57 protein-coding genes (2 of these 57 only partly in view) are annotated in these 55,362 nt (G+C 71.8%); 31 read left to right on the plus strand and 26 right to left on the minus strand.

Going from position 1 to position 55,362, the window contains the following annotated elements; genetic code table 11:
- A protein-coding gene (greA, locus tag E3N83_RS18520; protein ID WP_151084599.1) for a transcription elongation factor GreA crosses the window boundary here: on the minus strand, positions 1 to 140 show its beginning. Its footprint begins 340 nt before the window's first position; the window shows 140 of its 480 coding nt (coding positions 1–140); it begins with the start codon at positions 138 to 140; the stop codon falls past the left edge of the window.
- A gap of 161 nt (positions 141 to 301) precedes the next feature.
- Positions 302 to 694 carry a DUF4307 domain-containing protein gene (locus tag E3N83_RS18525; RefSeq protein ID WP_191907867.1) on the minus strand — a complete coding sequence of 131 codons (393 nt, stop codon included), beginning with the start codon at positions 692 to 694 and terminating at the stop codon, positions 302 to 304.
- Between the two features lie 42 nt (positions 695 to 736).
- Between E3N83_RS18525 and mca the strand changes: the two genes are divergently transcribed.
- The 10 genes from mca (at position 737) to E3N83_RS18575 (ending at position 10,138) form a co-directional block, all read left to right on the plus strand.
- Positions 737 to 1,651, plus strand: a complete 915-nt coding sequence (mca, locus tag E3N83_RS18530; RefSeq protein ID WP_151084601.1) for a mycothiol conjugate amidase Mca — start codon at positions 737 to 739, stop codon at positions 1,649 to 1,651.
- Between the two features lie 12 nt (positions 1,652 to 1,663).
- A complete protein-coding gene (locus E3N83_RS18535) occupies positions 1,664 to 1,870 on the plus strand; it encodes a hypothetical protein (RefSeq protein WP_151084602.1) in 207 nt (68 codons plus the stop codon).
- A gap of 105 nt (positions 1,871 to 1,975) precedes the next feature.
- Positions 1,976 to 2,539 (plus strand): DUF5134 domain-containing protein, encoded by a 564-nt coding sequence (locus E3N83_RS18540; protein ID WP_151084603.1) that lies wholly within the window; start codon positions 1,976 to 1,978, stop codon positions 2,537 to 2,539.
- Positions 2,540 to 2,683: 144 nt separating this feature from the next.
- Positions 2,684 to 3,592: an FAD binding domain-containing protein gene (locus E3N83_RS18545; RefSeq protein WP_151084604.1), complete on the plus strand. Its 909-nt coding sequence runs from the start codon at positions 2,684 to 2,686 to the stop codon at positions 3,590 to 3,592.
- Entirely contained in the window at positions 3,592 to 4,086 is a 495-nt protein-coding gene (locus tag E3N83_RS18550; protein ID WP_151084605.1) for a (2Fe-2S)-binding protein, read from the plus strand. The genes E3N83_RS18545 and E3N83_RS18550 overlap by 1 nt, the downstream gene beginning before the upstream one ends.
- Positions 4,083 to 6,500 carry an aerobic carbon-monoxide dehydrogenase large subunit gene (locus tag E3N83_RS18555; protein ID WP_151084606.1) on the plus strand — a complete coding sequence of 806 codons (2,418 nt, stop codon included), beginning with the start codon at positions 4,083 to 4,085 and terminating at the stop codon, positions 6,498 to 6,500. The genes E3N83_RS18550 and E3N83_RS18555 overlap by 4 nt, the downstream gene beginning before the upstream one ends.
- Positions 6,501 to 6,508: 8 nt before the next feature.
- On the plus strand, positions 6,509 to 7,414 hold the full coding sequence (locus E3N83_RS18560; protein WP_151084607.1) for an XdhC family protein: 906 nt from the start codon (positions 6,509 to 6,511) through the stop codon (positions 7,412 to 7,414).
- Positions 7,411 to 8,016, plus strand: coding sequence for a nucleotidyltransferase family protein (locus tag E3N83_RS18565; protein WP_238342975.1), 606 nt, complete (start codon positions 7,411 to 7,413; stop codon positions 8,014 to 8,016). Before E3N83_RS18560 ends, E3N83_RS18565 begins: the two co-directional genes overlap by 4 nt.
- Complete coding sequence (locus tag E3N83_RS18570; protein ID WP_238342976.1) at positions 8,013 to 8,897, plus strand: AAA family ATPase; 885 nt, start codon at positions 8,013 to 8,015, stop codon at positions 8,895 to 8,897. The genes E3N83_RS18565 and E3N83_RS18570 overlap by 4 nt, the downstream gene beginning before the upstream one ends.
- A 5-nt stretch (positions 8,898 to 8,902) precedes the next feature.
- On the plus strand, positions 8,903 to 10,138 hold the full coding sequence (locus tag E3N83_RS18575) for a vWA domain-containing protein (RefSeq protein WP_202879271.1): 1,236 nt from the start codon (positions 8,903 to 8,905) through the stop codon (positions 10,136 to 10,138).
- On the opposite strand, the gene E3N83_RS18580 is transcribed toward E3N83_RS18575, so the two are convergent.
- The 3 genes from E3N83_RS18580 to E3N83_RS18590 all read right to left on the minus strand — a co-directional run bounded on the left by E3N83_RS18580 (position 10,108) and on the right by E3N83_RS18590 (position 12,639).
- On the minus strand, positions 10,108 to 11,193 hold the full coding sequence (locus E3N83_RS18580; protein WP_151084608.1) for an acyltransferase family protein: 1,086 nt from the start codon (positions 11,191 to 11,193) through the stop codon (positions 10,108 to 10,110). The two genes, E3N83_RS18575 and E3N83_RS18580, sit on opposite strands and share 31 nt — an antisense overlap.
- Positions 11,194 to 11,316: 123 nt before the next feature.
- Entirely contained in the window at positions 11,317 to 11,859 is a 543-nt protein-coding gene (locus E3N83_RS18585; protein WP_151084609.1) for a hypothetical protein, read from the minus strand.
- Between the two features lie 9 nt (positions 11,860 to 11,868).
- On the minus strand, positions 11,869 to 12,639 hold the full coding sequence (locus tag E3N83_RS18590) for a PIG-L deacetylase family protein (RefSeq protein WP_151084610.1): 771 nt from the start codon (positions 12,637 to 12,639) through the stop codon (positions 11,869 to 11,871).
- 43 nt (positions 12,640 to 12,682) lie between these two features.
- On the opposite strand from E3N83_RS18590, the gene E3N83_RS18595 reads away from it, so the two are divergent.
- Positions 12,683 to 13,030 (plus strand): hypothetical protein, encoded by a 348-nt coding sequence (locus tag E3N83_RS18595; protein WP_151084611.1) that lies wholly within the window; start codon positions 12,683 to 12,685, stop codon positions 13,028 to 13,030.
- Positions 13,031 to 13,129: 99 nt separating this feature from the next.
- Positions 13,130 to 13,348, plus strand: a complete 219-nt coding sequence (locus E3N83_RS18600) for a hypothetical protein (RefSeq protein WP_151084612.1) — start codon at positions 13,130 to 13,132, stop codon at positions 13,346 to 13,348.
- A 20-nt stretch (positions 13,349 to 13,368) separates the two neighbouring features.
- Here E3N83_RS18600 and E3N83_RS18605 read toward each other — a convergent pair whose 3' ends face one another.
- Together E3N83_RS18605 and E3N83_RS18610 are read right to left on the minus strand one after the other, a co-directional pair.
- Positions 13,369 to 14,325: a LysR family transcriptional regulator gene (locus E3N83_RS18605; RefSeq protein WP_151084613.1), complete on the minus strand. Its 957-nt coding sequence runs from the start codon at positions 14,323 to 14,325 to the stop codon at positions 13,369 to 13,371.
- Between the two features lie 9 nt (positions 14,326 to 14,334).
- Complete coding sequence (locus tag E3N83_RS18610) at positions 14,335 to 14,934, minus strand: class I SAM-dependent methyltransferase (RefSeq protein ID WP_191907868.1); 600 nt, start codon at positions 14,932 to 14,934, stop codon at positions 14,335 to 14,337.
- Between the two features lie 46 nt (positions 14,935 to 14,980).
- Here E3N83_RS18610 and ybaK point away from each other — a divergent pair, with 46 nt between their 5' ends.
- Positions 14,981 to 15,475 (plus strand): Cys-tRNA(Pro) deacylase, encoded by a 495-nt coding sequence (gene ybaK / locus E3N83_RS18615; RefSeq protein WP_151084615.1) that lies wholly within the window; start codon positions 14,981 to 14,983, stop codon positions 15,473 to 15,475.
- 42 nt (positions 15,476 to 15,517) lie between these two features.
- Here the strand turns inward: ybaK and E3N83_RS18620 are convergent, their stop codons facing one another.
- Positions 15,518 to 16,336 (minus strand): hypothetical protein, encoded by an 819-nt coding sequence (locus E3N83_RS18620; protein WP_151084616.1) that lies wholly within the window; start codon positions 16,334 to 16,336, stop codon positions 15,518 to 15,520.
- 213 nt (positions 16,337 to 16,549) lie between these two features.
- Here E3N83_RS18620 and E3N83_RS18625 point away from each other — a divergent pair, with 213 nt between their 5' ends.
- Genes E3N83_RS18625 through E3N83_RS18635 form a run of 3 tightly spaced genes read left to right on the plus strand, consistent with a single transcriptional unit; the run spans position 16,550 to position 20,634 of the window.
- Positions 16,550 to 16,837 carry a hypothetical protein gene (locus E3N83_RS18625; protein WP_151084617.1) on the plus strand — a complete coding sequence of 96 codons (288 nt, stop codon included), beginning with the start codon at positions 16,550 to 16,552 and terminating at the stop codon, positions 16,835 to 16,837.
- Positions 16,838 to 16,877: 40 nt separating this feature from the next.
- On the plus strand, positions 16,878 to 18,854 hold the full coding sequence (locus E3N83_RS18630) for a thioredoxin domain-containing protein (RefSeq protein WP_238342977.1): 1,977 nt from the start codon (positions 16,878 to 16,880) through the stop codon (positions 18,852 to 18,854).
- A 52-nt stretch (positions 18,855 to 18,906) separates the two neighbouring features.
- Complete coding sequence (locus E3N83_RS18635; RefSeq protein ID WP_151084618.1) at positions 18,907 to 20,634, plus strand: sensor histidine kinase; 1,728 nt, start codon at positions 18,907 to 18,909, stop codon at positions 20,632 to 20,634.
- A gap of 9 nt (positions 20,635 to 20,643) precedes the next feature.
- Here E3N83_RS18635 and E3N83_RS18640 read toward each other — a convergent pair whose 3' ends face one another.
- Both E3N83_RS18640 and trhA read right to left on the minus strand, forming a co-directional pair.
- Positions 20,644 to 20,997: a hypothetical protein gene (locus E3N83_RS18640; protein ID WP_151084619.1), complete on the minus strand. Its 354-nt coding sequence runs from the start codon at positions 20,995 to 20,997 to the stop codon at positions 20,644 to 20,646.
- Between the two features lie 81 nt (positions 20,998 to 21,078).
- On the minus strand, positions 21,079 to 21,798 hold the full coding sequence (trhA, locus tag E3N83_RS18645) for a PAQR family membrane homeostasis protein TrhA (RefSeq protein ID WP_151084620.1): 720 nt from the start codon (positions 21,796 to 21,798) through the stop codon (positions 21,079 to 21,081).
- A gap of 84 nt (positions 21,799 to 21,882) precedes the next feature.
- Between trhA and E3N83_RS18650 the strand changes: the two genes are divergently transcribed.
- From E3N83_RS18650 to E3N83_RS18665, 4 genes are all read left to right on the plus strand, one after another.
- Positions 21,883 to 22,659, plus strand: coding sequence for an isoprenyl transferase (locus tag E3N83_RS18650; RefSeq protein ID WP_151085465.1), 777 nt, complete (start codon positions 21,883 to 21,885; stop codon positions 22,657 to 22,659).
- A gap of 296 nt (positions 22,660 to 22,955) precedes the next feature.
- Positions 22,956 to 24,272, plus strand: coding sequence for a PhoH family protein (locus tag E3N83_RS18655; protein WP_151084621.1), 1,317 nt, complete (start codon positions 22,956 to 22,958; stop codon positions 24,270 to 24,272).
- 268 nt (positions 24,273 to 24,540) lie between these two features.
- A complete protein-coding gene (locus E3N83_RS18660) occupies positions 24,541 to 25,257 on the plus strand; it encodes an aggregation-promoting factor C-terminal-like domain-containing protein (RefSeq protein WP_202879272.1) in 717 nt (238 codons plus the stop codon).
- Between the two features lie 244 nt (positions 25,258 to 25,501).
- Positions 25,502 to 26,839: a PKD domain-containing protein gene (locus tag E3N83_RS18665; protein ID WP_151084622.1), complete on the plus strand. Its 1,338-nt coding sequence runs from the start codon at positions 25,502 to 25,504 to the stop codon at positions 26,837 to 26,839.
- A gap of 27 nt (positions 26,840 to 26,866) precedes the next feature.
- Here E3N83_RS18665 and E3N83_RS18670 read toward each other — a convergent pair whose 3' ends face one another.
- Genes E3N83_RS18670 through E3N83_RS18680 form a run of 3 tightly spaced genes read right to left on the minus strand, consistent with a single transcriptional unit; the run spans position 26,867 to position 29,818 of the window.
- The gene (locus E3N83_RS18670; protein ID WP_151084623.1) at positions 26,867 to 27,721 is read right to left on the minus strand and encodes an SDR family NAD(P)-dependent oxidoreductase; all 855 of its coding nucleotides are present in this window, start codon (positions 27,719 to 27,721) and stop codon (positions 26,867 to 26,869) included.
- Positions 27,718 to 29,103: a class II fumarate hydratase gene (locus tag E3N83_RS18675; RefSeq protein ID WP_151084624.1), complete on the minus strand. Its 1,386-nt coding sequence runs from the start codon at positions 29,101 to 29,103 to the stop codon at positions 27,718 to 27,720. Before E3N83_RS18675 ends, E3N83_RS18670 begins: the two co-directional genes overlap by 4 nt.
- Before the next feature lie 10 nt (positions 29,104 to 29,113).
- Positions 29,114 to 29,818, minus strand: coding sequence for a spermidine synthase (locus tag E3N83_RS18680; protein ID WP_151084625.1), 705 nt, complete (start codon positions 29,816 to 29,818; stop codon positions 29,114 to 29,116).
- A gap of 127 nt (positions 29,819 to 29,945) precedes the next feature.
- On the opposite strand from E3N83_RS18680, the gene E3N83_RS18685 reads away from it, so the two are divergent.
- The gene (locus E3N83_RS18685) at positions 29,946 to 32,762 is read left to right on the plus strand and encodes an FAD/NAD(P)-binding protein (RefSeq protein ID WP_202879273.1); all 2,817 of its coding nucleotides are present in this window, start codon (positions 29,946 to 29,948) and stop codon (positions 32,760 to 32,762) included.
- A 130-nt stretch (positions 32,763 to 32,892) separates the two neighbouring features.
- Here the strand turns inward: E3N83_RS18685 and E3N83_RS18690 are convergent, their stop codons facing one another.
- Positions 32,893 to 33,210: a hypothetical protein gene (locus tag E3N83_RS18690; protein WP_151084626.1), complete on the minus strand. Its 318-nt coding sequence runs from the start codon at positions 33,208 to 33,210 to the stop codon at positions 32,893 to 32,895.
- A gap of 107 nt (positions 33,211 to 33,317) precedes the next feature.
- Between E3N83_RS18690 and E3N83_RS18695 the strand changes: the two genes are divergently transcribed.
- Positions 33,318 to 34,193: a MerR family transcriptional regulator gene (locus tag E3N83_RS18695; protein WP_151084627.1), complete on the plus strand. Its 876-nt coding sequence runs from the start codon at positions 33,318 to 33,320 to the stop codon at positions 34,191 to 34,193.
- Here E3N83_RS18695 and E3N83_RS18700 read toward each other — a convergent pair.
- Positions 34,181 to 35,890 carry a fumarate hydratase gene (locus tag E3N83_RS18700; protein ID WP_151084628.1) on the minus strand — a complete coding sequence of 570 codons (1,710 nt, stop codon included), beginning with the start codon at positions 35,888 to 35,890 and terminating at the stop codon, positions 34,181 to 34,183. The two genes, E3N83_RS18695 and E3N83_RS18700, sit on opposite strands and share 13 nt — an antisense overlap.
- Positions 35,891 to 35,953: 63 nt before the next feature.
- On the opposite strand from E3N83_RS18700, the gene E3N83_RS18705 reads away from it, so the two are divergent.
- The 8 genes from E3N83_RS18705 to E3N83_RS18740 all read left to right on the plus strand — a co-directional run bounded on the left by E3N83_RS18705 (position 35,954) and on the right by E3N83_RS18740 (position 44,668).
- Complete coding sequence (locus tag E3N83_RS18705) at positions 35,954 to 37,003, plus strand: LacI family DNA-binding transcriptional regulator (RefSeq protein ID WP_151084629.1); 1,050 nt, start codon at positions 35,954 to 35,956, stop codon at positions 37,001 to 37,003.
- A gap of 158 nt (positions 37,004 to 37,161) precedes the next feature.
- Positions 37,162 to 38,520: an ABC transporter substrate-binding protein gene (locus E3N83_RS18710; RefSeq protein WP_202879274.1), complete on the plus strand. Its 1,359-nt coding sequence runs from the start codon at positions 37,162 to 37,164 to the stop codon at positions 38,518 to 38,520.
- Between the two features lie 114 nt (positions 38,521 to 38,634).
- Positions 38,635 to 39,609 (plus strand): carbohydrate ABC transporter permease, encoded by a 975-nt coding sequence (locus E3N83_RS18715; RefSeq protein WP_202879275.1) that lies wholly within the window; start codon positions 38,635 to 38,637, stop codon positions 39,607 to 39,609.
- The gene (locus E3N83_RS18720) at positions 39,606 to 40,481 is read left to right on the plus strand and encodes a carbohydrate ABC transporter permease (protein WP_151084631.1); all 876 of its coding nucleotides are present in this window, start codon (positions 39,606 to 39,608) and stop codon (positions 40,479 to 40,481) included. Before E3N83_RS18715 ends, E3N83_RS18720 begins: the two co-directional genes overlap by 4 nt.
- Positions 40,478 to 41,830, plus strand: a complete 1,353-nt coding sequence (locus tag E3N83_RS18725) for a GH1 family beta-glucosidase (RefSeq protein WP_151084632.1) — start codon at positions 40,478 to 40,480, stop codon at positions 41,828 to 41,830. The genes E3N83_RS18720 and E3N83_RS18725 overlap by 4 nt, the downstream gene beginning before the upstream one ends.
- Positions 41,831 to 41,849: 19 nt before the next feature.
- On the plus strand, positions 41,850 to 42,932 hold the full coding sequence (locus E3N83_RS18730; protein ID WP_151084633.1) for an ABC transporter ATP-binding protein: 1,083 nt from the start codon (positions 41,850 to 41,852) through the stop codon (positions 42,930 to 42,932).
- A 37-nt stretch (positions 42,933 to 42,969) separates the two neighbouring features.
- Positions 42,970 to 44,022: a TRM11 family SAM-dependent methyltransferase gene (locus E3N83_RS18735; protein ID WP_151084634.1), complete on the plus strand. Its 1,053-nt coding sequence runs from the start codon at positions 42,970 to 42,972 to the stop codon at positions 44,020 to 44,022.
- Between the two features lie 10 nt (positions 44,023 to 44,032).
- Complete coding sequence (locus E3N83_RS18740; protein WP_151084635.1) at positions 44,033 to 44,668, plus strand: DUF1707 SHOCT-like domain-containing protein; 636 nt, start codon at positions 44,033 to 44,035, stop codon at positions 44,666 to 44,668.
- Here the strand turns inward: E3N83_RS18740 and E3N83_RS18745 are convergent.
- From E3N83_RS18745 to E3N83_RS18765, 5 genes are all read right to left on the minus strand, one after another.
- Positions 44,649 to 45,917 (minus strand): ABC transporter ATP-binding protein, encoded by a 1,269-nt coding sequence (locus tag E3N83_RS18745; RefSeq protein WP_151084636.1) that lies wholly within the window; start codon positions 45,915 to 45,917, stop codon positions 44,649 to 44,651. The genes E3N83_RS18740 and E3N83_RS18745 overlap by 20 nt on opposite strands.
- Before the next feature lie 8 nt (positions 45,918 to 45,925).
- Positions 45,926 to 46,774, minus strand: coding sequence for a carbohydrate ABC transporter permease (locus E3N83_RS18750; RefSeq protein WP_151084637.1), 849 nt, complete (start codon positions 46,772 to 46,774; stop codon positions 45,926 to 45,928).
- Positions 46,774 to 47,727 carry a carbohydrate ABC transporter permease gene (locus tag E3N83_RS18755; protein ID WP_202879276.1) on the minus strand — a complete coding sequence of 318 codons (954 nt, stop codon included), beginning with the start codon at positions 47,725 to 47,727 and terminating at the stop codon, positions 46,774 to 46,776. The genes E3N83_RS18750 and E3N83_RS18755 overlap by 1 nt, the downstream gene beginning before the upstream one ends.
- Entirely contained in the window at positions 47,724 to 49,046 is a 1,323-nt protein-coding gene (locus E3N83_RS18760) for an extracellular solute-binding protein (RefSeq protein WP_151084638.1), read from the minus strand. Before E3N83_RS18760 ends, E3N83_RS18755 begins: the two co-directional genes overlap by 4 nt.
- 136 nt (positions 49,047 to 49,182) lie before the next feature.
- Positions 49,183 to 50,151, minus strand: a complete 969-nt coding sequence (locus E3N83_RS18765; protein ID WP_238342978.1) for an alpha/beta fold hydrolase — start codon at positions 50,149 to 50,151, stop codon at positions 49,183 to 49,185.
- Positions 50,152 to 50,247: 96 nt separating this feature from the next.
- On the opposite strand from E3N83_RS18765, the gene E3N83_RS18770 reads away from it, so the two are divergent.
- Positions 50,248 to 51,078, plus strand: coding sequence for an esterase/lipase family protein (locus E3N83_RS18770; protein ID WP_202879277.1), 831 nt, complete (start codon positions 50,248 to 50,250; stop codon positions 51,076 to 51,078).
- Here the strand turns inward: E3N83_RS18770 and glpX are convergent.
- The 6 genes in view from glpX to E3N83_RS18800 are tightly spaced (at most 49 nt apart) and all read right to left on the minus strand, a layout consistent with a single transcriptional unit that may run on beyond the window.
- Positions 51,075 to 52,091, minus strand: a complete 1,017-nt coding sequence (glpX, locus tag E3N83_RS18775; protein WP_151084639.1) for a class II fructose-bisphosphatase — start codon at positions 52,089 to 52,091, stop codon at positions 51,075 to 51,077. The genes E3N83_RS18770 and glpX overlap by 4 nt on opposite strands.
- Positions 52,092 to 52,108: 17 nt before the next feature.
- Positions 52,109 to 53,086 carry an ABC transporter ATP-binding protein gene (locus E3N83_RS18780; RefSeq protein ID WP_202879278.1) on the minus strand — a complete coding sequence of 326 codons (978 nt, stop codon included), beginning with the start codon at positions 53,084 to 53,086 and terminating at the stop codon, positions 52,109 to 52,111.
- On the minus strand, positions 53,083 to 53,877 hold the full coding sequence (modB, locus tag E3N83_RS18785; RefSeq protein WP_202879279.1) for a molybdate ABC transporter permease subunit: 795 nt from the start codon (positions 53,875 to 53,877) through the stop codon (positions 53,083 to 53,085). Before modB ends, E3N83_RS18780 begins: the two co-directional genes overlap by 4 nt.
- Before the next feature lie 38 nt (positions 53,878 to 53,915).
- On the minus strand, positions 53,916 to 54,665 hold the full coding sequence (modA, locus tag E3N83_RS18790; protein ID WP_151084642.1) for a molybdate ABC transporter substrate-binding protein: 750 nt from the start codon (positions 54,663 to 54,665) through the stop codon (positions 53,916 to 53,918).
- On the minus strand, positions 54,662 to 55,072 hold the full coding sequence (locus E3N83_RS18795) for a TOBE domain-containing protein (protein WP_191907869.1): 411 nt from the start codon (positions 55,070 to 55,072) through the stop codon (positions 54,662 to 54,664). Before E3N83_RS18795 ends, modA begins: the two co-directional genes overlap by 4 nt.
- Positions 55,073 to 55,121: 49 nt before the next feature.
- A protein-coding gene (locus E3N83_RS18800) for an SLC13 family permease (protein WP_151084643.1) crosses the window boundary here: on the minus strand, positions 55,122 to 55,362 show its 3' portion. It continues 995 nt past the right edge of the window; the window shows 241 of its 1,236 coding nt (coding positions 996–1,236); its start codon lies beyond the right edge, outside the window — the gene reads right to left on this strand; the stop codon is at positions 55,122 to 55,124.

The raw sequence follows: 55,362 nt of genomic DNA on the forward strand, positions 1-55,362 counted from the left end.
TGGTAGCCGCCGTTCTCCTTGAGGTCCCCCTCGTCGCGGGCGGCACTGATCCGCTCGACGATCTCGGCGCGGAGGGGTCCGCGGCGGTTGTCGAGCTCGGCGCGCAGGCGGTCAGCGGTCTGCTGGGTCAGCCAGATCATGGGGGAACTCCTCGAGACGCGTCGAAGCGCCTTGTCTCGTGTGCGATGAGGGTATGCGCCAACGTCGCAGCGTGCTGGGTGTCAGCTGGATGCGTCGTCGTGGCGCGGCCAGAAGCGAGAAGTCTACCAAGACAACCCCGTCAAACCCACAAAGCCGCAGGTCAGCGGGGTTGGTTCTGCCCGTCGGCGGTGCAGCCGGTCAGGTCCACCGAGGTGGCGGCCCGTGACGTCTGGACGGTCACCGGGTTGCTGCCGTCCGACGGGGTGAACCGCAGCTGGCCGACGACGGTGTGGTCGCTGGCCAGGGCCTGCACCGTGCACACGGGGTGCGTGGTCCCTCCGGCGATGCCGACCTCGATCCGGGCCGTCAGCGAGTGCGCGTCGACCACCTGCCAGCCGATCAGCTGCGAGGTGACCTTCGGGGTCGACTGCACGAAGGCGGCCCAGGCCAGCCAGGCCAGGCCCACGACCGCCAGCACCACGACCCCGGCGATGGTCACCGGGCGCCGCCAGGCGGGCGCAGCGGCGTAGCGCTCGGTCAGGGTCTGGTCCACGGCCCCATCGTCGCACCCGGTGCCCGTCCTAGACTCGGGCCCATGTCCCAGCACCACGCCCGCGCGCCCCAGGTCGGTGCCGGTCTCCGACTGATGCACGTGCACGCCCACCCCGACGACGAGTCGAGCAAGGGCGCCGCCACGACCGCCAAGTACGTCGCCGAGGGGGTCGACGTGCACGTCGTCACCTGCACCGGCGGTGAGCGCGGCTCGATCCTGAACCCCAAGATGGACCGCCCCGACATCGCGGCCAACATCACCGAGGTGCGCCGCCAGGAGATGGAGCGGGCCCGCGACATCCTGGGGGTCCGGCAGGACTGGCTCGGCTTCGTCGACTCGGGCTGGCCCGAGGGCGACCCACCGCCCCCGCTGCCCGAGGGCTGCTTCGCCCTGGTGCCCCTGGAGGAGGCGACCGAGCGACTGGTGCGCCTGATCAGGTCGTTCCGCCCGCACGTCGTCACGACGTACGACGAGCGCGGCGGCTACCCGCACCCCGACCACATCCGCTGCCACGAGGTGAGCGTGGCCGCGTTCGCAGCGGCGGGCGACCCGGAGCAGTTCCCGGACGCCGGTGAGGCCTGGCAGCCGCTGAAGCTCTACTACCACCACGGGTGGAGCTACGAGAAGATCAAGGCGATCCACGAGGCGATGCTCGCCCACGGCCTCGAGTCGCCGTACGCCGAGCGCCTCGAGAGCTGGACCCGCGAGCCCGAGTGGGACGAGCGGATCACCACCCGGGTGCCGTGCGGGGAGTACTTCGGGGTCCGCGACCAGGCTCTGCTGGCCCACGCGACCCAGATCGACCCCGACGGCGCCTGGTTCGCGATCCCGCACTCGATCCAGCAGCAGGTCTGGCCGACCGAGGACTTCGAGCTGGTCACCAGCCACGTCGAGTCCGTGATCCCCGAGGACGACCTGTTCGCGGGGATCCGCGATCGCGCCGCCGGCGCCGCCTGAGACACTGGACCCATGCACCACGCACTGCTCCTTCTCACCGCCGTCACCGACCCTCCTCCGAGCGAGAACGACGTGAAGGCCGGCTGGGGTGCGCTGGGACTGATGCTGCTGCTGATCGCCGCGGTGGTGTTCCTGATGTGGAGCTTCACCCGCCAGCTCAAGAAGGTCCGGGCCGCCAAGGAGGCCGGCGTCTACGACGACGCCGACGAGCGCTCCTGACCCGACCCGGTCACCGCCGGCGGTCGAGCGGTATCGGGACCGGGCACCTCAGCAAGCACTGAGCCGCCCGTTGACGACGGGCGGGCCGGGGCCGATGCTCCGGGCATGCCCGTCCCGCTGCCTGCCGTCCTGGCGGCCCTGGTCGCGCTCGTCGTCGTCTACTGCTCGGTCGGCGTCGTCACCCGCAGGCGCTGGCCCGGCGTGGCCCGGCACCGCCGCGACATCGACGCCTGGCACGTGGTGATGGGCGTCGCCATGATCGGCATGCTCCTGGGCACCCTCTCCCGCCCGGTGGCGACCGTCGCGCTCGTGGTCGCCGGTGTGGCGGTCTGCTGGGGCGCCCTGTCGACCGAGCGGCGTTCCGCCGGCAGTGCGCACGTGCGCCTGCTCGTGGGCGCCACCGCGATGGCGGTGATGACCCTGCCGCTGGCCGCTCCGGCCCAGGCGACGGGCAGCCCGACAGCCGCTGCAGGCGCGGCCGGCATGCCGGCGGGCGGCTCGTCGTCGGCACTGCTCGTGGGCATCCTCCTCGCCGCCCTCGGTGCGGTCGCCGTCACCCGCCTGCCCGTCGTCGTACGACGTGGGGCGGGCGCGGTGGGCCGGCTCGACGCCTGCTGCGACGTGGTCATGGCCGGCGCCATGGCGGCCCTGCTGGTCGCGCTGCTCTGAGGGCGTCGAGGGGCAAGATCGGCGCTCGGGACCGACCTGATCAACCGAATGCTTAGGCGCCCGTTGACGACCGCCCCGGGGCGGACGAGAGTCCTGTGACCCCCGTCACCCAGTGGGGGCACGTGCGGTCACAGGAGGTAGCGCATGCAGGTCCCCGCCCCGTTCGAGTACGAACGCGCCACGAGCGTCGAGGACGCCATCGGACTGCTGGAACGTCTCGGGTCGGAGGCCCGCCTGATCGCGGGCGGCCACAGCCTGCTGCCGATGATGAAGCTGCGCCTGGCGAACCTCGAGTACGTCATCGACATCAACGACCTGCACGGCGAGCTGGGCTACGTCCGGGTCGGCACCGACGAGGTCCGGATCGGTGCCATGACCCGCCACCGCGAGCTCCTCGAGTCGCCGGAGCTGGCCGCGCTGTTCCCGATCTTCGCCGACGCCGAGCAGGTGATCGCCGACCCGGTCGTGCGCAACCGTGGCACGATCGGCGGCTCGCTGTGCCAGGCCGACCCGTCGGAGGACCTCACCGCCGTGTGCACGGCGCTCGACGCGAGCTGCGTGATCCGCAGCTCGTCCGGCGAGCGCGTGGTGAGCATGGAGGACTTCCACCGCGGGCCCTACGAGACCGCGGTCGGCGATGCCGAGATGCTCACCGAGGTCCGGATCCCGGTGCGCGCCGGCGGCTCCAGCGCCTACGCGAAGGTCGAGCGCCGGGCCGGTGACTGGGCGGTGACCTCGGTCGGAGCAGCGGTCTGGATGGACGGCGACAGCATCTCCGACGCCCGCGTCGGGCTGGCCGCCGTCGGCCCGAACACGACCGGCATCCCGGCGATCTCCGAGGCCCTGCGGGGTCAGGCGCCGTCCGACGAGCTGTTCGCCCGGGCCGGTGCCATCGCCGCGCAGAGCTGCTCACCGGTCAGCGACAACCGCGGCACCGCCGACTACAAGCGCCACCTGGCCGACGAGCTCACGCGCCGTACCCTGCGCACCGCCGTCGACCGCATCCAGGCCGGGATCGCCGGCGACGACGCCACAAGCGGAGGAAACAGCTGATGCAGGTGACCATGACCGTCAACGGCGAGACCGTGACGCGTGAGATCGAGGGGCGGATGCTGCTGGTCCACTTCCTCCGCGACGAGCTCGGGCTGACCGGCACCCACTGGGGCTGCGACACCAGCAACTGCGGCACCTGCGTCACCTGGCTCGACGGTGAGCCGGTGAAGAGCTGCACGGTGCTGGCCGCGATGGCCGGCGGCCATGAGGTCCGCACCGTGGAGGGGCTGGAGCAGGAGGGTGTGCTCGACCCCGTGCAGGAGGGCTTCATGCAGTGCCACGGCCTCCAGTGCGGGTTCTGCACCCCGGGCATGCTGATGACCGCGCGGGCGCTGCTCGACCGCGACCCGGACCCGTCGGAGGACACCATCCGCGAGGCCATCTCGGGCCAGATCTGCCGGTGCACCGGCTACACGACGATCGTGCGGTCGGTGCAGTGGGCGGCCAACAAGGAGTCCGCCGACCGGGCCGAGACCGTGGGGAGCGAGTCATGACGACCGTGGAGACGGGCGCCGGTTTCGCGCCCGCGGAGCGCGAGGACCTGGACAAGGTCGACAACGACCACACGCCGATGGGCCACGGCCGGATGCTGCGCAAGGAGGACCCCCGTTTCATCCGCGGCATGGGCAAGTACGTCGACGACATCCAGCTCAAGGGGATGCTCCACCTCGCGATCCTGAGGTCGCCGGTGGCGCACGCGAACATCGTCAGCATCGACGTGACAGCTGCCCAGGCCCATCCCAAGGTCAAGGCCGTGATCACCGGTGCCGACCTGGCCGAGAAGGGCCTGGCCTGGATGCCGACCCTGTCCAACGACGTCCAGGCGGTGCTGGCCACCGACAAGGTGCGCTTCCAGGGCCAGGAGGTCGCGTTCGTCGTCGCCGAGGACCGCTACTCCGCCCGCGACGCGCTGGAGCTGATCGAGGTCGAGTACGACATCCTCAAGCCGGTCGTCGACGTGCGTACGGCGCTCGCGCCCGACGCGCCGATCATCCGCACCGACCTCGAGGGCAAGACCGACAACCACTGCTTCGACTGGGAGACCGGCAACAAGGAGGAGACCGACGCGGTCTTCGCCCGGGCCGATGTCGTCGTCTCCGAGGACATCGTCTACCCGCGCGTCCACCCGGCGCCGATGGAGACCTGTGGCTGCGTGGCCGACTACGAGCGGGTCGGCGGCCAGCTGACGCTCTGGACGACCAGCCAGGCGCCGCACGCCCACCGCACCGTCTACGCCCTGGTGTCCGGGCTGCCCGAGCACAAGATCCGGGTGATCGCGCCCGACATCGGCGGCGGGTTCGGCAACAAGGTGCCGATCTACCCCGGCTACGTCTGCGCGATCGTCGCGTCGCTGGTGATCGGCAAGCCCGTGAAGTGGATGGAGGACCGCTCGGAGAACCTCGTGTCCACCGGCTTCGCCCGCGACTACATCATGCGCGGCGAGATCGCGGCCACCAAGGAGGGCAAGATCCTCGCGATCCGCACCCACGTGATCGCCGACCACGGCGCCTTCAACGGCACCGCGGCTCCGATCAAGTACCCCGCCGGCTTCTTCGGGGTGTTCACCGGCAGCTACGACCTCGAGGCGGCGTACTGCTCGATGACGGCGGTCTACACCAACAAGGCCCCGGGCGGCGTCGCCTACGCGTGCTCGTTCCGGATCACCGAGGCGGTCTACCTCGTCGAGCGGATCGTGGACTGCCTGGCCCACGACCTGGAGATGGACCCGGTCGAGCTGCGCCGGAAGAACTTCATCCAGCCCGACCAGTTCCCCTACACGACCAAGACCGGCTGGGTCTACGACTCCGGTGAGTACGAACGGGCGCTCGACGTGGCCCTCGACATCGCGGGGTACGACGAGCTGCGGCGCGAGCAGGCGGAGAAGCGCGCCAACGGCGAGCTGATGGGCATCGGCGTCGCGTTCTTCACCGAGGCCGTCGGCGCCGGGCCCCGCAAGGACATGGACATCCTCGGCCTCGGCATGGCCGACGGCGCGGAGCTCCGGGTGCACCCGACCGGCAAGGCCGCGGTCCGGCTGTCCTGCATGAGCCAGGGCCAGGGGCACGAGACGACGTTCGCCCAGATCATCGCCGAGGAGATCGGCATCCCGCCCGCCGACATCCAGGTGATCAACGGCGACACCGACCAGACGCCCTTCGGCCTGGGCACCTACGGCAGCCGGTCGACGCCGGTGTCGGGTGCCGCGGCCGCGCTGGTGGCCCGGAAGGTCCGCGACAAGGCGCAGATCATCGCCTCGGGGATGCTCGAGGTGTCGGTGACCGACCTCGAGTGGCAGAAGGGCTCGTTCGCCGTGAAGGGCGACCCGACCCGGTCGGTGACGATCCAGGACATCGCGATGCGGGCGCACGGCGCGGGCGACCTCCCCGAGGGCATCGAGGGCGGTCTCGAGGCCCAGATCTGCTACAACCCGGAGAACCTCACCTACCCGTTCGGCGCCTACATCTGCGTGGTCGACATCGACCCGGGCACCGCCGTGGTGAAGGTCCGCCGGTTCGTGGCGGTCGACGACTGCGGCACCCGGATCAACCCGATGATCATCGAGGGCCAGGTCCACGGCGGTCTCACCGACGGCGTGGGCATGGCGCTGATGGAGATGATCTCCTTCGACGAGGACGGCAACTGCACGGCCGGCTCGCTGATGGACTACCTGATCCCGACCGCCCTCGAGGTGCCGCACTGGGAGACCGGGCACACCGTGACCCCCTCACCGCACCACCCGATCGGGGCCAAGGGCGTCGGTGAGTCCGCGACCGTCGGCTCGCCGCCGGCCGTGGTCAACGCCGTGATCGACGCGCTCAAGCCCTTCGGGGTCCGGCACGCCGACATGCCGCTGACGCCGTCACGGGTCTGGGACGCGATGCAGGGCAACGCGACGCCGCCGATCTGAGGAGCACGATGACGAGCAGCATCGCCCAGACGATCGCCGGGCGGGCCGACGAGCTGACCCGCTCGGGGGTGCCGTTCGTCCAGGCCACGGTGGTCCGGGCGCAGGGGGCGAACTCGGCGCGGCCCGGCGACCGGGCGATCATCCTGGCCGACGGCTCGATGGAGGGCTTCGTCGGTGGCCAGTGCGCCGCGGGCTCGGTGCGGACCGCTGCCCTCGGCGCGCTCAGCTCGGGGGAGAGCCTGCTGCTGCGGGTGCTGCCGGACGACAGTGCGGCCTTCCCCGACTCACCCGGGGCCACGGTCGTCGTCAACCCCTGCCTGTCCGGAGGAGCCTTGGAGATCTACCTCGAGCCGCTGCTGCCGTCCCCCCGACTGCACCTGGTCGGCTCGTCGCCGACCGCCGAGGCGGTGGCGTCACTGGCGCCTGCGCTCGGTTTCGTGGTGGAGCGGGCGCCCGCGGACGCGGCTCCGGTGGGGGCCACCGTGGTCCTGGTCTCGAGCCACGGCGGCGACGAGCCGGGCGCCGTACGCCGGGCCCTCGACGCCGACGTCGGGTTCGTCGGCGTCGTCTGCAGCCGGACCCGCGGGCAGGCGCTGCTCGACGAGCTCGCCCTCTCGCCCGACCAGGCGGCTCGGGTGCACGTCCACGTCGGGCTGGACATCGGAGCGCGCACGGCTCCCGAGGTCGCGCTGTCGATCCTGGCCGAGGTGGTCCGCGAGATCCGGGTCGGAGGACTGGCCGGCCCGGCGCTCGACGCGGTCATAGCCGCTGCGCCGACGACGGCGATCGACCCGGTCTGCGGGATGACCGTGACCGTCGGGCCGGACACCGCGCACGCGGTGGTCGACGGCCTGGACCACTGGTTCTGCATGCCGGGCTGCCGCGACACCTTCCTGGCGGACCACGCGTCGTGAGCGACGGCCTGCACGACGGTGTGGCCGCCCTGGTGCTGGCCGCCGGCGCCTCGCGGCGTCTCGGCACACCCAAGCAGCTGCTGGACTACCGAGGGGGGACCCTGCTCGACGCCACCCTGGCCACGGTCCGGGCCGCCGGCTTCGAGCAGGTCGTGGTCGCGCTGGGCGGCGCGGCCGACCAGGTGCGCGACCGGCTCGACCTGGGCGACCTCGACGTCGTGGTCAACCCGGACTTCGCCGACGGCTGTGCCACGTCGATCCGGTCCGGACTCGACCACGTGCACCCTGCGATGCACGGACTCGTGCTGTTGCTCGGCGACCAGCCGGGGGTCACCGTCGACGCGATCGTCGCCCTGGTCGCGGGGAGCCGGTGCCACGAGGTCGGCGTCTGCTCCTACGACGACGGTCTCGGTCACCCGCTGTGGTTCGATCGGAGCATGTGGGAGACGCTGCGCGGGCTGCACGGCGACAAGGCTGTCTGGAAGCTCGTGGACGCCGGTGAAGCCGGCGCGGACGTGGTCCGGGTGCAGGTGCCCGGCGCCGTACCCCGTGACGTCGACACGTGGGAGGACTACCAGGCACTGCTGAGGGAGGCCGAGTGAGCGCGGACGGGGCCGCCCGGCTGACCGCGGGAGACCTGCGACGTCGCTTCGACGAGGAGGGCTACCTCGCCGACGAGGGGATGGCTACGGCGCTGTTCCTGACCCTCGAGCTCGGCCTGCCGCTGCTGCTCGAGGGCGAGCCGGGCGTGGGCAAGACCGCGGCGGCCCAGACCCTGGCCCGGGTGCTGGGTGCCCCGCTGGTGCGGCTGCAGTGCTACGAAGGCCTGACCGCGAGCGAGGCGCTCTACGACTGGAACCACCAGCGCCAGCTCCTGGCGATCCGGCTCGCCGAGTCGCAGCACGAGCGGCTGACCGAGGCCGAGCTGTTCAGTGAGGAGTTCCTGGTCGAGCGGCCGATCCTGCGGTGCGTGCGGCACACCGGCCCGCAGCCGCCGGTGCTGCTGATCGACGAGGTGGACCGCGCCGACGACGAGTTCGAGGCGCTGCTGCTGGAGGCGCTCGGCGAGGGCTCGGTGACGGTCCCGGAGCTGGGCACGTTCACCGCGGTGAAGCCGCCGATCGTGGTGCTGACCTCCAACCGCAGCCGCGAGCTCCACGACGCGCTGCGGCGGCGCTGCCTCTACCACTGGCTGGAGTTCCCGGAGGCGGCGCGGGTGGTCAGCATCCTGCGCCGCACCTCGCCGTCGGCCGGCGTGCCGCTGATCGAGTCCGCCGCGCGCTTCGTCGGCCACGTCCGGGCGCTCGAGGTGGACAAGCCGCCGGGGGTGGCCGAGGCGATCAACTGGGTCGCGGCGCTCTCGGCCCTGGGCGCCACCGAGCTGGTCCGGGAGGTCGTCGTACCCACCCTCGGGGCGCTGGTGAAGACTCCGGACGACCGCGACCTGGTCGTCGGCTCGCTCGAGACCTACGCGTTCGGCTGACGGCTGTGGCGGGCACGACTGCTGGCGGCGCCCTGCTCGGCGGCGTGGACCGGGCCGCCCTGGTCGCTGCCCTGGGCGACCGGCTGCGGCGGGCCGGGGTGCCCGTGACGCTGACCTCGATGACCACCTTCGCCGACGCGCTCGGCGCGGCGCCCCCGGCGACGGTGGACGAGCTCTACTGGCTGGGCCGGCTCACCCTGGTCTTCCGGCACGAGGAGCTGCCGGCGTTCGAGAAGGTCTTCGACGCGGCGTTCCGCGACGCGCTGCTGCCGGTCGACCCGCACGCCCGGCGCAGCCCGCGTGACCAGCCCGAGAGCAAGGACGACGTGCTGCGGTCGATGGCGCTCGAGGCCCGGGGGGACGACCTCGGTTCGTCGCTGCCGTGGCACACGCTGCCCCGGACGGAGCCGTCCGCCGACGACGGGTCCGACGAGGTGCGCCGGCTCCCCGAGCCGTTGCCGAGTGCGGTCGCCGCGCTGTCCGAGACGCCGCTCGACGAGCTCGACCCCGACCAGCTGGCCCTGCTCGGCCGCTGGCTGGAGGCGTCCGCGCACCGCTGGCCGACCCGGCGGAGCCGACGCACCCAGGTCCGCGGCGGAGGGCAGCGGGTCGCGATGCGGGAGACGATCGCCGCCTCACGACGGACCGGCTGGGAGCCCTTCGAGCTCAAGCACCACCATCCGGTACGACGCCCGCTCACCGTGACCCTGCTGGTCGACGTGAGCCAGTCGATGCAGAGCTGGTCGAGCGCCTACCTCCATCTGATGCGGGCCTTCGCCCGCACCCGTCGCGCCGAGACCTTCGCCTTCTCCACGTCGCTGACCCGCCTGACCCCGGCCCTCTCGCACCACTCCGCGTCGGTCGCCGTGGCCCGGGCCGGCGAGGAGGTCGTCGACCGGTACGGCGGGACCCACCTGGCCGCCAGCCTCTCCGAGCTGCTGGCCTCCCGGCACGGGAACGCCGTCCGCGGCGGTGTCCTGGTGATCGCCTCCGACGGCTGGGACAGCGACCCTCCCGAGGCGCTGGCCGCAGCGATGGCCCGCGCCGCCCGCCGCGCGCGGCGGGTCGTCTGGCTCAACCCGCGCGCCGCGGCCAGCGGTTTCCAGCCGCTCGTGGGCTCGATGGCGGCGGCCCTGCCCTACTGCGACGCGTTCCTCCCCGCCGACCGGCTCTCCGCGCTCCCCGAGGTGTTCGACGCGATCGCCGGCGGTCAGCCGGCGGGCAGCGGCCGCGGGGTCTGAACCGCGCTGACGGGGTCGCCGACGAGCACGTCGTCGGTGTCGCGCTCGGGCCGTCGCAGGAACGGCTCCTCCACGTAGCGCCAGGAGAGCTCGGCCAGCACCAGCGCCGGCACGGTCACGACCACCAGCGCGAGCGGCCACGCCATCGAGGTGAAGTAGACCGTCACCGCGATCGGGCAGTTCCACAGGTAGATCCCGTAGGACCGTCGCCCCAGCCACCGCAACCACGGCGCCGACAGCACCGGTACGCCGGTCTCGGCCCCGGCCACGACCCAGACCAGCGCTCCCGTGGCCGCGACCGTGACGACCTGCTGGGCCAGCCAGTTCACCATCGGCACCGCCAGCACGAGGCACGCAGCAGCGGCCACCGCGGGGACCACCGGGAACGGCGCATCCGGCCGCCGGCCGGTGGTGGTCAGGGCGACGGCGATCACCGCCCCGACCAGGAGGGCGAAGGCGTTGACGTCGGTCCCCGAGTAGACCCGGAGCTCACTGGCGCCGTGCACGGTGAGGGCGACATGGGTCGCCAGCGAGAGAACGGCCCCGATGACGCTGACGGCCGCGAGGAACCGGCGCCCGCGAGACAGGGCCACGATGACCAGCACCGGCCAGAGGAGATAGAACTGCTCCTCGACCGCCAGCGACCAGGTCCCGGTCAGCACACCCAGGGCGCCGGGTCGTGGGTGGCTCATCAACGCCGGGTACCAGTTCCCGACGTACGAGACGGCCAGGACGGCGTCCTTCGTGGTCAGGAAGCCGGGGTTGCGGACGACCAGCGCGAGCAGGCAGATGACACCGGTCGACACCAGGAACGCCGGCGCGAGCCGCCGCAGGCGGCGGGCGTAGAAGCCGCGTACCGAGATCCGCCCCGTGCGGCCCCGCTCCTCGACGAGCAGGGTCGTGATCAGGAAGCCGGAGAGCACGAAGAAGACGGTGACGCCGACCCGCCCCGCGGTGCCGCTCCACGGCACCCGGCCGTGGTCCAGGAGCACCAGGGCGATCGCCACCCCGCGCAGGCCGTCCAGGCCCGGCCGGTGCCCGAGTCGCCAACGCATCGTCACATCATCGGCAACCCGGACGTCCGTGTCAGCCGAACCGGCAACCCGCCCCGACGAGGCTGCCACGTGGTCCGACACTGCCGGCCGGGCCCGGCGCTCTGGTTGGGCGCCGAGCGCGGCTCACGTGCGGTCGCGCAGGCGGTAGACGGCTGCGACCTTCCCGCCCTCGACCTCCACCGGGGCGTCGGGCCCCGCCCCGAGCCGGAGCAGCCAGGTGGCCAGGTCGCCGGTGTCGACCGGGGGGAAGGCCGGCGCCTGCAGCAGCGTCCACTCCTGTCGCTCCGCGAGCCGGCCTCCGACCCGTCTCCGCCCGGGCACGGTGCCGTCGTGGTGGATGGTCAGGCTGTTCCTGGTGGTCCGCACCTCGGTGATCCGGTCGAAGGGGATCACGACTCCGGCGCCGTCTCCCACGCCCTCGTGGGAGACCGTCATCCACGTACGCCGGCCGAGGCGCCGTACCAGCACGACGGCCCCGACGGCGACGACGACCAGGAACCACGTGTTGCCTGCCGAGAGCCCGTGCGCGACCACCGCGCGCACCCAGATCGCGACCAGCACGAGGCCCGCGACCACGGGGGCCGCCGCCAGGGCCAGGGGCGCACGGAGCTCGACCCGGCCGGTCCGGTCGAGCTTGTCCTGCCACTGCGTGGTCGCGTCCGGCACACCCCGAGCCTAGGCCGCGCCGACGTCCCCGCCGGTGGCCTCGCCCGTCAACGGGGTGCGAGGGCCCGAACGCACGTACCACTCGGTGCCGAGCAGGGCGGTTCGCGCCGCCGGCGACAACCCGGCCACCAGCCCCGGCAGGGCGCCCCGCGCGACCTCGGAGGCGTGGGCGAGCACGGCCGCGACCTTCTGCTCCAGCCAGGGGCCGACGTCGAGGCGCAGGGTGACCTCGTCGTCGGGCATCGTGTACGCCGCCTTGACCGCGCCGACGATCTCGCGGAGGGCCGGCAGCGCCGAGCGGGGATGGGTGGCCAGCCAGACCTCTCGCGGTCGCCAGGGCGGTCCGGACTCCGGGTAGAGCAGCTCCAGCCCGGCGGCCTCGACGGCGAGCATCGTGATCCGGTGGGTGTGGACGTGGTCGGGGTGGCCGGTCAGCCCGCCGTACGCGTCGTGGGTGACCACGAGGTCGGGCCGCAGCTCACGGACGTGGGCGACCAGCCGCCCCACGGCCTCGTCGAGCGGAGTGTCGATCAGCCGCGCGCACCCGGGGGCCGACTCCGGCACCCGGGCGTCTGCGTAGCCGAGCATCCGGGGCCGGCCGGCGCCGAGGACCCGCAGCGCCGCGGCCAGCTCGCGGGAGCGGGACGAGTCGGCGGCCCAGGTGGCGGTCACCACCCGGGCGAGCCCACCCGCGGCCGCCTGCCGGGCCAGCAGCCCGCCCGCCGCCAGCGACTCGTCGTCGGGGTGCGCGAAGACCGCGAGCAGGCTCGGATCTGCCACCGCTCGGCCACCTCCGTCCCGATGCCGAACGTAGGCTAGTGCCATGACCGAGGCAGCCGACCCGATCGCCTACACGACCCTGACCGCGGGCACTCCGGTGCAGACCGGCGAGGGCGAGACCTTCGGCACGGTTGCCGCCGTGCTCACCGTCAAGCAGGTCGACGTCTTCGACGGCATCGTGGTCGCGACCGAGCAGGGCACGCGGTTCGTGGACGCCGACCACGTCGGCGCGATCTTCACGACGTACGTGCGGACCACCCTCACCTCCGAGCAGGTGGCCGCCCTGCCCGAGCCCGACGGGTCGGTCACCTACCGGGCCAAGGCCTCCGGCTCGCTCGTGGACCGGCTCGGCCGGATGCTCGGCATCGGCCCGTTCAAGCGCGAGCGCTAGCCGGTCGTCGTCGGCGGCGGCCCCTGCTGTTCACCCCTGAGTCGGACTTTTCGGCCCGTCGGTTCGCGTAACGGCCGCGGAAGGAGGAGACTGGCAGTGATGGCTACCTCAAGCGGGGCACGGCGGCATCTCGCCAGCAGCCCCTTCCAGCCCGATCCCGAGCCGACGATCGAGACGTTCGAGGTCAGTGACCTCGTCTCCCACGACTCCCACGGGATGGGTCGGGTGACCAACGTCGAGGCGCACGCGGTGACCGTCGACTTCAAGACGCACAAGCTCCGGATCACCAGCCCGTACCACAAGCTCTCGAAGCTCTAGGCCCCTCGCGGCCGGGGCGGTCAGCTCCAGAGGGTGACGTAGACCGCGGGGCGGAAGCGCCCGAGGTTGACCCCGGCGCCGCGCACCATCGCCTGCGTCGCCCGGGGCGTGGTGATGAAGCGCAGCAGCTCGGAGGCTGCGGGTGTCTGCGCGTGCTCCGGCAGCGCCATCGCCACCCAGCTGTCCTGGGCCCGCAGCCCCGGGCCTGACAGCACCACGAGCCGTTCGGCGGCCAGGTCGCCGGCGACCGAGAACTTCACGGCCAGGGCGACGCCGTCGCTGCCCCGCGTCTCCTCGAGGGCCGCGGCATCGCTCTGGAAGATCTGCTGCTGCTTCTCGGGTACGCCGATCCGGTGCAGCATCGCGGGCACGACGCCCTCGGCCTCGGCCGCCGACGGTCCCAGACACCAGGCCAGCCGGCGTACCCGCTCGGCGGTCACGGGGGCTCCGGCCAGCGGGTGGTCACGGCGGACGACGGCCACGACCTCGTAGTTGAGGAACGGCTTCAGGGCCAGCGAGGGCACCGGTGAGCTCGACGCCGGGCCGATCGCCACGTCCACCGCACGGCTCGCGAGCAGGCTCGGCAGCCGCGCCGCCGCCCGGACGCTCAGCTCGACCTGGAGGTCGTCGGCCCGCGACGCGAACAGGTCGATCAACCCCGGTGCCGCGTGCTCGGCGAACAGGTTGGAGGCCGCGACCCGCAGCACCCGCTTGCCGTGCCCGGCCTGGCTGACCTCGAGCAGGGTGCGGTCCTGGAGCCCCAGGATCTCGACGGCCCGGCTGGCCAGGCGCAGTCCGCCCGGGGTGAAGGCGAGACCGGACGACGTCCGCTTGAAGAGGACGTCGTCGAACTCCTTGCGCAGCTGCGCGACGTGCATCGACACCGCGGCCTCGCTGACGTGCAGCTCCTGCGCGGCGGCCTTGACCGAACCGAGGCGGACCACGCAGGCGAAGGCGCGCAGCTGCGTCGGGGTCACGCGGGCGGCCTAGGCACGACGGACCACCCGGACCAGCGCGTCGTACGCCGTCCGAGAGCCGCCGTCGGCCTGCGCCACCTCGCGGGCCACGCGCTCCGCCCGCACCACGTCGTACGACGTGCCGTCGAGGTCGGCGAGCACGTCGTCGGCCGTCAGCAGGACCTCGGGATCCTGGGGTCCGCCGACGCCCTCGGCGAGGTTGGTGGAGTCGTGCGCCAGCACCAGCAGCGTCCCGCCGGGCCGGAGCGCAGCGAACGCGTTGCGATGGGCGGCTCGTCGCTCGGCGGCGGGGAGCTGGAGGTAGGCCAGCACGCTCACGTCGTACGACGCGTCCTTGCGCCAGGTGGTCGCGTCGGCGCACACCCACTGCACCGGCAGGTCGCCGGCGATCTCGCGACCCTTGTCGAGCGCCACCTGGGAGAAGTCGACCGCGGTCACCTGCCAGCCCTGCCGGGCCAGCCAGATCGCGTTGCGGCCCTCGCCGGCGGCGAGGTCCACCGCGCGGCCCACCGGAAGGTCCGACAGCTCGGCCTCGACGAACTGGTTGGGCCCGGCCGACCAGATCAGGTCGGTGCTGCGGTAGCGCTCGTCCCAGGCCTCGGCGTCCACGTTGGAATTCAACCACCCCGGTCGGCACGCGCCGTAGGGTCGGCCCATGCCGCGCCGCCCCCGACCCTCCGGCGCGACCGCCGCGATCCGGGCCCTGGAGCAGGCCGGCGTCGACTTCGTGCTGCACCCCTACGAGCACGACCCGCGGGCCACGTCGTACGGCGTCGAGGCGGCGCAGGTCCTCGGCATCCCCGAGGCGCGGGTCTTCAAGACCCTGGTGGCCGACGCCGACGGACGGCTGGTGGTCGCCGTGGTCCCGGTCTCCGGCCTGCTGGACCTCAAGGCGCTGGCACGGGCGCTGGGTGCCCGCAGGGCGGCGATGGCGGACCCCGGGGCCGCCGAGCGCGCCACGGGCTACGTCGTCGGCGGCATCTCGCCGCTCGGCCAGAAGCGGCCGCACCCCACCGTGCTCGACGCGTCCGCGCTCGGACACGAGACCGTGCTGGTCTCGGCCGGCCGGCGAGGCCTCGACGTCGAGCTCGCGCCCGCCGAGCTGGTCACCCTCACCTCGGCGCAGGTCGCCGCGATCGCCCAGGCCTGAGCCGGGCCCAGGACGGGTCGCCCGGCGAGCCCAGCGTGCGGGCTACTCGCCCGGGTCCCGGTCGGGGTCCGCCGGCAGCAGTGGCCGAGGCCGCTCACTGGTCGCGCCCAGGAGCAGGGCCAGGACCTCTCCCTCCTGGCCGTCGTCGTCGGCGCGCAGGCGCATCACCAGCCGGACGGCGACGTCCCGATCGGCCTCGTCGAAGCTGATCCCGTCCTCCTGGTCCGGCGACCAGGAGAGGTCGGGGGTCAGGAAGTGACGGTCGAAGGCCCGGGCCCCTCGCCCCCTCCGCGCGACCGGTCGAGCGACGTACCAGAACTTCTGCGCAGGTCCGGCTGCACGCTCGGTCGGCTCGGGGGCAGGCGCCGTGTCGAACGGGACCAGGTCGTCGAGCCCGACGTCCTCCGGCAGGCAGGTGACGTGGACGTCGACCTCGAGACGTCCGAGCTCCTCGCGCAGGATGGACACCAGGGCCTCACCCATGGGCACGGTGACCCCGTCCTTGGTCCCCGTGGCCACCACGACCCCCGATCCCAGGCGCAGGGGCCCTACCACCTGGTCGGGGGTGCGGGAGTCGGCGTCCGGCGTGCTCGACAGGTCGGGGTGCTCGTGCCCCGACTCGTCGACGAGCCAGAACCGCTCCGCCGCGGCCCGGACGGCGTCGACCACGGCATCGAGTCCCGCGGTGCCTCCAGACGACCCGGAGGGGCTGCCGAGGGAGACGAGGAACCGAAGGTCGCCCAGCCAGTGGTCGATGACCCACTCCTCGACTCCGTGCTCCACCAGCTGGGTGACGTCCATCTCCCGCACGGTGCCCGGTTGGGCACTGAGCACGTCGTCGGCCACGGTCACCTGCGCCATCTCGCCTCCTGGTGGGAGCTCGTCTGCCCGTAGTGCAGCACAACGCCTCGCGTCGGCTCCGACCGAAACGCTGGGCGAGGGGCGAACTCGGCCGTTCGCCGGTCCCAGGACCGCGCTCCGGGCACCGTGCGGGCGTGACGTCCAGCACGGCGAAACCACCTCCGGGCCACCTCGTCAGGTCCTAGTCTGCTTCCAGGGGTAGGGGGCACGCGCATGCTGAAGGACGTCAACCGCAACCCGCGGCGCTGGGTCGACGGGTCGGGTCGGGTCCTCGTGATCGAGGGCTGGCACCCGTCTGCGCCGTCGTCGATCTCCTTCAACGTGCTGGTGGACGGCGACTGGATCGGCTCGTTCAGCACCCTCGAGGCCGCTGCGGCCGCGGCCGGCGTGGCCTCCGGGACCGGGGCCGGCACGGTGGAGCTGCAGCCGGAAGGCCCGGACCCGGGCGACGGCGGGGCGCCTCCGCTGCGGCTGGTCCCGCCACCCTCCGACGACTCCTGACCGCACCCGCCGTGGTCCGGCGCTCCTACGGGGGTGTTGCATGGAGACCATGGCGAACCGGCTGGCGACGGCGACGAGCCCCTATCTGCTCCAGCACGTCGACAACCCGGTCGACTGGCGCGAGTGGGGCGACGACGCCTTCGCCGAGGCCCGGCAGCGCGGCGTACCGATCTTCCTGAGCGTGGGCTACGCCGCCTGCCACTGGTGCCACGTGATGGCCCACGAGTCGTTCGAGGACGACGCGACGGCCGCGCAGCTCAACGCCGACTTCGTCTGCGTCAAGGTCGACCGCGAGGAACGCCCGGATGTCGACGCGGTCTACATGGAGGCCACGGTGGCGATGACCGGACACGGCGGCTGGCCGATGACCGTCGTGCTCGATCACGAGGGCAGCCCCTTCTTCGCCGGCACCTACTTCCCCGACCGACCCCGCGGCGGCCAGCCGTCGCTGCGCCAGGTGCTGACCGCGGTCGGCGAGGCCTGGCGCGACCGCCAGGACGACGTACGACGGGTCGCCGGGCAGCTGCGCGAGCACCTCGCCCGTCAGGTCTCCGCCGCGGGGACTCCGCTGACCGAGGCCGATCTCGACGCCGCCGTCGCCACCCTGGCTGACGACTTCGACGAGGACCGAGGGGGCTTCGGCGGTGCCCCGAAGTTCCCGCCCAGCATGGTGCTGGAGTTCCTGCGTCGCCGACCTGCCGACGAGCGGGCGCGCCGGATGCTCGACCGGACGCTCGAGGCGATGGCCCGCGGCGGCCTCCACGACCAGCTCGGCGGTGGCTTCGCCCGGTACAGCGTCGATGCCGGCTGGGTGGTGCCGCACTTCGAGAAGATGCTCTACGACAACGCCCAGCTGGTCGGCCTCTACGCCCGCAGCGGGGGAGCGCTGGGCGGGCGGGTCGCCCGCGGCACCGCGGACTTCCTGCTGCGCGAGCTGCGCACCCCCGAAGGTGGGCTCGCCTCGGCGCTCGACGCCGACAGCGAGGGGGAGGAGGGCCGCTTCTACGTCTGGACGCCGGGGCAGCTCGAGGAGGTCCTCGGCACCGACGACGGACGCTGGGCCACCGACCTGTTCGACGTCAACGGCACCTTCGAGCACGGCACGTCCACGCTGCAGCTGCCCCGCGACCCGGACGACTGGGCCCGCTTCGACGACGTCCGGGTCCGGTTGCTGGCCGCCCGCGAGACGCGGGTCCGGCCCGCCCGCGACGACAAGGTCGTGGCCGCCTGGAACGGGCTGGCGATCGCCGGCCTGTGCGACGCCGGTCGCCTGCTCGGCCGGGAGGAGTACGTCGACGCAGCGCTGGAGGCGGGCCGGTTGCTGGTCGACGCTCACCTGGTCGACGGTCGCCTCCGCCGGGTCTCGCGCGACGGCCGGGCCGGCGCCCCGGGTGGCGTGCTCGAGGACTACGGGGCGGTGGCCGGTGGCTTCCTCGCGCTGTGCGGTGTCGGCGGCGAGGCCGAGTGGCTCGACCACGCGACGGCGCTGCTCGACCGGGCCCTGGAGCTGTTCCGTGCGGATGACGGCGGGTTCTTCGACACCCCCTCGGACGGCGAGCGGCTGGTCTCCCGGCCGCGGGACCCCGGCGACAACGCGAGCCCCTCGGGCACCTCGGCGACCATCCACGCACTGATCGCCGCGCACGCGCTGACCGGCGACTCCCGCTGGCGCGACGCTGCCGACGAGGCCATCTCCACCGTCGGCCTGCTGGCCACGCGGGCCCCGCGTTTCGCGGGGTGGTCGCTGGCCGCCGCCCAGGCCGATGCGGACGGGGCGCCCGAGATCGCCGTGGTCGGACCGGTCGGTCCAGCGCGGGACGCGCTCGAGCACCGGGCCCGCTCCTGGCCGGGGGCCGTGGTGGTCGTCGCCGACGGTCCGCGTGACGACATCCCGCTCCTCCTGGGCCGCGACGCGGTCGGCGGTCTTCCTGCGGCGTACGTGTGTCGCCACCAGGTCTGCGCAGCACCGGTCACCCAACCGGACGATTTCCCCACGCGCCGCCCGTCGCTCAACTAGTCTTCGTGCACCGCGACCGGGGGGCTGCGGACGACACGAACGAGGTTCAGCGGTGGGGGAGCGACCCGAGGGTCGCACTCGCACCGGCAACGGGGATGACATCCGAGACGGCGTCGACGGACGCCGGGACGACATCGACCGGATCGCCGGGGGAGTGCGGAAGACGGCCGGCGCACGTGCCGTGCTGGTGAGCCGCGCCCTGGGGACCGACTGGCTCGAGGTCGTCGCGGCCGAGGGCGCCGCCGCCGACCTCACCGAGCTGCTCGGCGCCCGCTGGCACTCGTCCGACCTCGACGCCGGGGTTGCCGACGGTGAGCCACGTGGCTCCCACATCGTGACCCGTCGTGGCACAGGGCCGGTCGCGCTGCCGGCCGGCTCGCACCTCCCCGAGGGGGAGGGGGGCCTGCTGATGCCGCTGCGCACCAGATCGGGCCGGCTCGTCGGCGCGATCTCCGTGGAGGGGGTCGCCGACCCGGTCGGGCTCTCGCCCGTCGTCTGCGAGCTGCTCGAGGGGTACGCCGAGCAGCTCCGGCTGGCCCTGCAGCACCAGGGCATCGAGGCGCTGCTGACCGAGCAGCTCCGACTGGCGTTCGCCGCCGAGGAGCTCCTGCACAGTGCCGGCCAGCAGCCGGACCTCGACGCCGTGCTGCACGAGGTCTCGACGGGTCTGACCGAGATGCTGGACGCCCGGGTGGGCTGGGCGTGCGTCGAGATCGCGGCGGGCGTGCACGCGGAGGCGGCCTGCCACCCGCCCGAGGCCGCCTCGCGGCTGGGTCCCGACATCTGCACCCTGATCGAGCCGATGGTGGCCGACTGCTGGCGCGACGACCTGACCCTCACCCAGCAGGACGCTCCCCTTCTCGGACGCCTGGCCGCCCTGGTCGACCAGCAGCAGGCGCTGCTCGCCGCCGTGGGCAGCGGGAACGAGCTGCGCGGGGCGCTGCTGATCCTGCGTGGGGAGGACCGGCCCTGGACCCTCGCCGAGCGGGACGTCGTACGACGTCTGGGGCGGCAGATGGCCACGGTCGTGGGCCATCTGGAGGGGCGCAGGCGTGACCGGGCGCTGGTCGAGGAGCTGCGCGAGCTCGACGCCTACCGCCGCGAGCTCGTGGTGTCGATCACCCACGACCTGAAGACCCCGCTGACCGCGATCACCCTCAACACCGAGCTGCTGGCCTCCGGCACGCGCCCGGAGGACGCCAGCCACCACCCCGTCGATGCCATCCGGCGCAGTGCGCTGCGGCTCTCCGGTCTGGTGGACGACCTGCTGGCCCTGGCCCGGGCCGAGGAGGGGTTGATCGGAGGCGCGCACAGCGAGGGCGACCTCGCGGTGGTCCTGCGCGACGCCTGCCGGCACGCCGAGCCCGAGGCTCAGCTGCGCGGGATCGGCTTCGACGTCGACGCGCCCGCCGAGCTGGTGGTCCCGCTCGACGTGGACGCCCTCTCGCGGGTGCTGGTGAACCTCGTGGCCAACGCGGTGAAGTTCAGCCTCCCGGGCGGCCGGGTCCGGTTGTCGCTCAGCCAGGTCGGCGACGTCGTGGTGTTCTCGTGCTCCGACGATGGCATCGGGATCCCCGAGGACGAGCAGAGCACGGTCTTCGACATGTTCAGCCGGTCGAGCGACCCGCTCGCCCGCGGGGTGCCGGGGAGCGGCATGGGACTGGCCATCTCGCAGCGGATCCTGGCCAGGCTCGGCGGCTCGATCGAGGTGCACTCGGTCCAGGGCCAGGGCACGACGTTCGTGGTGCGGGTGCCGACGACCGTCCCGGCTGCGGGCTGACCGAGCGGCTCAGCCGAGACCGTTCGAGGTCAGCAGCCGCGCAGCGAACCCGTCCTGGGGGAGGCCGCGGGTGACCAGGTCCAGCCCGGTGTGGAAGGCGTACACCACCAGGCCGACCGCCACGACTCCTACCACCAGCCGCTGGAACGGCAGCGGGTCGCGGGCCCGGGTGGCGCCGTGCAGCCGGGCGATCCAGCTCCCGAGCGACTGCGTCACCACCGCGCTGATCACGCTGGCGACGGCGGCGCCGAGGATCGTGCCGACCAGGCCCAGCTGGTAGGACAGCGCCGTTGCGGTCGCTGCAGCCACCGCACCGGCGACGACGGTCGGGTAGGACGGGGTGGAGGAGGTCGCGTCAGACATACGACAGGTGTGACGTGTCGCGACGCCCGGATGTTCCCGGACGTGAGCGAGCACACGTCGTACGACGGCAGGCCCGGCGGGTCAGCGCAGGGAGTACGTCGCCAGCGAGACGCCGACGTAGTGGGCCGCGAAGGCCATGATCGTCAGCGAGTGGAAGACCTCGTGGAAGCCGAAGAAGCGGGGCCACGGGTCGGGCCGGCGGAAGCCGTAGACCACGCCACCGGTGAGGTAGAGCGCCCCGCCGACGGCGATCAGCACCATGATCGTGATCCCGAGGCCGACTCCGAGACGCTCGGCGCCGCGGGTGAACTGCGGAAGGAAGAAGACCGCTGCGCAGCCGAGCGCCATGTAGACGGGGGTGTGCAGCCATCGCGGTGCGCCGATCCAGAGCACGCGGAAGGCGACACCGAGCAGGGCTCCGGACCACACCAGCGTGAGCATCACGATCCGGTCGGTGCCGGTCAGCAGCATCAGGGTGAACGGCGTGTAGGAGCCGGCGATCAGCAAGAAGATGTTGGCGTGGTCGAAGCGTCGCAGCACGCCGCCGACTCGGGGCGACCAGTGACCGCGGTGGTAGACCGCGGAGGTCGAGAAGAGGAGGACGGCCGAGGCGACGTACACCGCCGAGCCCCAGCGGGTGGTGGCCGTGGGCGACAGCGCCACCAGGACGATCCCCGCGGCGAGCGTCAACGGGGCGGTGGCCAGGTGCAGCCAGCCACGCAGATGGGGCTTGACCTCCGCGACCTGCTCCGCGACCTGTTGGGCCAGGGAGTCCAGGCCGACGCGGAGTGAGTCGTTCATAACGAGACCGTACCCGCCGCGCGGGCAGCCCAAGCATGGAAGCCGAGGTTGGAGCGAGACCGTTACCATCGTTCGGTGGCCGTGATCCCCGAGCTCAAGGAGCAGGTACGTCGGCTGCTGTACCCCGCCTACGAGGCGCGGATGGTCAAGGCGCTGCCCCGGGAGCGCATCCCGAAGCACATCGGGGTCATGCTCGACGGCAACCGGCGCTGGGCCAAAGGGGTCGGCGGAGACCCGACGCACGGCTACCGCGCGGGTGCGGCGAACATCGAGCCGCTGCTCCAGTGGAGCGAGGAGGTCGGCGTCGAGGTCGTCACGCTGTGGCTGCTCTCGACCGACAACCTCAACCGGCCGCCCGGTCAGCTCGAGGCCCTGCTCACCGTGATCGGCGACGCCGTGGACGCGCTCGCGGCCCAGCACCGCTGGCGGATCCACCCGGTGGGGGCCCTCGACCTGCTGCCGGCCGCCCTGTCGGCGCGGCTGAAGGAGGCCGAGGAGGCGACCCGCGACGTCGACGGCCTCCTGGTCAACATCGCGGTCCCCTACGGCGGGCGACGCGAGATCGCCGACGCCGTGCGCTCCCTGCTCCAGGAGCACGCCGAGCGCGGTACCAGCCTCGAGGAGCTGGCCGAGGTGATCGACGTCGACCACATCGCCGAGCACCTCTACACCAAGGGCCAGCCCGACCCCGACCTGGTGATCCGCACCTCGGGTGAGCAGCGGCTCGGAGGGTTCCTGCTCTGGCAGAGCGCCCAGAGCGAGTTCTACTTCTGCGAGGCCTACTGGCCCGACTTCCGCAAGGTCGACTTCCTGCGGGCGATCCGGGCCTACGCCCAGCGGGAGCGCCGGTTCGGCGGCTGATCGACGCCCGTCCCGGTCGCCTGCTCTTCACCCCGCGTTCGTGCGTGTCGGCCCGGAATCGCCGGGACGGCGGCGTACGTTCGGTTCGTCGGCGAGCCGGGGAAGGCCCGCCGCATCGGGAGGCTCGTTCGTGACCATCCACGACCAGACAACGCGGTGGCTGCCACCGCGCGGTGGCGCGGGAGCGCGCTACCGAGGGGGTCGGCACTTCGACCCTCGAGACCCTTCCCGGTCCGTCAGCTGATCAAAGCGGACCGGGCAAGGAGTGCCCTGCGCGGTCCGGTGAGGGGTGTTCGGTGCCGTCGCAGAAGAAGCACTCGACCCGTACCTTCGTGCTCGACACCAGCGTCTTGCTGTCGGACCCCGGCGCGATGCGCCGGTTCGCCGAGCACGAGGTCGTCCTGCCCGTCGTGGTGATCACCGAGCTGGAGGCCAAGCGCCACCACCCCGAGCTCGGCTTCTTCGCCCGGACCGCGTTGCGGGCCCTCGACGAGCTGCGGATCACGCACGGCCGCCTCGACGAGCCGGTGCCGGTCGGGGAGGAGGGCGGGTCCATCCGGGTCGAGCTGAACCACACCGACCCCGCGTCGCTGCCCTCGGGTTTCCGCCTCGGTGACAACGACACCCGGATCCTCGCCGTGGCCCGCAACCTCGCCAACGAGAGCCACCACGTCACCCTGGTCTCCAAGGACCTCCCGATGCGGATCAAGGCCTCCGCCGTCGGGCTGCGCGCCGAGGAGTACCACGGCGAGACCTACGGCGACTCCGACCCCGGCTACAGCGGGATGGCCGAGCTCGAGATCGGCTCGGCGGTCCTCGACGAGCTCTACGACGACGGCTGGGCCGACGTCGAGCAGGCCCGCGAGCTGCCCTGCCACACCGGCCTGGTGCTGCTCTCCGACCGGGGTACGGCGCTGGGCCGGGTCGGTCCCGACAAGCACGTGCACCTGGTGCGTGGTGACCGTGAGGCGTTCGGCATCCACGGCCGCTCGGCCGAGCAGCGGATCGCCCTGGAGATGCTGCTCGACCCGGAGGTCGGGATCGTCTCCCTCGGCGGCCGCGCCGGCACCGGTAAGTCGGCGCTGGCCCTGTGCGCGGGCCTCGAGGCGGCGCTCGAGCGTCGGCAGCACCAGAAGGTCGTGGTGTTCCGGCCGCTGTTCGCCGTCGGCGGCCAGGAGCTCGGCTACCTGCCCGGCTCGGAGTCCGAGAAAATGTCCCCCTGGGCGCAGGCGGTCTTCGACACCCTCGGGTCGGTCACGTCGCGCGAGGTGATCGAGGAGATCCTCGACCGCGGCATGCTCGAGGTAATGCCGCTGACGCACATCCGGGGCCGCTCGCTGCACGATGCCTTCGTGATCGTCGACGAGGCCCAGTCGCTGGAGCGCAACGTCCTGCTCACGGTCCTGTCCCGGATCGGTGCGAACTCCAAGGTGGTGCTGACCCACGACGTGGCCCAGCGCGACAACCTGCGGGTGGGCCGCCACGACGGCGTCGTCGCCGTGGTCGAGAAGCTCAAGGGCCATCCGCTGTTCGCCCACGTCACCCTGACCCGCTCGGAGCGCTCTCCGATCGCGGCCCTGGTCACCGAGATGCTGGAGAACGTCACCCTCTGACCCAGGCACGGGCGGGGCCGCGCTGCGGTCCCGCCCGTGACCATTTCGTGATCCCCCGCACCATCGGCTGTGGCACGTGTGCACGAGCGTGACTCGTGTGACAGGAGAGGTCACTTTCTCGCGGACTTTCGTCACTTTCTGGGTCGTTCGGTTTGCACCCCTCCCCGATGTCATGCAGGGTGGCAGGCAGTTCATCGCCGACCGGGTGTGGTCTCGGACCCCGACGGCGATGTCCTTGTCTTGAGTCGTCTACCCCCGGGTTTTCTCTGTGCCTTCTGACCAGTACGTCCCCAAGCACCGCGCCGCGCCCGCGCCCGCGCTGCCGTCGGCCTTCGCCGGCTCGCGGCGCGTCGCCGACAAGCGGAGCAGGTCGGCCCGTCGGGGGGTGCGCACGTCGTTCGCCCTGAGCGGCCTGGCGATGACCGCCACCGGCGTCGCCGTGGCCGCCGGTGTCGTGCACGCGCCACACGGTGCGGTGCCCTTGGCCGACGCGATCTCCCCGGTCTCCGCGAGGGGCGCCGGCAGCGGCGCGGCGAGCACCGATCTGACGCGGAGCACCACCGTCCAGCGCAGCGCCCCGGTCTCGCGCTCGTTCGACCGTCGCGCCAGCCGCGACCCGGCCAAGCAGGCGGCCCTCGGCCTGAGCTCCGGCCCGGCCGTCAGCGGCCAGCAGAGCCTGTCCGCGCAGGACCCGCAGGCGATCGCCGATGCGCTCCTGTCGTCGTACGGGTGGTCCTCCTCGGAGATGTCGTGCCTGGTCCCGCTGTGGATGGCTGAGAGCGGCTGGCGGGTGAACGCCGAGAACGCGTCGTCCGGCGCCTACGGCATCCCGCAGTCGCTGCCCGGCTCCAAGATGGCCACCTCCGGCGCCGACTGGCGCACCAACCCGGTCACCCAGATCAAGTGGGGCCTGGGCTACATCCAGGAGCGCTACGGCTCGCCGTGCGGCGCCTGGGGCTTCAAGCAGGGCCACGGCTGGTACTGATCCACCCCCGCGTGGTCCGTCGCCGGAGCGCGCCCGCAGGCTGCACCCGGCCGTCGGGTGGAGGCACCGGCTGGTGCGGATCCACTAGTCCTGGCTGACCGAACGTACGGAATCCACGCTGTGACGCCGCATTTCGTCAACACTCTCGTGAATCTTCCACGGCGCCAGCCTCGGAAGGGATTCAATGCGAGGTGCCTCAGATCGAGGCCCGGCTCGGGGGAGTCGGTTGTCACTAGGGGATCAGATGAACGTCGCCAGTACGTTCCGCGTGCTCGCAGGCGGCCTCACCGCCAGCCTGCTGATCGGTGCCTTCGGCGCCGCGAGCGCGGAAGCCAAGCCCACACGACCGGGCGGAGTCACGAACCTGACCGGTTCGGCCGCTCCCGGGCCTGTCAGCGGTACCTACCTCGTCACCTCCAGCTGGGACCCGGCGGCCAGCGCCACGAAGTACCGGGTGGCCCTGACGAAGGGCGGCGCCACCCTGGCCTCGGCGACGATCACGACCACGACGTGGAATCCCACCGTGACCTCGTCCCCCGGGGACGCCAGCCTCGCCGTGACTCCGGTCGCGAACCACCGCAAGGGCTCCACGAGCAGGGTCACGGTGCACCTGGCCGACGTCACGGCTCCCCAGGGCAGCTTCACCACGACCTGGGTCAACGCCACGAAGGTCGCGACGCTCACCGAGGCCTCGCTCACCGACGACTCGCCGATCTCGCAGGTCACCCGCACGGTGGACTGGGGCGACGGTTCGCCCACGCAGTCCTGGCCCGCCGGCAGCGGCTTCCCGACCGACTCCCTGCAGCACACCTACTCGTCGGCGTCGGCGACCACGAGGCGGTTCGTCCCCACCGTGACGTTGAAGGACGCCGCACAGAACTCGAGCTCGGTGGAGGCGCCGGCCGTCGTCATCGACGACGTCACCGCCCCGACCGGCACCTTCGACGCCACGCCGCACAACGCCTGGACCGCCTTCACGACCGTCACGGTCACCCAGGCGACGCTCGGCGACGACTACAGCCCCGCTGACCACATCACCAAGTCGGTGGACTGGGGCGACGGCTCGGCGCCGACCGACTGGACCGGCGCGACCAGCGTGACGCACGTCTACACGAAGGCGGGTTCGTTCACGCCGATGGTGACGCTCACCGACGAGGCCCACAACGCGACCAGCCCGATCAGCTCCTCCGCCGTCACCGTCACCACGGACTCCGCGGCGCCGGTGCTGAAGCTGCTCCTGCCGGCGTCGCTGCACTCCGTCAGGGCGTGGAAGACGCTGCGTGGGACCGCCAACGACGCGGGAGTCGGCGTCAAGAAGGTCTCGCTGCGCGCCGTGGAGAAGCGCGGCACCGCGTGGTTCGCCTACCAGCGCACCACGAAGACCTGGGTCAAGGCAGCCACCAAGGCCAAGGCGTTCGCGAAGACCGGTGCTCTCTCGATGACGACGTCCGCGTCGCACGCCTGGGCCGGCAAGCTCGTCGGGCTCCGCAAGGGTGTCCTGGTCTACAAGGTCAAGGCGACCGACCAGGTGGGCAACACCTCCGCCGCTCTCACCCACAAGGTGCGGCTCAGCAAGCGCTGATCAGAGTGCTGGGCGGGACCGGCTGACTCAGCCGGCCCCGCCCAGACCCACGAGCCGCGAGCTGACGTCGTACAACCTCTCGCCCAGGTCGTCGTCGCGGGCCAGCGCGGAGGGCTCGCGGAGGCGGTTGCGCTGGTAGTAGCCACCGCTGCTGCCCTCGACCTCGGCACTGCGTGCGAGGTAGGCCAGCCGCGAGCCGCCGACCTCGGGGCTCTCCATCTTCCACCGCTTCAGCACCGCGAGCACGGGCTGGGCGAACCACGGCGCACCGCTCCAGATGTTGGTGGCGATCGCGCCGGGGTGCAGCGAGGTCACGGTGACGCCGGTGCCCTCGAGGCGGCGGGCCAGCAGCCGGGCGGTCATCACGTTGGCGAGCTTGGAGCGGCCGTAGGCCCGCATGATCGAGTAGCCGTGCTCGAAGCCCAGGTCGTCGAAGTCCATGGTCCCGGAGAAGTGGGCCTCCGAGGACGTGAACACCACCCGGGCCGGCGCGCTCTCGACCAGGCGCTCTCGCAGCAGCTCGGTCAGCAGGAAGCCCCCGAGGTGGTTGACCGCGAACGTCGCCTCGATGCCGTCGGCGATCTCGGTCCGTCGGGAGAAGACGGTGCCGGCGTTGTTCACCAGGACGTCGATGCGGTCGCAGGTCAGGAGCAGGTCCTCGGCCAGCCGGCGTACGGCGGCCTGGTCGGCGAAGTCGCAGAGCAACGAGTCGACGCGGCATCCCGGCTGCTCGGCCCGGATCCGGCCCACGGCCGTCGCCGTCTTGTCGGGGTTCCGGCCGACCAGGACCAGCCTGCAGTCCGGCTCGGCCGCGGCGAGCTGGCTCGCGCACTCCAGGCCGATGCCGTCGCTGCCGCCGGTGATCACGTACGTCGTCCTCACGGGTGGGTCATCCCGTCGACGTCGAGTGCCTCGTCCAGCTGCTGCTCGGTGAGCTCGCCGCGCTCGACGTAGCCGAGGTCGAGCACTGTCTGCCGGATCGTGGCCCCGTCGGCCAGCGCCTTCTTCGCGATCGCGGCCGCGGCCTCGTAGCCGACGTACTTGTTCAACGGCGTCACGATGCTCGGCGACGACTCGGCGTAGGCGCGCATCCGGTCGACGTCCGCGGTGATGCCGTCGACGCAGCGGGCGAGCAGTCGTGAGGCGTTGGTCAGCAGGCCGATCGACTCGAGCAGGTTGCGGGCGATCACCGGCAGCATCACGTTGAGCTCGAAGCTGCCCGAGGCGCCGGCGAACGTGATCGCGGCGTCGTTGCCGATCACCTGGGCACAGACCTGGAGGGTGGCCTCGGGGATCACCGGGTTGACCTTGCCCGGCATGATGCTGGAACCGGGCTGGAGGTCCTGCAGGTGGATCTCCGCCAGCCCGGCGGTGGGGCCGCTGCCCATCCAGCGCAGGTCGTTGCAGATCTTGACCAGCCCCACGGCGTAGGTCCGGAGGACCCCGCTCAGCTCCACCAGGGAGTCCTGGGTGCCCTGGGCCTCGAAGTGGTTGCGGGCCTCGGTGAACGCCTCGCCGGTCTCGTCGGACAGGTGGGTGATCGTGGTCGCGGCGAACGAGGGCGGGGTGTTGATGCCGGTGCCGACGGCGGTGCCGCCCAGGGGCAGCTCGCGGACCCGGGGGAGCACCCCGGCCAGTCGCTCCCGGGCGTACGACGCGGTGGCGGCGTAGCCGCCGAGCTCCTGGCCGAGGGTCACCGGGGTGGCGTCCATCAGGTGGGTCCGTCCGGACTTCACGGCGTCGGCGTACTGCTCGGCCTTGGCCGTCAGGGCGGCGGCCAGGACCGCGACCGCCTCGTCGAGCCCCCTCGAGGCCAGCGCCGCGGCGACGTGGATCGCGCTCGGGAAGGTGTCGTTGGAGGACTGCCCTGCGTTGACCACGTCGTTGGGGTGGCACTCCACGCCGGCGCGTGCGGTGAGCGTCGAGACGACCTCGTTGACGTTCATGTTGGTGCTGGTGCCGGACCCGGTCTGGAAGACGTCGATCGGGAACTGGTCGTCGTGCTCCCCCGCGGTGATCTCCTCGACCGCGGCCACGATCGCGTCGCGCTGGGCCGGGGTGACGACGCCGAGGTCGGCGTTGGTCCTCGCCGCGGCGGCCTTGATCCGGGCGAGCGCCTGGATCAGCGGCGGGTCGAGCGGGCGACCGCTGATCGGGAAGTTGTCGACGGCGCGCTGCGTCTGGGCCCGCCAGAGGGCCGCGACCGGCACCTCGACGTCGCCCATCGAGTCGTGCTCGACACGGGTCTGGGAGTCCGGGCTCATGGCCTCGACGCTACCCGGCCGCGGACGCCTCGGGCCGGCCGGCGGCGGGCCGAGCGACGTAGAGCCAGTAGTGCTCGTCGCGTTCCTGGAGCCGCACCTCGTGGGTCTGCTCCTCGGCGTGGCCGAAGCTGGCCTCGAGGTCCGCGAGCAGCTGCGGGGCTGGTCCCGCCGACCACACCACCAGGGCGCCGCCGGGGGCGAGGGTGCGGCGGACGACGTGCAGGAACGGCACGTCGTACAACGCGGCGTTGGCGTCGTGCACGAGCTGACCCGGGCCGTTGTCGACGTCGAGCAGGACCACGTCGTAGGACGCCGGGCCGGCCTCGGCGACCGCGGTCGCCACGTCGGCCACGATCACCCGGGCCCGGCGGTCGGCCAGGAGCTGCCGGCCGTGGGGGACCGTGCCGTCGCGCATCCACTCGACCAGGGCGGGCTCGATCTCGACGACGTCGCAGTGCTCGACGCGCCAGTCGCCGAGCACCCGGTCCAGGGTGAAGCCCAGCCCGAGCCCGCCCACCAGCACGCGTCGTGGCTGCTCGACGGAGGCCAGCGCAGCGTCGGCCAGGGCCTGCTCGGAGCTGTGCTCGGCGGTGTCCATGACGAAGACGCCGTTGGCACGGAGCTCGAGCACGGCCGGGCCGTCGGTGCCGGTCCGGCGCCGCAGCACCAGCTCGCCTCGCTCGGTCACGCTGCGCGCCACCTCGTCGTACCCCATGGAGCAACCGTAAGGTGCGGAGCATCCCCGGCGCGTCCGGGAGTTGGTGCCACCGGTCAAAGTAGAGTAGATAAGTAGAGAATGGCTGGCTCGCCCGGGAGCCGGCCGCCAGCGAGAGAGGGTCCTGATGGCTGAGATGTCGGGGGGTCGACCCACGCCGCACGTCGTGGTGATCGGCGCCGGCGCGGCCGGCAGCCTCTCGACGCTGCACCTGGCACGCCGGGCCCGCCGTCGTGGCACCGCGCTCGACGTGACCCTGCTCGACCCCGCGCCGTACCGCGCGCGCGGGACCGCCTTCGGCACCACCGACGCCCGCCACCTGCTCAACGTCCCGGCGAGCGGGATGAGCGCCCTGCCGGAGGACCCCGGCCACTTCGTCGCCTGGCGTGCCCGGGCCCATCCCGACCTGCGGCCCGAGCCGGGTGTGTTCGCGCCCCGGGAGCAGTTCGGGCGCTACCTCGACGAGACCCTCGGCGCCGCCTTCGGTGACGACGTACCGCTCGGGCTCAAGCACGAGCGGGTTCGTGCCGTCGGGATCCGCCGGGTCGGCGAGGGGCTCAGCGTCGAGACCGGCGACGGTGCCGAGGTCCGCGCCGATGCCGTGGTGCTGGCGACCGGCGAACGCAGCCCCGGTGTCGGGTGGGCACCCGGAGCGCTGCGCGACTCGGCGTTCTTCGTGCCGGACCCCTGGGCCCCCGGTGCGCTCGACGTCGTACGACGTGCCGCGGCCGGCCCGCCGGACGTGCTGCTCGTCGGCACCGGCCTCACGATGGTCGACGTCGTGCTGTCCCTGAGCGGCGACGACTCGCGCCCCGACCGACGCCTGCACGCGGTCTCTCGCGGCGGGGAGCTGCCCCGGCGGCACGCCGACGAGGTGCAGCTGGCCGCGATCCCCGAGATCGACGACTGGGGCCGCACGCTCGCCGACTACCGCGTGCGCGCCGCCGACCATCTCGCCCGGGTCCAGCGCGCGACGGGTGACTGGCGGCCGGGCGCCGACGGCCTGCGCACGGTCGTCCAGGCGCTGTGGCAGCGGCTCGACGAAGCCGATCGCGAGGAGTTCATCCGCACCGACGCCGGTGCCTGGGGTCGTCTCCGCCACCGCATGCCGCCGACGTCGGCGGACCTCCTTGCCGCGCTCGAGGCCGCTGAACGGCTCACCCGCGTCCCGGCCGAGGTGGTGGCCGCCGAGCCGCTGACCGGCGGTGGGCTCCGGGTCACGCTGTCCGACGGCACCGCCCGCGACGTGGGCTGGGTGGTCAACTGCACCGGCACCAGCGCGGCGATCGTCCCCGGGGTGGACCCGCTCGTCGACGCCCTGCTGACGACCCGCGGTGGGGTGGCCCTGGCGCGGACCGGCACCGCCGGGCTCGGGCTGGTCACCGTCGACGGTCGGCTGCGCGACTCCACCGGCACCACCGAGGCACCGATCTGGACCCTGGGCGCGCTGCGCCGCGGCGAGCTGTGGGAGTCGACGGCGGTCCCCGAGATCCGGACGCAGGCCGCCCAGCTGGCCGGCGCGGTGCTCGACGAGGTGGCTCCGCTGCCCCGGCGGCTGGCCGACGGCCGCCTGGTCGGTGGGCACCACCCCCGGGCCCGCCCGCGGGACCCGCTCGGGCTGCCGCTGTCGACCACGGCCGAGGCCGCCGCCTCCTACAACGCCGGCCTCGAACGCGTGATGCGGCTCCAGTCGGGTGGGGAGCAGCTGCTGCTCGAGGCGGTCGCGCTCGACCCCGGCTTCGCGGTGGCGCACGCCGCCCTGGCGATGCTCGGCCACGAGGCCGGCGCCGACGTCGATGTCCGGGCCTCGCTGGAGGCCGCGCGCACGGCGGCCCGGGCCCGCGCCGACGAGCGTGAGCGCAGCCTGGTCGACGTCGTCGGCCGCCGGGTCGAAGACGTCCGCCGCTCCGGGGCCACCGCGCTGATGAGCCACATCGCCCGGCACCCGCGCGACGTGCTCGCCGTCTCGGCAGCCGTGCCGACGATCGCGTTCTCCGGCGTCACCGACCTCCAGCAGGAGGCCTGGGAGCTGGTCGAGGGGCTCGCGCCGGCCTACGGCGACCACTGGTGGTACATCTCCCTGCTCGCGTTCACCCGGCAGGACCAGTTCCGGCTCGACGAGGCGGGGCTGCTGGCGGAGAGCGCCCTGTCGTGCGAGCCGACCTCCGGGCACGCCGTACACGCCCAGACGCACGTGCTCTACGAGACCGGCAAGCACGACGCCGGCCGGGCCTGGCTCGACCACTGGGTGACCGAGAGCGGGCGCGCGGCCAGCCATCGGGCGCACTTCTCGTGGCACGCCGCCCTGCACGAGCTCGCGCTCGGCGACACCGAGGCGGTGCGGCAGCGGTACTACTCCCAGCTGGCGCCGCCGACGGTCACCGGGGTCCGCGCCCTGATCGACTCCGCCTCACTGCTCTGGCGCTGGACCGTGACGACCGCGGGCTGGGACGCCGCCGCGGGATGTACGGCGTTCCCGGGCGAGGCCGCGCCGCCGCCGGTGGAGTGCGTGATCGAGGCCGCCGGCCCCGACCTCGTCGACCACCCGGAGACGCCCTTCGTCGCGCTCCATGCGGCCGTCGCCCTCGCCGCGGCCGGTGACCTGCCGAGACTGGCCCGGCTCCGCGACGAGTGCCAGGGCTCCTCGGAGCTGACCACCCGGACCACGGTGGCGACGGTCTGCGACGCCCTGCTCGCCGCCGGGGAGCAGGAGTGGGGCCGGGCCGCGCGGCTGCTCGCCGACGTCCTCCCTGGTCTCCCGCGGGTGGGTGGCTCGGCCGCCCAGCGCGAGATCGTCGAGGAGACGCTGCTGTTCTGCCTGGTCAGCGACGGCCAGGCCGAGCGGGCGCTGACGCTGCTCGACGGCCGCCTCGACCGCCGTACCTCGCCCCTCGACCAGCGTCGGCAGGCCTCGCTCCGGCCGCCGCTGGGTGCCTCCGTCTGAACCCTGACGACTCCGCCCACGAGCGTCGGGCCGCGCCCCGATCGGGCCGACACGGAGGCCGCCGTGGGGCCGCTCCCGGTTCGGGGCTGGGAGCGGCCGCCACGGCGGTGTCGGGTGGATCAGGACGGCATCAGCACCAGGGGTAGACGAACAGGCTGCTGCTTCCGGCCCGGTGGTCGGCCAGCACCACGCTCAGCGGGAGCGGGTCCGGGAGGGCCGAGACATCGGTGCCGGCCCGGGGGGTGACGCCCAGGGCGACCGCGGTGGCGATCGGCAGCCCGCCCCGGGCCACGTCGTCGAGGAGGCCGGCGCTCTGAAGGGTCTTGATCCCCGCGTGCATGCACGCGACATCGGGCTTGCCGGCCGGCCTCGCGGAGGCGTGCGCGGGGAGGGCGACGGTGGCCACGGCTGCGCCGAGAGCGGCGAGGGTAGCGAGACGGGTTCGCATGGTGACTCCTTTGTCCAAAGTTTGTCGTAGGTCGGTGCGAGGAAGTCTGCCGACTGTCCCGGGTTTTGTCCAGCCTTTGTCCCAGGTAAGCGCTAGAGTGTCCCTCCGTGTACTCCGTCCAGCACGCCGCCCGGCTCACCGGGATCGCCCCGGACACGCTGAGGATGTGGGAACGCCGCTATCACGTGGTCGACCCCCAGCGCAGCGACGCCGGCTACCGGATGTACGACGATGCCGCGCTCGGCCGGCTCTCGGCGATGAGCGCGCTGGTGGCGGCCGGCTGGTCCCCGCGGCTGGCTGCCGAGCAGGTGAAGTCGGGCACCGCCACGGTCGGCAACGCCGTACCCGCTCCGCACGGCCCGCTGGACCTGCTGGTCTCCCTGGCCGCGGACCTCGACCCGGTCCGGTTGGAGACCGAGCTCGGCCGGGCCTTCGCCTCCGCGCCGTTCGAGACCCTGGTCGAGGACTGGCTGATGCCCGCCCTGACCCGCCTCGGCGAGGCCTGGGCGGCCGGCAGAGGATCGGTGGCGGGTGAGCACTTCGTCTCGGCCGGGGTGCAGCGCTACGTCGCGCGCGTCTTCGACGAGGCCGAGCCGCAACCAGGCGCTCCGCGGGTGCTGGTCGGTCTGTCCCGTGCGTCCCGCCACGAGCTCGGCGTGCTCAGCTTCGCCGCCCTGCTGCGGCGCAGCGGGGTGGAGGTCGTCTACATCGGTGCCGACGTGCCCTCCGACAGCTGGGTCGTGGCAGCGGCCGCTGCCTCGGTCGGGCACGTGGTGCTCGGCGTGCCGACAGCCGAGGACGTGCCGGCCGTCCGCGACACCGTGGCCGCACTGACCGCGGCGGCACCCGACCTCAGGATCCACGTCGGGGGCAGCCACCAGGACCGGATCGGTCCCCCTGCGCACCGGCTCGGCCACGGGCTCGTGGCGGCAGCGCGCGGGCTCGCTGCCGACGCGGGGATCGACCCCGGTCAGCTCTCCTGAGATCGGACCCGGATCCCCGCGAGAGGCACGGTGACGGCGCCCGACGGGTCGGTGAAGAAGTCGTTGCCCTTGTCGTCGACCACGATGAACGCCGGGAAGTCGACCACCTCGATCTTCCAGACCGCCTCCATCCCGAGCTCGGGATACTCCAGCACCTCCACCGAGGTGATGCAGTCCTGCGCGAGCCGGGCGGCGGGGCCGCCGATCGAGCCGAGGTAGAACCCGCCGTGCTCGGCGCAGGCCTCGGTGACCTGCTTGCTGCGGTTGCCCTTGGCCAGCATCACCAGTGACCCGCCGGCCGCCTGGAACGTGCGGACGTAGGAGTCCATCCGACCCGCGGTGGTCGGCCCGAAGGACCCGCTCGCATAGCCCTCGGGGGTCTTCGCGGGGCCGGCGTAGTAGACGGCCATGTCCTTGAGGTACGACGGCATCTCCTCGCCGGCGTCGAGCCGCTCCTGGATCTTGGCGTGCGCGATGTCGCGGGCGACCACGAGGGGCCCGGACAGTGAGAGGCGGGTCTTCACGGGGTACTTCGTCAGCTCGGCCAGGATCTCGGCCATCGGCCGGTTGAGGTCGATCCGCACGACGTCGTCGTCCAGGTGCTCGTCGGTGGTCTCGGGTAGGTACGACGCCGGGTCGGTCTCGAGCTGCTCGAGGAACACCCCGTCGGCGGTGATCTTGCCCAGGGCCTGCCGGTCCGCGGAGCAGCTGACCGCGATCGCGACCGGGCACGACGCTCCGTGCCGGGGCAGCCGGACCACCCGCACGTCGTGGCAGAAGTACTTGCCACCGAACTGCGCGCCGATCCCGAAACCTTGAGTCAGCTTGAAGACCTCTTCTTCCAGCTCGAGGTCGCGGAAGCCGTGCGCCGACAGGGATCCCGAGGTCGGCAGGTTGTCGAGGTAGTGCGCCGACGCGTACTTCGCGGTCTTCAGGGCGAACTCCGCGCTGGTGCCGCCGATCACCACGGCGAGGTGGTACGGCGGGCATGCGGCCGTGCCGAGCGAGCGGATCTTCTCGTCGAGGAAGGCCAGCATCCGCGCGGGGTTCAGCACCGCCTTGGTCTCTTGGTAGAGGAACGACTTGTTCGCCGAACCACCGCCCTTGGCCATGAAGAGGAACTTGTACTCCGGCGTCCCGTCGTGCGACGGGGTCGAGTAGAGCTCGATCTGTGCGGGCAGGTTGGTGCCGGTGTTCCTCTCCTCCCACATCGTCAGGGGCGCGAGCTGGGAGTAGCGCAGGTTGAGCTTCGTGTAGGCGTCGTACACGCCCTGGCTGATCGCCTCGCCGTCGTCGGCGCCGGTCAGCACGCCCTCGGACTTCTTGCCCATCACGATCGCGGTGCCCGTGTCCTGGCACATCGGGAGCACGCCGCCGGCGGAGATGTTGACGTTCTTGAGCAGGTCGAGGGCCACGAACCGGTCGTTGGCGCTGGCCTCGGGGTCGTCGATGATCCGGCGCAGCTGGGCCAGGTGTGCCGGGCGCAGGTAGTGCGCGATGTCGTGCATCGCCTCGGCGGTCAGCCGCCGGATCGCCTCGGGCTCGACCTCGAGGAAGGTCCGACCGCCCGCCTCTAAGGCGGTGACACCCTCGGTGGTCAGCAGCCGGTACGGCGTCTCGTCGGCGCCGATCGGCAGCAGGTCGGAGTAGTGGAACTCGGGGCCCGCCGCGGCGGTGGAGGGAACAGCAGCGCTCACCCCAGCAGCGTAGCGAGGGGTCACGCCAGTGCAGTCGTGCGCCTGCCGTGCCACACTTCCGCCGTGTCCCAGCCGCCGCGAAGTCCCTCGCGAGCGCGACCGGCGCCCACGCTCGAGGAGGTCGCGGCCCGCGCCGGGGTGTCGCGCGCGACCGCCAGTCGGGTGCTGCGTGGCCAGTCGAACGTCAGCGACGAGGCGCGGCAGGCCGTGCAGGCGGCGGCTGCGGAGATCTCGTACATGCCGAACAAGGCCGCCCGGGCTCTGGTCACGGGGCGCAGCGACTCCGTGGCGTTCCTGGTCGACGAGTCGGAGGAGCGGATGTTCACCGACCCGTTCTTCCTCGGGATGCTCCGCAGCGCCCAGGGGGCTGTCGCCGCCGCAGGGCTCCAGCTGGTCTTCACGGTGACGTCGCGGCGTGAGGACCATGCGCAGTTCCTCGCCTACGCCGGCGGAGGGCACGTCGACGGCGTCCTGCTGCTGTCCCTGCACGGACAGGACCAGCTGCCCCAGCAGCTGGAGGCGCTGGGTGTGCCGACAGTGCTCAGCGGTCGCCCGTTGAGCGGCGACGAGTCACTGTTCTACGTGGATGCCGACAACACGGGCGGCGCCGAGATGGCCACCAGGTTCCTCCTCGCGACCGGGCGCGACGTCGTCGCCACGGTCGCCGGCCCGCAGGACATGTGTGCAGGGCAGGACCGTCTCGCGGGCTACCGGCTCGCTCTCGAGGCGTCCGGCCGCGCGTACGACGAGGGCCTGGTGGCCGCGGGTGAGTTCACCTCCCAGGGTGGACATGCCGCGATGACCCGGATCCTGGCCCGGCGGCCCGACGTGCAGGCGGTGTTCGCGGCCTCCGATCTCGCCGCGATCGGTGCCATCCGGGCGCTCGAGGAGCACGGGCGCAGCGTCGGCCGCGGTGCTGACGACGTGGCCGTGGTCGGCTTCGACGACATCCGGGACGCCGCCCAGCAGCGACCGGCGCTGACCACGATCCGGCAGCCGATCGCGGAGCTGGGGGCCACCATGAGCAGGCGTCTCCTGGAGCGCCTGACGGGTGACGAGCCGCCCCACCGGACGGTCCTCCCGGTCGAGCTCGTGGAGCGCGAAAGTGCCTGAGCAAGCGGTTACCTAAAACTTCTTCGGCGGTTTCCCTTGACTTCGTGACGGCCGTCACAGCATCCTTCGGTGTGCGTGAGAGCGCTCTCACAGATCTCACGACAGCAGCAGCACCGAGCGGGGCGACCGCGCCCGGCCGATCAGGTCTAGGAGGACCCATGCGTCTGAAGTCAAGCGGGAGTCGGGCCGGGATGTCCCTGCTGGGCGTCCTGACCGTCGCGAGTCTGGCGATCTCCGGCTGCGGTTCGAGCAGCAGCACCGCCGCCAACGGCGGTGCCGGCACCGGGCCCTGCGGGACGACCGCCGACACCACCTTGACGGTCGGGCTGTTCGGCACGATGGGGTTCAAGGAGAACGGCTTGTGGGACGCCTACCACCAGGTGTGCCCCAACATCACGATCAAGGAGGACGACGTCGAGCAGTCGGCCGACTACTGGACCCGTCTCAAGACCCGCCTCGCGTCGGGCTCCGGACTCGACGACGTGCAGGGCATCGAGATCGGCTTCGTCGCCGATGTCGTGCAGAACCACGCGGACCAGTTCGTGAACTGGAACTCGGTGCCGAACGCGGCCGCGATCAAGTCGGAGTTCTTCCCGTTCAAGTGGCAGCTGGCCAGCACCACCGACGGCGCGAAGACCGTCGGTCTCGGCACGGACACGGGGCCGGAGGCGATCTGCTACCGCCGTGACCTGCTCAAGAAGGCCGGCATGCCCAGTGACCCGAAGACGCTCGCCAGTGCCTGGTCGACCTGGAACGGCTTCATCGACTTCGGCAAGCAGTACGAGGCCTCGGCCACCAAGCAGTCCGGCTCCCACTTCGTCGACAGCGCGGCCAGCATCTTCTCCACCGCCGTCTACCAGGGGAAGAACGCCTACGACGACGACCAGGGTCAGCCGGACGTCGCCAACAGTGACGGCGTGAAGGCCGCCTGGGGCTATGCGACCACCGCGGCGCAGGCGAAGATCACCGCCGGCCTCGAGCAGTTCTCTCCGACCTGGAACAAGGCGTTCTCCAACGGCGCCTTCGCCGCGCTGGCCTGCCCCACGTGGATGATGGGCTACATCCAGGGCCAGGCTGGTGACAGCTACGCCGGCAAGTGGGAGGTCGCGCCGGTGCTCCCCGGTGGCGCCACCAACTGGGGCGGCTCGTGGCTGGGGGTTCCCACCGCCTCGAAGAACAAGGCGGCAGCGATCGCCCTGGTCGAGTGGTTGTCGGCCAAGAAGCAGCAGGTGACGATGTGGACCTCGCCCAACCAGGGAGGCCACTTCCCGTCGAACTCCGAGGCGGCCGCAGACCCGGCGGTGAGCGGCGCCACCAGCGCCTACTTCAGCAACGCCCCGGTGGGCAAGATCTTCGGAGACATCGCCTCGCAGATGAAGATCCCGCCGATCGGGCTCTACGACACCCAGATCCAGCAGGCCCTGACCACGCAGCTGACCAACGTGGAGACCAAGGGCACGTCGCCCGACCAGGCGTTCCAGGACGCGCTCTCGGCGATCAAGCAGGTCACGGGCTGAGGTTGTGAGTGAGCGGACCGTCGGCACCTGTCCCCGACGGTCCGCTCACTCCTTCATGGACGCGCCGACCGCCGGGTCCGGACAATGACGACATCCGCCAGGAAGGGAGCTCACGTGACGCTTGCGTCCGACACCGCGCTCGACGCGCCGTCGGCTGCCTCGGGCACTCCCGCACGTCGTCGGCGGCGGTCGGCCGGGGGCCTGCCGGGCAGCCGGGTCGGCTACGTCTACGTGCTGCCGTTCTTCCTGGTGTTCGCCGCCTTCAGCGTCTACCCGTGGCTCGACACGGCCTGGGTCTCCCTGCACGACGTCCGGCTCTCGACCTACCACCACCAGACCTGGATCGGCCTGGCCAACTACCGCGACCTGTTCACCAACCCCTACTTCTGGAACGCCTTCCGCAACACCTTCACGATCGGGGTGATCTCCACGATCCCCCAGCTGGTGATGGCGCTGGGCATCGCCCACCTCCTCAACTACCGGCTGCGAGGGCGGACGTTCTTCCGGGTCGCGATCCTGATGCCGTACGCCACCAGCCTGGCAGCGGCGACGGTGATCTTCCTCGAGCTCTTCGACACCAGGCTGGGGCTGGTCAACTGGGCGCTGCACCTCGTGCACCTGCCGACGGTCGACTGGCAGGGGTCGAAGTGGCCGGCCCAGGTCGCGGTGTCCACGATCATCACCTGGCGGTGGACGGGCTACAACGCGCTGATCTACCTCGCGGGCATGCAGGCGATCGACCCGAGCCTGTACGACGCGGCGGCGGTCGACGGGGCGAGCCGGTGGCGGCAGTTCGTCCACATCACCATCCCGGGGCTACGCCCCACCATCCTCTTCACGATCGTGGTGTCGACCATCGGCGCAGCGCAGATCTTCGGTGAGCCGCTGCTGTACCACAACGGGAAGGCCGACGGCGGCACTCAAGGTCAGTACCAGACGCTCGGACTGCTGATGTACCAGCAGGGGTGGGTCAACGACCGCCTCGGTCTGGCGTCCGCGACTGCCTGGACGATGTTCGTGATCATCCTGCTCGCCGTCGTGGCCAACCTGTTGTTCGCCCGCTGGCGCACCGTCCGGGAGCTGCGATGACCGTCGCCGAGACCGGTCAGCCCCGGGTCCGGGTGAAGCCGCCCCGGGACACGGGGCAGCACGATGCCGGGTGGGTCACCTACCTGGTGATCTCGCTGGTCACCCTGGGTTCGGTCTTTCCCCTCTACTACACGATCGTGATGGCCTCACACACCAACGCCGAGATGTCCTCGGCGAACCCGCCGTGGGTGCCCAGCACGTCGCTGTTCTCCAACATCAAGGCGGCTCTCGCGATCGCACCGCTGAACAAGGGACTCCTCAACTCACTGGTGGTCTCCAGCGTGGTCACCCTGGGCACCGTGGCGCTGTGCACCCTGGCCGGATTCGCCTTCGCCAAGCTGCGGTTCCGAGGGTCCAACCTGCTCCTGGCCATCTGCATCGGCACGATGATGGTGCCGATGCAGATGGGAGTGATCCCGCTCTACATGCTGATGGCGCGGCTGGGCCTCGCCGGGCATCTGTCGGCCGTCATCCTGCCGACCCTGGTCACGGCGTTCGGGGTCTTCTTCATGCGTCAGTACATCAGCAGTGCTGTCCCGGACGAGCTGATCGAGGCGGCCTACATCGACGGCGCGGGACCCTTCCGGGTGTTCTGGTCCGTTGTGGTGCCCGCGGTCCGTCCGGCCATGGCCGTGCTGGCGATGCTGACGTTCCTGATGTCCTGGAACGACTTCTTCTGGCCGATCATCGTGCTCAGCTCGCAGAATCCCACCGTCCAGGTCTCCTTCCAGAGCCTGGCCACCGGCTATGCGCCGCAGCAGTCGATCATCATGGCCGGCACCATCTACGGCACCGTTCCGGTGCTGGTCGTCTTCGCATTGCTCGGTCGGCAGATCGTCGGCGGGATCATGCAAGGAGCAGTCAAGGGATGAGCACCACGCGCAGCTTTCCGGAGGGTTTCGTGTGGGGCGTCGGTACGGCGTCGTACCAGATCGAGGGGGCGGTCGCCGAGGACGGCCGTCGCCCGAGCATCTGGGACACGTTCTCCCACACACCGGGCAAGATCGCCCACGGTGACACCGGCGACGTGGCCTGCGACCACTACCACCGCTGGGTCGACGACCTCGACCTGCTGGTGGCGATGGGCATTCCCTCGTACCGGTTCTCCATCGCCTGGCCGCGGGTGATGCCCGACGGCCGCACGATCAACCAGCCGGGGATGGACTTCTACAAGCGGCTCCTCGACGGACTGCTCGAGCGCCGCATCGCACCCGTGGTCACGCTCTACCACTGGGACCTGCCCCAGGACCTCGAGGACCGGGGTGGCTGGCGGGACCGCGAGACCGTGGAGCTCTTCACCGAGTACGCCGTGGCGATGGGCAAGGAGATCGGCGACCGGGTTCCCGTGGTCACCACGCTCAACGAGCCGTGGTGCACCGCCTATCTCGGGCACGCCACCGGCGAGCACGCCCCGGGCCTGACCGACAACGCCCTCGCCTACGAGGTGGCCCACCACCTCAACCTGGCGCACGGACGAGCGGTCACCGCCCTGCGCGGCATCCTTCCGGCCGAGGCCCAGCTCTCGGTGACCCTCAACCTCCAGGAGGTGCTGCCGGCGACCGACCGTGCGGAAGACGTCGCGGCGGCGGCCCACGCCGAGGCGATCTCGAACCGGATCTTCCTGGACCCGATGCTCCGCGGCAGCTACCCCGTGGAGCTGATCGACTCCACGGCGCACCTCACCGACTGGTCGTTCGTCCGCGACGGCGACCTCGCCGAGGTCTCGGCACCGCTCGACTTCCTGGGCGTGAACTACTACTCGCCGGGCATGGTCACCGCGACGCCGGGATCGACGCCGTGGCCGGGCACCGACCGGGCCTGGCGGCACGACATGGACGCGCCCCAGACGATCATGGGCTGGGCGATCCAGCCGTCTGCGCTGACCGATCTGTTGGTCCGCACCCACCGCGAGTCCGGCCTGCCCCTGGTGGTGACCGAGAACGGCATCGCCGGGCACGACGCGGTCGGAGCGGACGGTGCGGTCCACGACACCCACCGCATCGACTACCTGCGGGACCACCTGGCGGCCGTCCTCGACGCCGTCGAGCAGGGGGCCGACGTACGGGGCTACTTCGGCTGGACCCTGCTCGACAACTTCGAGTGGGCCTGGGGCTACGACAAGCGCTTCGGGCTGGTGCACGTCGACTTCGACGACCAGACCCGCACGCCCAAGGACTCCGCCCGCTGGTTCAGCGGCATCATCGAGTGCAACGAGCTGTGAGCGAAGGACGAGGACGAGCATGGCCACGGTGAGCTTCAAGGGCGCCCAGCGCTGGTACCCCGGTGCCGACGAGCCCGCCGTGCCGGGGATCGACCTCGACATCGCCGACGGCGAGCTCATGGTTCTGGTCGGCCCGTCGGGCTGCGGCAAGTCCACGACCCTGCGGATGCTGGCCGGGCTGGAGCCGGTCGACGAGGGCTCGATCTTCATCGGCGACCGCGACGTCACCCTGGTGCCACCCAAGGACCGCGACATCGCGATGGTCTTCCAGAACTACGCGCTGTACCCCCACATGGACGTCGCCGACAACATGGCCTTCGCCCTCAAGATGGCGAAGATGCCGGCGGCCGAGCGCCGCAAGCGGGTGCTCGAGGCAGCAGAGATGCTCGGCCTCACCGAGCTCCTGGGGCGACGCCCGAAGGCCCTGTCCGGTGGGCAGCGACAGCGGGTTGCGATGGGCCGGGCGATCGTCCGCCAGCCGGCCGTCTTCTGCATGGACGAGCCACTGTCCAACCTCGACGCCAAGATGCGTGTCCAGACCCGGACCGACATCGCCAAGCTGCAGTCCGACCTCGGCATCACCACCGTCTACGTGACCCACGACCAGGTCGAGGCGATGACGATGGGTGACCGGGTGGCCGTGATGAGGCTCGGAGAGATCCAGCAGGTGGACACTCCGCTGAACCTCTACGACCGGCCGGGCAACCTGTTCGTAGCCGGCTTCATCGGCTCCCCCCAGATGAACCTCCTGCCGGCGAAGGTGGTCGACGGGGTGGCCCGCCTCGGCGACCACGACGTGCCACTGGCCCCGGACGCCCTCTCCAGGGCCCGCGGCGACGTGATCCTGGGCATCCGGCCGGAGGCCTGGCGAATCGTGTCCGCGGGGCAGGGTGGCCTGGCGGTGGAGGTGCTCGTCGTCGAGGAGCTCGGCGCCGACGGCTTCGTGTACGGCGTGAGCCACATCGCCGGCGACGCGCACGACGTGATCCTGCGGGTCAACGAGCGCGGCTCGGTGCGCAAGGGAGACGTCGTCCACATCGCCACCGATCCCGGTCGGGTCCACGTCTTCGACACGACCAGCGGAGCGCGCCTCAGCGACTGAGCTCCGGGCGTCGGCACGCCCTAGGCTCGGGCGCACCATGACGTCGTACGCCCTCCTCGTCGCACCCGCGGCCAACCGCGTCTACGCGCAGGCCGCACCGCGGCTGACCCTCGCCGAGCTCGCCGTGCTCGACGCGACCGTCGGGCAGGGGCGGCTCGGGCCGGCCGAGGTCGTCGAGCTGGCCGGGGTGCCGTACGTCGCGTTCGACGGCGACCTGACCACGGACGACCTGGCCCACGTGGCCAACGTGTCCACGGCGCTGGCGCTGTTCGAACGCCAGGGCGAGCTGCTACGTCCGGTCCCGCTGCACCGCCTCGACCGGTTCGACGACGACCTGCTGACGATCCTGAAGTACCAGGGCAAGACCAACGAGCTGTTCACCCGGATGCTGCTCAACGTCACCGTGCAGTCGTCGGGCGCGGCCGGGCGCGCGTTGACCGAGCGGCTCCGCATCCTGGACCCGCTGTGCGGTCGCGGCACCACCCTCAACCAGGCGCTGATGTACGGCTGGCACGCCGCCGGGGTGGACCTCGACGAGCGCGACGTCGAGGCGTACGCCGCTTTCCTGCCGACCTGGCTCAAGCGGAAGCGGCTCAAGCACACCGCCGACACCAGTCGCCTGCGCCGGGACGGCCGGACCCTCGGTCGGCGCTTCTCGGCCGAGCTCGCACCGGACAAGGAGTCCTGGGCGGCCGGTGCGGCGATCCGGGTCACCGTCGACCACGCGGACACGACCGCGGTCCCCGACATCTTCAAGGCCGCGAGCTTCGACGCGATCGTCACCGACGCGCCGTACGGCGTGCAGCACGGCAGCAGGTCCGGCGGCGCCCTGCAGCGGAGCCCGTTGGACCTGCTGGCCATGGCCCTTCCCGGCTGGGTCCGGGTGCTACGACCGGGGGGCGCGGTCGGGATCGCGGTGAACAACCGGACCAGCCCCCGCGCCGACACCCTGCAGGTGCTGGCCGACGCCGGTCTCCAGCCGCTCGACTCGGAGCCCTACCGCGGCTTCGAGCACCGGGTCGACCAGGCCATCGTGCGCGATGTGGTCGTGGCCGTGAAGGGCCCGGCCCAGGAGGCCGGACGGGGTTAGTCTGGCGACCATGGACACGCCCGACCCGTCCCAGCTGCGGATCTCCGACCAGGACCGTCACCAGGTGGCCGAGGTCCTGCGCGAGGCCGCCGGTGAGGGCCGGATCGACTTCGACGAGCTCGACCAGCGGCTCGAGGCGACGTACTCGGCGCGGACCTACGCCGACCTGGTGCCGATCACGCTCGACCTGCCGACCACCGCCGCCACCCAGCTGCCCGCGCGGGCGGCCGCCGCGACCCCGTCTCCAGTGGTGCCCGGCCCTGCCGAGGAGCGGCACGTCGCCATCCTGGGCGGTTTCGACCGCACCGGGGTCTGGGTCGTGCCGCAGCACCTCAGCATCTTCGCCTTCATGGGCGGCGTGACCCTCGACCTGCGGCAGGCCCGGTTCGCGGCGCGCGAGGTGACCGTCACCGTCAACGCGATCATGGGTGGCGCCGACATCACGGTGAACCCGCAGACCCACGTGATCCTCGAGGGCACCGGGATCATGGGCGGCTACTCCGGTCCGTCGGACCGCACGCCGGCCGAGCTCGGCGCCGACGCCCCGGTCGTGCGGATCCGCGGCGTCGCGATCATGGGTGGGGTCAGCGTCACCCGCAAGCCCGTGCGGGGTGACCGGCGGGAGCTCAGGCGCTCGGCTGACTAGCGCCTTCCTGCTCGGCGGGCGTCGCGACGGAGTCCTGCTCCTCGGCCACGGCCTCGGTGGAGGTGTCGCTGGGCACCGTGCCGGCGTTGGCGGCGTCGAGGGTGAGGTTCTCCCCGGTCGACGGGTCGAAGAGGTGCATCTTGGAGGAGTCGACGTAGATCTCCGCCTCGTCGCCCTCCTTGATCCGGCTGGAGCCGTCCAGGCCGATCACCAGCTGGGTGCGCATCGACTCGCCGTCGAGGTCGCGCTCGAGCTGGGCGAGCTGCTGCTGCACCTCGGCCGGGGCCTCGAAGGGGATGTAGGCGTAGGCCTCGTTGCCCAGCCACTCCACGACGTCGACCTTGGCCTTGAAGGTCGAGCCCGAGGTCTTGCCGGAGTCCATCACCGACGCGTCCTCGAAGTGCTCGGGCCGGATGCCGGCGATCAGCAGTCCCTTGCCCTGCACCCGCTTGGCCTTGTCCTCCGGGATGGCGACGGTGCCGAACGGCAGCTTGACCTGGTTGCCCTCGACGGTGGCGGGCAGGAAGTTCATCGGCGGGCTGCCGATGAAGCCGGCCACGAACAGGTTGCCCGGGTTGGTGTAGAGCTCGCGCGGGGTCGCGAGCTGCTGGAGGACACCCCGCTTGAGCACTGCGACCCGGTCGCCGAGGGTCATCGCCTCGGTCTGGTCGTGGGTGACGTAGACCGTGGTGATCCCGAGCCGCTTCTGGAGCCGGGAGATCTCGGTGCGCATCTGGCCACGGAGCTTGGCGTCCAGGTTGGACAGCGGCTCGTCGAAGAGGAAGGCCTCGGCGTCGCGGACGATCGCCCGGCCCATCGCGACCCGCTGTCGCTGGCCACCGGAGAGGTTGCCGGGCTTACGCTCGAGGTGCTCGTCGAGCTCCAGGGTCTTGGAGGCGTCGCGCACCTTCTTGTCGACCTCGTCGTTCGAGGCGCCGGCCAGCCGCAGCGGGAACGCGATGTTCTCGTAGACGGTCAGGTGCGGGTAGAGCGCGTAGTTCTGGAACACCATCGCGAGGTTGCGGTCGCGTGGCGCCAGGTCGTTGACCCGCTTGTCGCCGATCATCATGTCGCCGGAGGTGATGTCCTCCAGGCCGACGATCATCCGCAGCAGGGTCGACTTGCCGCAGCCCGACGGCCCGACGAGGATCACGAACTCCCCGTCCGCGACGTCGATGCTGATGTCGTTCACGGCGGGGAAGCCGTCGCCGTACTTCTTGACGATGTTCTTCATCTGGATGGCGGCCATGGAAATCCCTAACCCTTCACTGCGCCGGAGGTCAGACCGGCAACGATCTTGCGCTGGAACAACAGGACGATGACGATCACCGGGACCGTGACGATCACGGACGCGGTGGCGAGCTGGGAGTACGGCGGGTTGAACGGGTCCGGCCCGACGAAGAACGACATCTGGGCGGGCACCGTGCGGGACGCCGTCGTCGAGGTGAGCGACAGCGACAGCACGAACTCGTTCCAGGCGAAGAAGAACGTCAGGATCGCCGCGGTGAAGACGCCTGGTGCCGCGAGCGGGACGATCACCTTGCGGAAGGCCTGCCACGACGTCGCCCCGTCGACCTGGGCGGCCTGCTCCATCTCCCACGGGATCTCGCGGAAGAACGCCGACAGGGTCCAGATCGCCAGCGGCAGCGTGAAGGTCATGTAGGGGATGATCAGGCCGGGCCAGGTGTTGAACAGGTGGAACGTGCGCCACATGTCGAACAGCGGGCCGACCAGGGCCACCACCGGGAACATCGCGATCGCCAGGGCCATCGAGAGCACGAGCCGCTTGCCCTTGAACTCCAGCCGGGCGATGGCGTACGCCGCCAGCGTCGCGATGATCACCGCCAGGAAGGTGGCGATGATCGAGATCCCGAACGAGTTGCGCAGCGCCGCCAGGAAGTCGTGCGACGAGCTCTTGTCGGCGGTCATCCCGAGCAGGACCTTGTAGTTGTCCCACGTCGCGTGCTTGGGCAGGAACTGCGGACTGCCTGTCGACGTCTCCTGCAGCGACTTGAACGACAGCGAGACGATCCACGCCACCGGCAGGAGGCACCAGACCATGATCAGCACGAAGCCGACCCAGGTGCCGATTCCGGACTTCTTCATCAGCCCTCACCTCTCGCCTGAGCCAGGTCGACCTTGAAGAACTTCACGATCAGGTACGCCAGCAGCAGCACCGTGAGGAACAGCAGCACCGACAGGGCGGAGCCCATGCCGAGCTGGAACTGTTCGATGGATTGTCGATAGGTCAGGAACGACGACGACTCGGTGTTCTGGGCGCCCTTGGTCATCACGTAGATGTTGTCGAAGATCCGGAAGGCGTCGAGGCCACGGAACAGGACGGCGACCATGATCGCCGCCTTCATGTTCGGCAGGATCACCCGGAACAGGCGCTGGCTGGCGGTCGCGCCGTCCACCTTGGACGCCTCGACCATGTCCTCGGAGATCTGCGAGAGACCGGCCAGCAGCAGCAGCGCCATGAACGGCGTGGTCTTCCAGATCTCGCTGACCATGATCGCGAACATCGCGTGCCAGTGGTCGCCGTACCAGTTGGTCGTGCTGCTGATGCCCGGGAGCCAGCCGAACCAGGAGTTCACCCACCCGTTGTTGATCGAGAAGGTGAACTGCCAGGCGAAGGCCGAGACCACGGTGATGATGCCGTAGGGGATCAGGATCGAGGTCCGCATCAGGCCGCGGGCGAAAATGATCCGGTGCATCACCATCGCGAAGGCGAAGCCGATCACCAGCTCGATCGCGACCGTGACCACCATGATGATCACGGTGTTGACGGTGTCCTTCCAGAACAGCGAGTCACCGAGGATCGTGACGTAGTTGCCGACCCCGACGAAGGACTTGTTGCTGGGGTCGGTCAGCCGGTAGCGGAACAGCGACAGGTACAACGCCTGCAGCATCGGGTACGCCGTGACCAGCAGCATCAGGATGACCGCCGGGGCCACCAGCCGCTGGCCGAGGCGGTTCTCGGCGACCAACCGGTCGCTGAAGACGACCTTCTTCTCGGGCTGCTGGGTGGCGGCCGGCGTGGCGATGGTGGTGCTCACAGGAGGCTCTTTCCCTTGAGGACGTCCTCGATGAACGTCGCGGACGAGGAGGGCGTCGAGGAGTTGACCGAGGTCGGCGGGTGCCAGGTGCTCTGGATGGCTCCGGAGATGTCGCTCCAGTACGGCGTCACCGAGCGCGGGGCGGCGGCGTTGAGGCTGTCCTGGAACAGCTTGAGCAGCGGCGCCGGGTAGAGCTTCTGGAGCTTGGGGTCCTGATAGCCGGCCTCGCTGGCCGGCATGTTGCCGGTGAGCTCGGCGTTGATGCCCTGGTTCTCCGGCTTGACGATGCACGCTGCGGCCTGGCTGGCCAGGTCGACGTGGCTGGAGTAGGCGCTGACCCCGATCCCGATGCCGCCGTACGGCGGGGTGGAGGTCTTGCCGGCGACCGTCTCGGGATACATCGCGTAGCCGATGTCCTTGGCCACGGCCGGGTCGGTCGAGTCGTAGTTGTGCCAGATGTAGGTCCAGTTGACCATGAACGCGCCGTTGGAGGCCTCGAACGTGCTGCCGGCCTGGCCCTCCTGCGCGACGGTCAGGTCGGGCGGCGCCGCCTTGGAGCTGGCCAGCTCCTGGATCACCTTGGCGGCGTCGGCCCCGGCCGGGCTGTTGACGTCGACCTTGGCGTCCACGCCCTTCGAGGCGTCGGAGATCAGGGACCCGCCGGCGCCCGAGATCAGCGCGTTGATCCAGACGACGTACCCCTCGTACTTGTTGGCCTGGACCGCGACGGTGCCACCGTTGTCAGAGGCCGCCTTGATGATCTGGTCCCAGCTGACCGGCTTGCTCATGTCGATGTTGGCCTTCTGGACGAAGGACTTGCGGTACCACAGCACCTGGGTGTTGGACCAGAACGGATAGGCGACCAGCTGGCCGCCCCACGTGGCCGCGGCCGCCGCACCCTGGAACGACTGACTCTTGAGGGTCTGCTGTTCGGCCTGGGGGATCGGCGCCAGGAAGCCGGCGTTGGCCAGCTCGGCGGTGTACGGCGGGTCGATGCTCATGATGTCGATGCCGGAGTCGTGGGCGGCGAGACGTCGAGCGAGCTGGACGCGCTGCTGGTTCGCGTCCTGGGGGAGGGTCTGGGTGACCACCTTGTAGGCACCGTTGCTGGCCTTGGTGCAGGCTGCGGCGACCGCCGCCTGACCGCCGCTGTCGGGGTTGATGTACCAGGTGAGGGTCGGTGTGGCCCCGCTGCTGCCGCCGCACGCCGTCAGCACGCCGGCGGCCGTGGCCAGGACCGCCAGCGACCCGGTGAGGCGGCGGATCCTGGGGTTGCTGCGGTGGGGGTTCGATCCCCGAGCTCGTCTGAGCACGCGCATGATGCGCTCCCTCCACGAAAGTGATCACCCTCACATGTAGTCCGATTCCGGGTCGGTTACAAGCCTTGACCTGTTGCGACCGGTATGCGGGCAGGGTGAGATTTCACCCCTCGGGGTGAGGCTCTTCAGGCCCCGGTCATGCTCGGGCGACCACCCGCGAGATCGCGTCGACCAGCGTGGGGTAGAGGTCCGCGGGGAGGTCGTGGCCCATCCCGTCGATCAGCAGGAGCTCGGCTCCCGGCACGGCGGCCGCCGTCGCCCGGCCGCCCGACACGTGGACCATCCGGTCGGCCAGCCCGTGCACGACCAGGGTCGGCACGCGGACCCCCCGCAGCGCGGGGGAGCGGTTGGGCTGGGTGAGGATGGCCAGCATCTGCCGCAGGGCGCCTGCCGACGAGACGCCCCGGTCGTAGGCCTCACGGGCGGCCTCACGGATCCGGTTGTCGTCGTGGTCGAAGCCGGGCGAGCCGATCATCCGCCACATCGCGACGCTGGACTCGGCGTACGCCTCGCGACCCGGCTTGATCGGCCGCAGCATGGCCGGCAGCAGGCGGGGATGCAGCCAGCCCACGCTGCGCTTGCCGGTGGTCGACATGATGCTGGTCAGCGAGCGCACCCGCTGGGGCTGGTCGAGGGCCATGGTCTGCACGATCATCCCGCCCATGGAGACGCCGACCAGGTGCGCCGAGGCGATGCCGAGGTGGTCGAGCAGCCCGAAGGCGTCGGCACCGAGGTCGTGCAGGGAGTACGGCGGGCGGACCCGGCGCCCGGCGAACGCCCGGACCAGCATCCCGCGGGTCACCCGACCCCGACCCCGCGAGGAGCGACCGACGTCGCGGTTGTCGAACCGGATCACGTAGTGACCGCGGCGGGCCAGCATGGCGCAGAGCTCGGGATCCCAGAACGTCATCTGGGTCGCGAGCCCCATCACGAGCAGCATCGGCTCGTCGGCTGGGTCGCCGAAGGTCTGGTAGCACAGCTCGACCCCGGAGGCGACGGGCGCGAACAGCTCCCCCGAGGTGGCGACGTCGGGCTCCGTGGCGCCGGCCGACCCCTCGGCCGGGGGCAGCTCGGGGGACGCGGGCGCGGGGCTGACGGTGCTCACATACCCACCGTATCCGAGCGGGTGACGGCCACCTGCCGCCCGGGATCGGGCGAGGTCGCCACCGAGGAACGGCCAGACGACGTAACGTGGACCCTCGTGGCCAGCCAAGGCATCGCCGACTTCCTCCTCCCGGAGGGCTTCACCGCCCCGGGGCGGGCGGCGGTGCTGCGTGAGGTCAGCGTCGTCACCGAGGCCGGCCGGCTCGCGCTGGCCCGGGTCAGCGGACGGGTCGGGCCTCCGCGCACGGCGTACGCCGACCGCGGCGCCGGGCGTGACGCCGACCCCGTGGTGCTGGTGCCGGGCTTCCTGGCCGGCGACGGCAGCCTGGGCCTGATGGCGCGCGCGCTGCGCGCTCAGGGCCACCGCACCTACCGGTCGCACATCCGGGCCAACGTCGGTTGCACCCTCCAGGCCGCGGCCCAGCTCGAGTCGCGGCTGGAGACGGTCGTCTCGCGCCGGGGTCGGCGGGTGCAGATCGTGGGCCACAGCCTGGGCGGCATGCTCGCCCGCGGGCTCGCCGTACGCCGTCCCGACCTGGTCGCCGGCATCGTCACCCTGGGCAGCCCGATGCTCGCCCCGGCCGCCCACCACGTCAGCCTGGCACGCAGCCTCGACGCGCTGGTCCGGCTCAGTCGGGCCGGCGTCCCCGGCCTGATGTCCCTGGACTGCGTGGCCGGGGACTGTGCCCGGACCAGCTTCGAGGAGAGCCGCGCGCCGCTCCCGCCCGAGGTGGGGTTCACCGCCGTCTACTCCCGCCGGGACGGCATCGTCGACTGGCGGGCGTGCCTGGACCCGTTGGCCACGCCGGTCGAGGTGAGGTCGTCCCACGTCGGGATGGCGGTCGACCCGTCGGTGATCGCGGCGGTCACCGCCGCCCTGGCCCGGCACCGCGCCGGGCTGTCGCCGGCGGCCGGAGATCCGGCCTAGAGGGACGGCGCGACGACGTCGAGCTTCTCGAACTGGTGCTCGCTGCTGATCAGGCGCACCGTGCCGGAGCGCGAGCGCATCACCAGGGACTGCGAAGTGGCCCCGTGGGCCCGGAAGTGCACGCCCTTCATCAGCTCGCCGTCGGTGATCCCGCTGGCGACGAAGAAGCAGTCGTCGCCGGTGACCAGGTCGTCGGTCGACAGGAAGTGGGCCGGGTCGAGGTCGTGGCCGGCGTCGAGGGCACGCTGCCGCTCGTCGTCGTCCTTCGGCCAGAGCCGGCCCTGGATCACGCCTCCCACGCACTTCATCGCGCAGGCGGTGATGATCCCCTCGGGGGTGCCGCCGATGCCGAGCAGCATGTCGATGCCGGTGTCGGGGCGGGCCGCCATGATCGCGCCTGCCACGTCGCCGTCGACGATCAGCTTCAGCCGGGCGCCGGTGGCCCGCACCTCGTCGGCGAGCGCGTCGTGGCGCGGACGATCGAGCATCACCACGGTGACGTCCGCGGGCCGCGACCCTTTGGCCTTGGCGACCGCATGGATGTTGGCCGTGGCGCCCTTGCGGATGTCGACCACGCCGGCGGCCTCGGGCCCGGTGACCAGCTTCTCCATGTAGAACACCGCGGACGGGTCGTACATCGACCCCCGGGGCGAGACCGCCATCACCGACACCGCGTTGTTCATGCCCTTGGCGGTCAGGGTGGTGCCGTCGATCGGGTCGACGGCCACGTCGCACTCGGGCCCCGTGCCGTCACCGACGACCTCGCCGTTGTAGAGCATCGGCGCGTTGTCCTTCTCGCCCTCGCCGATCACCACGACGCCACGCATCTGCACGGTCGCGATCACCTTGCGCATCGCGTCGACGGCCACCCCGTCGGCGCCCTCCTTGTCGCCGCGGCCGACCCAGCGGGCGGCCGCCAGGGCCGCCGCCTCGGTCACACGCACGAGCTCCAGGGCGAGGTTGCGGTCGGGGGAGTCAGGTGCCGGCTCGAGGCTCCCCGTCGTGTCCGTCATGGCGGTGATGGTAGCGGTCAGGCCGACTCGGCCCGGTAGGTGCGTACGGCGGTCTCCTTGACCGAGAGCCACACCCGGCGCCCCGGCACGAGCTCCAGCTCGGCGATCGCGGCCGGCGTGACGTCGGCCAGGAGCTCGTGCTCGCCGGAGACCAGGAGCCGGACGGCGTCGCCGTGCGGGGCGAGGCTGGTGATCACCCCCGCCCACCGGTGACGAGCGGACCCGCTGGGCTCGAACAGGGACACCGTGACCAGGGTCGGGCTGAACGACATGTACCGGCCCTGCTCCTCGAGCACGTTGAGCCCGACCAGCCGGGCGACGTGGTCGGTGCGCGGCTGGGCGGCGACCTCGGCGGGCGGGCCGGTCTGCACCACCGCGCCGCCGTCGAGGACCCAGACCCGGTCGGCCAGGGTGAGAGCGTCGATCGCGTCGTGGGTGACCAGCAGCGTGATGCCGTCGTACGACGCGAGGTGGCGGGACAGCTCGAGCCGCAACGCCGTCGCGACGCCGATGTCGAGCCCCGCGAAGGGCTCGTCGAGCAGCAGCAGCCGCGGCGAGGTGGCCAGGGCCCGGGCCAGCGAGACGCGCTGGGCCTGCCCGCCCGACAGCTGGCCGGGTCGGCGCCGGGCCAGGTCGCCGACGCCGAAGCGGTCGAGCCAGTCGCCGGCCACCCGGTCGGCCTCCTCCCTGGCGGTCCCGCGGCTGCGCGGGCCGAAGGCGACGTTGTCGAGGGCGCTCAGGTGCGGGAACAGCAGCTGGCTCTGGAAGGCCATGCCGACCGACCGGTCGCGCACGGGCCGCGGTGGGCGAGACCACGACTCCCCGTCCACCTCGATGTCGCCGCGGCTGGGGACCAGCCCGGCCAGGGCGCGCAGCAGCGTCGACTTGCCGGCGCCGTTCGGACCGATCACGGCGACGACCTGCCCGGGCTCGGCGGTCACCTCGGCACGCAACCTGCCGGGCACCTCGAGGGCCGCGACGAGCCCGCTGCTCATGCCCGGGTCAGCCATCTGTTGCGGAGCAGCGCGAGGACGGCGACCGAGACCAGCAGCAGCACCATGCTCACGGTGCGGGCGACCAGCGGGTCGGACTGGAGCTCGGTGTAGATCAGCGAGGGCATGGTCTGGGTGGTGCCGGGGTAGTTTCCGGCGAACGTGATGGTCGCTCCGAACTCACCGAGTGAGCGCGCCCAGGCCAAGGCCGCGCCCGCGATCACTCCGGGCATCGCGAGCGGCAGCGTCACCCGGCGGAACGTCGTCCAGCGGTCGGCGCCCAGGGTGGCGGCCACGGCGTCGTACTCCTCGCCGGAGGAGCGCAGGGCACCCTCGACCGCGAGCACGTAGAACGGCATCGAGACGAAGGTGTGGGCGATCACCACCGCCCACGTGGTGTAGGGCAGCGTGATGCCGAACCAGTCGTCGAGGGGGCGGCCGATCGCGCCGGTCCGCCCGAGCGCGGTGATCAGCGCGACGCCCGCCACGACCGGCGGCAGCACCAGTGGCACCAGCACCAGGGCCCGCAGCAGGCCCCGGCCGCGGAACTCGATCCGGGCCAGCAGCCACGCCAGGGGGGTGCCGAGCACCAGGCAGGCGACCACGGTGGCGAGCGAGGCGAGGGCGGTCAGCCACAGCGCCTGCCGCACGGGCTGCGACCCGACCTGACCCCAGAAGTCGCTCCACGGGGTGTCCAGGACGAGGGTGACGAGGGGGACGACGAGCAGCGCGGCGGCCAGGCAGGCCGGCGCCAGGAGTGCGAACGGCGGACGGCCCAGGGTTCCCCCCGCCACTACCCCCCGATAGCTCTGCCGCCCACCGTCCGCAGCTCTCACGGTGCCCCGAAGCCCGCCTGGGCCAGCACCTTGGCTCCGGTGCTCCCGGTCACGAGGTCGACGAACTCCTGGGCCAGGGTGGCGTCCTTGGACTGGGTCAGCGTGACGATCGGGTAGGTCGTGACCTGCTTGGCCGCACCCGGGATCGGGACCGTGGTGACCTGGTCGCCGGCCGCCGTGGCGTCGGTGGTGTAGACGATGCCGGCGTCGGCCTCGCCCTCGGTGAGCTTGGCGAGCACCGACTTGACGTCGACCTCCGTGCTGACCGGCTTGCCGGTGATGTGGTCCTGGTCGAGCAGGGCCTGGGCCACTGACCCGCAGGGCGCGGTGGTCACGCAGGTCACGAACTTCACCGACGCCTTGTCCAGGTCGGCGAACGACGTGATGTGGGCCGGGTTGTCGGCCGGTGTTGCCAGCACCATCACGTTGGTCGCGAAGACCTTCGGCGTGGCCGCCTGCACCGCCTTGGCGCTGTCCATGGTGGTGGTGTCGGCGGTGGCCAGCACGTCCGCGGGAGCACCGCCGGCCGCCTGCTGGGCCAGGGTCGCCGAGGAGTCGAACGCGAACTTCACCGTCACGCCGGGGTGTGCCTTCTCGAACTCCTGGCCGAGCGCGGTGAAGGTCCCGGTCAGCGACGAGGCCGCGAGCACGGTGATCGTCTTGTCGCTCCCCCCGCCGCCTCCGCCGCAGGCGGTGAGGGGCAGGAGGGCGCCGACAGCGGCGAGCACGGCGAGTCTGGACTTCATGGGCGCTCCACGACGACGTTGGTGGACTTGACGGACACGATGGCGCGGACACCGGGTTCGAGGCCCAGCTCGGTGGCGGCCTCGGCGCTCATCAGCGAGACCATCCGATAGGGGCCGCAGATCACCTCGACCTGGGCCATCACCGTGTCCTTGACGACCTTGGTGACGATCCCGGTGAGGCGGTTGCGGGCGCTGACCTGCGACGACCGCGTCGCCGCCGACGGTCGGCGGGCGCGGGACTCGACGAGCCCGGCGAGGTCGCGTCCGGCGATGGACGTCGGCCCGGACGCGTCGGTCGCGGTCAGCTTCCCGGCGTCGATCCACCTGCGGACGGTGTCGTCGCTGACGCCGAGCAGCTCGGCTGCCTCGGCGATCCGGTAGGAGTCCACGGCACGTTTGTTCCGCATACACGGATCTTTGCATACGCACGGGGTCCGCAGGAGCGGAGTTCGCGGGTCAGCTCAGCAGCCAGAGGGTGGTGACGGCCGCGACCAGGCTGACCGGGGTGAGCAGCAGCGAGACCCGGTGGAACGCCGCACTGCCCGGCGCGACGTCGTACCGGCCCAGGGTGCGCCGCCAGAGCAGGTTGGCCAGCGACCCGGTCCAGGTCAGCCCCGAGCCGATGTTGAGCCCCATCAGGGCGGCCAGCAGCGCGGTGGTCCCCAGCGGAGCGACCAGCGGCACCAGGAGCAGCGTG

This window comes from Nocardioides cynanchi (assembly GCF_008761635.1).
Classification (GTDB): domain Bacteria; phylum Actinomycetota; class Actinomycetes; order Propionibacteriales; family Nocardioidaceae; genus Nocardioides; species Nocardioides cynanchi.

What these genes read in the sequence shown, in the direction of transcription:
- E3N83_RS18640 (WP_151084619.1), bottom strand. Translation starts at nt 20,997, where the DNA reads ATGTCTGACGCGACCTCCTCCACCCCGTCCTACCCGACCGTCGTCGCC.
- E3N83_RS18710 (WP_202879274.1), top strand. Translation starts at nt 37,162, where the DNA reads ATGCGTCTGAAGTCAAGCGGGAGTCGGGCCGGGATGTCCCTGCTGGGC.
- E3N83_RS18580 (WP_151084608.1), bottom strand. Translation starts at nt 11,193, where the DNA reads ATGCGTTGGCGACTCGGGCACCGGCCGGGCCTGGACGGCCTGCGCGGG.
- E3N83_RS18740 (WP_151084635.1), top strand. Translation starts at nt 44,033, where the DNA reads ATGGACACGCCCGACCCGTCCCAGCTGCGGATCTCCGACCAGGACCGT.
- E3N83_RS18730 (WP_151084633.1), top strand. Translation starts at nt 41,850, where the DNA reads ATGGCCACGGTGAGCTTCAAGGGCGCCCAGCGCTGGTACCCCGGTGCC.
- E3N83_RS18630 (WP_238342977.1), top strand. Translation starts at nt 16,878, where the DNA reads ATGGAGACCATGGCGAACCGGCTGGCGACGGCGACGAGCCCCTATCTG.
- E3N83_RS18540 (WP_151084603.1), top strand. Translation starts at nt 1,976, where the DNA reads ATGCCCGTCCCGCTGCCTGCCGTCCTGGCGGCCCTGGTCGCGCTCGTC.
- E3N83_RS18725 (WP_151084632.1), top strand. Translation starts at nt 40,478, where the DNA reads ATGAGCACCACGCGCAGCTTTCCGGAGGGTTTCGTGTGGGGCGTCGGT.
- E3N83_RS18600 (WP_151084612.1), top strand. Translation starts at nt 13,130, where the DNA reads ATGGCTACCTCAAGCGGGGCACGGCGGCATCTCGCCAGCAGCCCCTTC.
- E3N83_RS18620 (WP_151084616.1), bottom strand. Translation starts at nt 16,336, where the DNA reads ATGGCGCAGGTGACCGTGGCCGACGACGTGCTCAGTGCCCAACCGGGC.
- E3N83_RS18745 (WP_151084636.1), bottom strand. Translation starts at nt 45,917, where the DNA reads ATGGCCGCCATCCAGATGAAGAACATCGTCAAGAAGTACGGCGACGGC.
- E3N83_RS18625 (WP_151084617.1), top strand. Translation starts at nt 16,550, where the DNA reads ATGCTGAAGGACGTCAACCGCAACCCGCGGCGCTGGGTCGACGGGTCG.
- E3N83_RS18795 (WP_191907869.1), bottom strand. Translation starts at nt 55,072, where the DNA reads ATGCGGAACAAACGTGCCGTGGACTCCTACCGGATCGCCGAGGCAGCC.
- mca (WP_151084601.1), top strand. Translation starts at nt 737, where the DNA reads ATGTCCCAGCACCACGCCCGCGCGCCCCAGGTCGGTGCCGGTCTCCGA.
- trhA (WP_151084620.1), bottom strand. Translation starts at nt 21,798, where the DNA reads ATGAACGACTCACTCCGCGTCGGCCTGGACTCCCTGGCCCAACAGGTC.
- E3N83_RS18720 (WP_151084631.1), top strand. Translation starts at nt 39,606, where the DNA reads ATGACCGTCGCCGAGACCGGTCAGCCCCGGGTCCGGGTGAAGCCGCCC.
- E3N83_RS18555 (WP_151084606.1), top strand. Translation starts at nt 4,083, where the DNA reads ATGACGACCGTGGAGACGGGCGCCGGTTTCGCGCCCGCGGAGCGCGAG.
- E3N83_RS18675 (WP_151084624.1), bottom strand. Translation starts at nt 29,103, where the DNA reads ATGAGCCCGGACTCCCAGACCCGTGTCGAGCACGACTCGATGGGCGAC.
- ybaK (WP_151084615.1), top strand. Translation starts at nt 14,981, where the DNA reads ATGCCGCGCCGCCCCCGACCCTCCGGCGCGACCGCCGCGATCCGGGCC.
- E3N83_RS18735 (WP_151084634.1), top strand. Translation starts at nt 42,970, where the DNA reads ATGACGTCGTACGCCCTCCTCGTCGCACCCGCGGCCAACCGCGTCTAC.
- E3N83_RS18685 (WP_202879273.1), top strand. Translation starts at nt 29,946, where the DNA reads ATGGCTGAGATGTCGGGGGGTCGACCCACGCCGCACGTCGTGGTGATC.
- E3N83_RS18595 (WP_151084611.1), top strand. Translation starts at nt 12,683, where the DNA reads ATGACCGAGGCAGCCGACCCGATCGCCTACACGACCCTGACCGCGGGC.
- E3N83_RS18750 (WP_151084637.1), bottom strand. Translation starts at nt 46,774, where the DNA reads ATGAAGAAGTCCGGAATCGGCACCTGGGTCGGCTTCGTGCTGATCATG.
- E3N83_RS18680 (WP_151084625.1), bottom strand. Translation starts at nt 29,818, where the DNA reads ATGGGGTACGACGAGGTGGCGCGCAGCGTGACCGAGCGAGGCGAGCTG.
- E3N83_RS18535 (WP_151084602.1), top strand. Translation starts at nt 1,664, where the DNA reads ATGCACCACGCACTGCTCCTTCTCACCGCCGTCACCGACCCTCCTCCG.
- E3N83_RS18545 (WP_151084604.1), top strand. Translation starts at nt 2,684, where the DNA reads ATGCAGGTCCCCGCCCCGTTCGAGTACGAACGCGCCACGAGCGTCGAG.
- glpX (WP_151084639.1), bottom strand. Translation starts at nt 52,091, where the DNA reads ATGACGGACACGACGGGGAGCCTCGAGCCGGCACCTGACTCCCCCGAC.
- E3N83_RS18780 (WP_202879278.1), bottom strand. Translation starts at nt 53,086, where the DNA reads ATGAGCAGCGGGCTCGTCGCGGCCCTCGAGGTGCCCGGCAGGTTGCGT.
- E3N83_RS18560 (WP_151084607.1), top strand. Translation starts at nt 6,509, where the DNA reads ATGACGAGCAGCATCGCCCAGACGATCGCCGGGCGGGCCGACGAGCTG.
- modA (WP_151084642.1), bottom strand. Translation starts at nt 54,665, where the DNA reads ATGAAGTCCAGACTCGCCGTGCTCGCCGCTGTCGGCGCCCTCCTGCCC.
- E3N83_RS18550 (WP_151084605.1), top strand. Translation starts at nt 3,592, where the DNA reads ATGCAGGTGACCATGACCGTCAACGGCGAGACCGTGACGCGTGAGATC.
- E3N83_RS18665 (WP_151084622.1), top strand. Translation starts at nt 25,502, where the DNA reads ATGAACGTCGCCAGTACGTTCCGCGTGCTCGCAGGCGGCCTCACCGCC.
- E3N83_RS18690 (WP_151084626.1), bottom strand. Translation starts at nt 33,210, where the DNA reads ATGCGAACCCGTCTCGCTACCCTCGCCGCTCTCGGCGCAGCCGTGGCC.
- E3N83_RS18760 (WP_151084638.1), bottom strand. Translation starts at nt 49,046, where the DNA reads ATGCGCGTGCTCAGACGAGCTCGGGGATCGAACCCCCACCGCAGCAAC.